General features: G+C 70.9%; 50 protein-coding genes and 5 tRNA genes (2 of these 55 running past the window's edge). 20 read left to right on the plus strand and 35 right to left on the minus strand.

What is annotated here, in order from left to right:
- Window positions 1–434, minus strand: the 5' portion of a protein-coding gene (locus IEZ11_RS19425) for an ammonium transporter (protein ID WP_189264060.1). Its footprint begins 904 nt before the window's first position; only the first 434 of its 1,338 coding nucleotides appear in the window; its start codon is at window positions 432–434; its stop codon lies beyond the left edge, outside the window.
- Between the two features lie 333 nt (window positions 435–767).
- Window positions 768–2,252: a transcriptional repressor NsdA gene (nsdA, locus tag IEZ11_RS19430; RefSeq protein ID WP_189264061.1), complete on the minus strand. Its 1,485-nt coding sequence runs from the start codon at window positions 2,250–2,252 to the stop codon at window positions 768–770.
- A gap of 457 nt (window positions 2,253–2,709) precedes the next feature.
- Here nsdA and IEZ11_RS19435 point away from each other — a divergent pair, with 457 nt between their 5' ends.
- Window positions 2,710–3,366 carry a bifunctional DNA primase/polymerase gene (locus IEZ11_RS19435; protein ID WP_189264062.1) on the plus strand — a complete coding sequence of 219 codons (657 nt, stop codon included), beginning with the start codon at window positions 2,710–2,712 and terminating at the stop codon, window positions 3,364–3,366.
- Window positions 3,367–3,472: 106 nt separating this feature from the next.
- On the opposite strand, the gene ftsY is transcribed toward IEZ11_RS19435, so the two are convergent.
- The gene (gene ftsY / locus IEZ11_RS19440) at window positions 3,473–4,675 is read right to left on the minus strand and encodes a signal recognition particle-docking protein FtsY (protein WP_189264063.1); all 1,203 of its coding nucleotides are present in this window, start codon (window positions 4,673–4,675) and stop codon (window positions 3,473–3,475) included.
- Between the two features lie 137 nt (window positions 4,676–4,812).
- Here ftsY and IEZ11_RS19445 point away from each other — a divergent pair, with 137 nt between their 5' ends.
- Window positions 4,813–6,285: a cytosine permease gene (locus IEZ11_RS19445; RefSeq protein ID WP_189264064.1), complete on the plus strand. Its 1,473-nt coding sequence runs from the start codon at window positions 4,813–4,815 to the stop codon at window positions 6,283–6,285.
- A gap of 60 nt (window positions 6,286–6,345) precedes the next feature.
- Window positions 6,346–7,317 (plus strand): LLM class flavin-dependent oxidoreductase, encoded by a 972-nt coding sequence (locus IEZ11_RS19450; protein ID WP_189264065.1) that lies wholly within the window; start codon window positions 6,346–6,348, stop codon window positions 7,315–7,317.
- 220 nt (window positions 7,318–7,537) lie between these two features.
- Here the strand turns inward: IEZ11_RS19450 and IEZ11_RS19455 are convergent, their stop codons facing one another.
- The 4 genes from IEZ11_RS19455 to IEZ11_RS19470 form a co-directional block, all read right to left on the minus strand.
- Window positions 7,538–8,956 carry a sugar porter family MFS transporter gene (locus tag IEZ11_RS19455; protein WP_189264066.1) on the minus strand — a complete coding sequence of 473 codons (1,419 nt, stop codon included), beginning with the start codon at window positions 8,954–8,956 and terminating at the stop codon, window positions 7,538–7,540.
- Between the two features lie 297 nt (window positions 8,957–9,253).
- Complete coding sequence (locus tag IEZ11_RS19460; RefSeq protein WP_189264067.1) at window positions 9,254–13,096, minus strand: SMC hinge domain-related protein; 3,843 nt, start codon at window positions 13,094–13,096, stop codon at window positions 9,254–9,256.
- Window positions 13,097–13,343: 247 nt separating this feature from the next.
- Entirely contained in the window at window positions 13,344–13,547 is a 204-nt protein-coding gene (locus tag IEZ11_RS19465) for a hypothetical protein (RefSeq protein ID WP_089099736.1), read from the minus strand.
- Between the two features lie 383 nt (window positions 13,548–13,930).
- A complete protein-coding gene (locus tag IEZ11_RS19470; RefSeq protein ID WP_089098517.1) occupies window positions 13,931–14,212 on the minus strand; it encodes an acylphosphatase in 282 nt (93 codons plus the stop codon).
- A gap of 189 nt (window positions 14,213–14,401) precedes the next feature.
- On the opposite strand from IEZ11_RS19470, the gene IEZ11_RS19475 reads away from it, so the two are divergent.
- The gene (locus tag IEZ11_RS19475) at window positions 14,402–15,547 is read left to right on the plus strand and encodes a CAP domain-containing protein (RefSeq protein WP_189264068.1); all 1,146 of its coding nucleotides are present in this window, start codon (window positions 14,402–14,404) and stop codon (window positions 15,545–15,547) included.
- Window positions 15,548–15,630: 83 nt separating this feature from the next.
- The gene (locus IEZ11_RS19480; protein WP_189264069.1) at window positions 15,631–16,032 is read left to right on the plus strand and encodes a winged helix-turn-helix transcriptional regulator; all 402 of its coding nucleotides are present in this window, start codon (window positions 15,631–15,633) and stop codon (window positions 16,030–16,032) included.
- Here the strand turns inward: IEZ11_RS19480 and mutM are convergent.
- The 8 genes from mutM to recG form a co-directional block, all read right to left on the minus strand.
- The gene (gene mutM, locus IEZ11_RS19485) at window positions 16,005–16,865 is read right to left on the minus strand and encodes a bifunctional DNA-formamidopyrimidine glycosylase/DNA-(apurinic or apyrimidinic site) lyase (RefSeq protein ID WP_189264070.1); all 861 of its coding nucleotides are present in this window, start codon (window positions 16,863–16,865) and stop codon (window positions 16,005–16,007) included. The genes IEZ11_RS19480 and mutM overlap by 28 nt on opposite strands.
- An 81-nt stretch (window positions 16,866–16,946) precedes the next feature.
- Entirely contained in the window at window positions 16,947–17,801 is an 855-nt protein-coding gene (rnc, locus tag IEZ11_RS19490) for a ribonuclease III (RefSeq protein WP_189264071.1), read from the minus strand.
- Between the two features lie 8 nt (window positions 17,802–17,809).
- Window positions 17,810–17,983: a 50S ribosomal protein L32 gene (rpmF, locus tag IEZ11_RS19495; protein ID WP_007493396.1), complete on the minus strand. Its 174-nt coding sequence runs from the start codon at window positions 17,981–17,983 to the stop codon at window positions 17,810–17,812.
- 2 nt (window positions 17,984–17,985) lie between these two features.
- Window positions 17,986–18,636, minus strand: a complete 651-nt coding sequence (locus tag IEZ11_RS19500) for a YceD family protein (RefSeq protein ID WP_189264072.1) — start codon at window positions 18,634–18,636, stop codon at window positions 17,986–17,988.
- 165 nt (window positions 18,637–18,801) lie between these two features.
- Window positions 18,802–19,908, minus strand: coding sequence for a F0F1 ATP synthase subunit B (locus IEZ11_RS19505; protein ID WP_189264073.1), 1,107 nt, complete (start codon window positions 19,906–19,908; stop codon window positions 18,802–18,804).
- 57 nt (window positions 19,909–19,965) lie between these two features.
- Complete coding sequence (gene coaD, locus IEZ11_RS19510) at window positions 19,966–20,445, minus strand: pantetheine-phosphate adenylyltransferase (protein ID WP_229713212.1); 480 nt, start codon at window positions 20,443–20,445, stop codon at window positions 19,966–19,968.
- A gap of 26 nt (window positions 20,446–20,471) precedes the next feature.
- Window positions 20,472–21,059, minus strand: a complete 588-nt coding sequence (gene rsmD / locus IEZ11_RS19515) for a 16S rRNA (guanine(966)-N(2))-methyltransferase RsmD (RefSeq protein WP_189264075.1) — start codon at window positions 21,057–21,059, stop codon at window positions 20,472–20,474.
- A gap of 136 nt (window positions 21,060–21,195) precedes the next feature.
- Complete coding sequence (gene recG, locus IEZ11_RS19520) at window positions 21,196–23,421, minus strand: ATP-dependent DNA helicase RecG (RefSeq protein WP_189264076.1); 2,226 nt, start codon at window positions 23,419–23,421, stop codon at window positions 21,196–21,198.
- A 169-nt stretch (window positions 23,422–23,590) separates the two neighbouring features.
- On the opposite strand from recG, the gene IEZ11_RS19525 reads away from it, so the two are divergent.
- Window positions 23,591–25,417 (plus strand): HSP90 family protein, encoded by a 1,827-nt coding sequence (locus tag IEZ11_RS19525; protein WP_189264077.1) that lies wholly within the window; start codon window positions 23,591–23,593, stop codon window positions 25,415–25,417.
- The gene (locus IEZ11_RS19530; protein WP_189264251.1) at window positions 25,414–28,332 is read left to right on the plus strand and encodes a tetratricopeptide repeat protein; all 2,919 of its coding nucleotides are present in this window, start codon (window positions 25,414–25,416) and stop codon (window positions 28,330–28,332) included. The genes IEZ11_RS19525 and IEZ11_RS19530 overlap by 4 nt, the downstream gene beginning before the upstream one ends.
- Window positions 28,333–28,351: 19 nt before the next feature.
- Here the strand turns inward: IEZ11_RS19530 and fakA are convergent, their stop codons facing one another.
- Window positions 28,352–30,028 (minus strand): DAK2 domain-containing protein, encoded by a 1,677-nt coding sequence (fakA, locus tag IEZ11_RS19535; protein WP_189264078.1) that lies wholly within the window; start codon window positions 30,026–30,028, stop codon window positions 28,352–28,354.
- A gap of 259 nt (window positions 30,029–30,287) precedes the next feature.
- Here fakA and rpmB point away from each other — a divergent pair, with 259 nt between their 5' ends.
- Complete coding sequence (gene rpmB, locus IEZ11_RS19540; RefSeq protein ID WP_003993230.1) at window positions 30,288–30,473, plus strand: 50S ribosomal protein L28; 186 nt, start codon at window positions 30,288–30,290, stop codon at window positions 30,471–30,473.
- Window positions 30,474–30,629: 156 nt separating this feature from the next.
- Here rpmB and thiD read toward each other — a convergent pair whose 3' ends face one another.
- Together thiD and IEZ11_RS19550 are read right to left on the minus strand one after the other, a co-directional pair.
- The gene (gene thiD / locus IEZ11_RS19545) at window positions 30,630–31,445 is read right to left on the minus strand and encodes a bifunctional hydroxymethylpyrimidine kinase/phosphomethylpyrimidine kinase (RefSeq protein ID WP_189264079.1); all 816 of its coding nucleotides are present in this window, start codon (window positions 31,443–31,445) and stop codon (window positions 30,630–30,632) included.
- Window positions 31,442–32,407: a thiamine-phosphate kinase gene (locus tag IEZ11_RS19550; RefSeq protein WP_189264080.1), complete on the minus strand. Its 966-nt coding sequence runs from the start codon at window positions 32,405–32,407 to the stop codon at window positions 31,442–31,444. The genes thiD and IEZ11_RS19550 overlap by 4 nt, the downstream gene beginning before the upstream one ends.
- A 206-nt stretch (window positions 32,408–32,613) precedes the next feature.
- Here IEZ11_RS19550 and IEZ11_RS19555 point away from each other — a divergent pair, with 206 nt between their 5' ends.
- Both IEZ11_RS19555 and IEZ11_RS19560 read left to right on the plus strand, forming a co-directional pair.
- Complete coding sequence (locus IEZ11_RS19555; RefSeq protein ID WP_189264081.1) at window positions 32,614–32,847, plus strand: Lrp/AsnC family transcriptional regulator; 234 nt, start codon at window positions 32,614–32,616, stop codon at window positions 32,845–32,847.
- A gap of 20 nt (window positions 32,848–32,867) precedes the next feature.
- On the plus strand, window positions 32,868–33,356 hold the full coding sequence (locus IEZ11_RS19560; RefSeq protein WP_189264082.1) for a DUF3515 domain-containing protein: 489 nt from the start codon (window positions 32,868–32,870) through the stop codon (window positions 33,354–33,356).
- Window positions 33,357–33,518: 162 nt separating this feature from the next.
- On the opposite strand, the gene IEZ11_RS19565 is transcribed toward IEZ11_RS19560, so the two are convergent.
- From IEZ11_RS19565 to IEZ11_RS19575, 3 genes are all read right to left on the minus strand, one after another.
- Window positions 33,519–34,676, minus strand: coding sequence for a D-alanine--D-alanine ligase family protein (locus tag IEZ11_RS19565; RefSeq protein WP_189264083.1), 1,158 nt, complete (start codon window positions 34,674–34,676; stop codon window positions 33,519–33,521).
- A 183-nt stretch (window positions 34,677–34,859) separates the two neighbouring features.
- Window positions 34,860–35,870, minus strand: a complete 1,011-nt coding sequence (locus IEZ11_RS19570; protein ID WP_189264084.1) for an NAD(P)H-dependent glycerol-3-phosphate dehydrogenase — start codon at window positions 35,868–35,870, stop codon at window positions 34,860–34,862.
- A complete protein-coding gene (locus IEZ11_RS19575) occupies window positions 35,867–36,631 on the minus strand; it encodes a lysophospholipid acyltransferase family protein (RefSeq protein WP_189264085.1) in 765 nt (254 codons plus the stop codon). The genes IEZ11_RS19570 and IEZ11_RS19575 overlap by 4 nt, the downstream gene beginning before the upstream one ends.
- Window positions 36,632–36,786: 155 nt before the next feature.
- Between IEZ11_RS19575 and cofC the strand changes: the two genes are divergently transcribed.
- Together cofC and IEZ11_RS19585 are read left to right on the plus strand one after the other, a co-directional pair.
- Entirely contained in the window at window positions 36,787–37,425 is a 639-nt protein-coding gene (cofC, locus tag IEZ11_RS19580) for a 2-phospho-L-lactate guanylyltransferase (protein ID WP_189264086.1), read from the plus strand.
- A 9-nt stretch (window positions 37,426–37,434) separates the two neighbouring features.
- Window positions 37,435–37,638, plus strand: a complete 204-nt coding sequence (locus tag IEZ11_RS19585) for a hypothetical protein (RefSeq protein ID WP_189264087.1) — start codon at window positions 37,435–37,437, stop codon at window positions 37,636–37,638.
- A 146-nt stretch (window positions 37,639–37,784) separates the two neighbouring features.
- On the opposite strand, the gene IEZ11_RS19590 is transcribed toward IEZ11_RS19585, so the two are convergent.
- From IEZ11_RS19590 to leuC, 4 genes are all read right to left on the minus strand, one after another.
- Window positions 37,785–38,408 carry an HU family DNA-binding protein gene (locus IEZ11_RS19590; protein ID WP_189264088.1) on the minus strand — a complete coding sequence of 208 codons (624 nt, stop codon included), beginning with the start codon at window positions 38,406–38,408 and terminating at the stop codon, window positions 37,785–37,787.
- 140 nt (window positions 38,409–38,548) lie between these two features.
- Entirely contained in the window at window positions 38,549–38,779 is a 231-nt protein-coding gene (locus tag IEZ11_RS19595; protein WP_189264089.1) for an SCO5555 family protein, read from the minus strand.
- 288 nt (window positions 38,780–39,067) lie between these two features.
- On the minus strand, window positions 39,068–39,661 hold the full coding sequence (gene leuD / locus IEZ11_RS19600) for a 3-isopropylmalate dehydratase small subunit (RefSeq protein WP_189264090.1): 594 nt from the start codon (window positions 39,659–39,661) through the stop codon (window positions 39,068–39,070).
- Between the two features lie 6 nt (window positions 39,662–39,667).
- Window positions 39,668–41,092: a 3-isopropylmalate dehydratase large subunit gene (leuC, locus tag IEZ11_RS19605; RefSeq protein ID WP_189264091.1), complete on the minus strand. Its 1,425-nt coding sequence runs from the start codon at window positions 41,090–41,092 to the stop codon at window positions 39,668–39,670.
- Between the two features lie 205 nt (window positions 41,093–41,297).
- Between leuC and ndgR the strand changes: the two genes are divergently transcribed.
- On the plus strand, window positions 41,298–42,014 hold the full coding sequence (gene ndgR / locus IEZ11_RS19610) for an IclR family transcriptional regulator NdgR (protein WP_089098541.1): 717 nt from the start codon (window positions 41,298–41,300) through the stop codon (window positions 42,012–42,014).
- A 208-nt stretch (window positions 42,015–42,222) separates the two neighbouring features.
- On the opposite strand, the gene IEZ11_RS19615 is transcribed toward ndgR, so the two are convergent.
- Entirely contained in the window at window positions 42,223–42,732 is a 510-nt protein-coding gene (locus tag IEZ11_RS19615) for a DUF4188 domain-containing protein (RefSeq protein ID WP_189264092.1), read from the minus strand.
- Between the two features lie 92 nt (window positions 42,733–42,824).
- Here IEZ11_RS19615 and IEZ11_RS19620 point away from each other — a divergent pair, with 92 nt between their 5' ends.
- The gene (locus tag IEZ11_RS19620) at window positions 42,825–43,469 is read left to right on the plus strand and encodes a MerR family transcriptional regulator (protein WP_189264093.1); all 645 of its coding nucleotides are present in this window, start codon (window positions 42,825–42,827) and stop codon (window positions 43,467–43,469) included.
- 68 nt (window positions 43,470–43,537) lie between these two features.
- Here IEZ11_RS19620 and IEZ11_RS19625 read toward each other — a convergent pair.
- From IEZ11_RS19625 to IEZ11_RS19650, 6 genes are all read right to left on the minus strand, one after another.
- A tRNA-Glu gene (locus IEZ11_RS19625) sits at window positions 43,538–43,610 on the minus strand.
- Window positions 43,611–43,654: 44 nt separating this feature from the next.
- Window positions 43,655–43,726: transfer RNA gene (locus IEZ11_RS19630), tRNA-Gln, on the minus strand.
- 20 nt (window positions 43,727–43,746) lie between these two features.
- Window positions 43,747–43,819 (minus strand) — tRNA-Glu (locus tag IEZ11_RS19635).
- Between the two features lie 28 nt (window positions 43,820–43,847).
- A tRNA-Glu gene (locus tag IEZ11_RS19640) sits at window positions 43,848–43,920 on the minus strand.
- Window positions 43,921–43,941: 21 nt separating this feature from the next.
- Window positions 43,942–44,013, minus strand: a tRNA-Gln gene (locus IEZ11_RS19645).
- Between the two features lie 91 nt (window positions 44,014–44,104).
- On the minus strand, window positions 44,105–44,836 hold the full coding sequence (locus IEZ11_RS19650) for an HAD family hydrolase (RefSeq protein ID WP_229713184.1): 732 nt from the start codon (window positions 44,834–44,836) through the stop codon (window positions 44,105–44,107).
- Window positions 44,837–44,861: 25 nt separating this feature from the next.
- On the opposite strand from IEZ11_RS19650, the gene IEZ11_RS19655 reads away from it, so the two are divergent.
- Window positions 44,862–45,146: a hypothetical protein gene (locus tag IEZ11_RS19655; protein ID WP_189264095.1), complete on the plus strand. Its 285-nt coding sequence runs from the start codon at window positions 44,862–44,864 to the stop codon at window positions 45,144–45,146.
- Between the two features lie 62 nt (window positions 45,147–45,208).
- Here the strand turns inward: IEZ11_RS19655 and gltX are convergent, their stop codons facing one another.
- The 3 genes from gltX to IEZ11_RS19670 all read right to left on the minus strand — a co-directional run bounded on the left by gltX (window position 45,209) and on the right by IEZ11_RS19670 (window position 47,776).
- The gene (gene gltX / locus IEZ11_RS19660) at window positions 45,209–46,693 is read right to left on the minus strand and encodes a glutamate--tRNA ligase (RefSeq protein ID WP_189264096.1); all 1,485 of its coding nucleotides are present in this window, start codon (window positions 46,691–46,693) and stop codon (window positions 45,209–45,211) included.
- Complete coding sequence (locus IEZ11_RS19665) at window positions 46,677–47,462, minus strand: fumarylacetoacetate hydrolase family protein (protein ID WP_189264097.1); 786 nt, start codon at window positions 47,460–47,462, stop codon at window positions 46,677–46,679. Before IEZ11_RS19665 ends, gltX begins: the two co-directional genes overlap by 17 nt.
- 125 nt (window positions 47,463–47,587) lie before the next feature.
- On the minus strand, window positions 47,588–47,776 hold the full coding sequence (locus tag IEZ11_RS19670) for a hypothetical protein (protein WP_189264098.1): 189 nt from the start codon (window positions 47,774–47,776) through the stop codon (window positions 47,588–47,590).
- Window positions 47,777–48,344: 568 nt separating this feature from the next.
- Between IEZ11_RS19670 and IEZ11_RS19675 the strand changes: the two genes are divergently transcribed.
- The 5 genes from IEZ11_RS19675 to IEZ11_RS19695 form a co-directional block, all read left to right on the plus strand.
- A complete protein-coding gene (locus tag IEZ11_RS19675) occupies window positions 48,345–52,295 on the plus strand; it encodes a sensor histidine kinase (protein ID WP_189264099.1) in 3,951 nt (1,316 codons plus the stop codon).
- A 9-nt stretch (window positions 52,296–52,304) separates the two neighbouring features.
- Complete coding sequence (locus IEZ11_RS19680; protein ID WP_003973453.1) at window positions 52,305–52,718, plus strand: roadblock/LC7 domain-containing protein; 414 nt, start codon at window positions 52,305–52,307, stop codon at window positions 52,716–52,718.
- Window positions 52,719–52,828: 110 nt separating this feature from the next.
- Complete coding sequence (locus IEZ11_RS19685) at window positions 52,829–53,227, plus strand: DUF742 domain-containing protein (RefSeq protein WP_019058642.1); 399 nt, start codon at window positions 52,829–52,831, stop codon at window positions 53,225–53,227.
- A complete protein-coding gene (locus IEZ11_RS19690) occupies window positions 53,208–53,783 on the plus strand; it encodes a GTP-binding protein (RefSeq protein WP_046729249.1) in 576 nt (191 codons plus the stop codon). The genes IEZ11_RS19685 and IEZ11_RS19690 overlap by 20 nt, the downstream gene beginning before the upstream one ends.
- Window positions 53,784–54,175: 392 nt before the next feature.
- Window positions 54,176–57,022, plus strand: the 5' portion of a protein-coding gene (locus IEZ11_RS19695; RefSeq protein WP_189264100.1) for a nitrate- and nitrite sensing domain-containing protein. It continues 438 nt past the right edge of the window; 2,847 of the gene's 3,285 nt are visible here — the first part of the coding sequence; it begins with the start codon at window positions 54,176–54,178; its stop codon lies beyond the right edge, outside the window.

Here is a 57,022-nt window from a genome sequence, read left to right on the forward strand (position 1 = left end):
GCGACGAAGAGCGCCCAGGCCGAGAACTTGACGCGGTCGGCGATGGCACCGCTTATCAGGGCCGGGGTGATGACCGCGAACATCATCTGGAAGACCATGAAGACGAAGATCGGGATCGTGTAGCCGTCCCAGAGCTCCGTCAGCCCGACGTTGCTCATGCCCAGCCAGTCGGAGTTGAAGCCGATGAAGCCGTTGCTGGAGCCGAAGGCCAGGGAGAAGCCGTAGAGCACCCACAGGATGGTGACGATCCCGATGCTGACGAAGCTCATCATCAGCATGTTCAGGGTGCTCTTGACGCGGACCATGCCTCCGTAGAAGAAGGCGAGTCCCGGTGTCATGAGCAGCACCAGGGCGGAACAGATGAGCATGAAGCCTGTGTTCGCGGAGGACAGCTTGGGTGCCTCCGCGGCAAGCGTGATGGCGGCTGGTGCCATCGGCGTCTCCTCGTCGATTGGTACGGCCCCGTGTGCGGGCGTTGCCTGAATGTGTCCGGTCAAGCGGGGGGTGGGCCGGTTATGCGCCATGAGATTGACGCAGCGCGGTTTCGGACACCGCCCCTCGTTGTTTCACCGGAGTGACGAAGGAGTCGCGGGTGTTACGCGTCGGTGAACTGCCTGATGTTCGCCGACCGGATCGTTATCGTGGCGCAACCTTCTCTGGGAGGAATGGAACCGGCCGCGGTGGCCTTCCGATGACCTGGCGTGGGGGAGCCGAGTCGGGCAGTTCGGGAGGGCCGGCCGCGGCCGGGGTCTTGGGGTTACCGGGATTCAGACCGCCTCGGCGGTCTCCGGCAGGTCGACGGCGAGCTGCTCGGTGAGGTCGACGACCGCCGCCAGATCCCCGTAGTCGCGGACGGCCGAGTCGACCGTCTTTCGAATACGAGTGTTCACGCGTTCCGAGCGCACCTTCTTGGCGATGCCCATGGCCTCGGAGGCCAGCACGGTGCTCCGCTCGGGCTCGCCCCGCAGCAGGTGCACGGTGGCCAGGCCGATGACGTTGAGCGCGTACGACCGCTGGTGCTCGGTGTCCTTGGCGAACAGCTCCACGGCCCGCTGCATCAGCGGCTCGGCCAGGGAGGCGTAGGTCGGGCTGCGGCCGGCGACATAGGCGAGGTCGCGGAAGGAGTGGCTGTTCTCGCCGTAGAGCTCGGCCTCGGAGAAGAAGCGGATCCAGTCGGGGTCCGGGTCGTCCCAGTCGTCGGCTTCGGCGAAGGTGTCCTCGGCCATCCGGACCGCCCGCTTGCACTTGCCGGGCTGCCCCATGTTGGCGTAGGCGCGGGCCTCCATCGCATACAGCATCGACTGGGTGCGCGGGCTCGCGCAGTCCCGGCTGCCGTACTGGGCGAGGTGGATCAGCTCCAGGGCGTCGTCGGGCCGGCCGAGGTGGATCATCTGGCGGCTCATGCTGGACAGGACGTACGAGCCCAGCGGCTTGTCGCCGGCCTCCTTGGCCGCGTGCAGGGCGAGCACGAAGTACTTCTGGGCGGTGGGCTGGAGCCCGACGTCGTACGACATCCAGCCGGCCAGCTCGGCCAGCTCGGCGGCGACCTTGAAGAGCGTGCGGGCGGTGGCCTCGGGCTGGGGTTCCTGGAGCAGGTCGGTGACCTCGTGCAGCTGGCCGACGACCGCCTTGCGGCGCAGGCCCCCGCCGCACTGGGCGTCCCACTGGCGGAACATCTCCGTGGTGGACTCCAGAAGGGCCAGCTCGGGCCGGGAGAGGCGGCCGGGGCGGCGGGACTCGGCCGCCGACTCGGGGGCCGACTGCGGCGCGCCGGGCGAGGGCACGAGCCAGCGCTGCATGGGCTCGATCAGGGACGGGCCCGCCGACAGCGCCAGCGAGGTTCCGAGGAAGCCGCGCCGCGCCAGCATCAGGTCGCTGCGCGAGAACTCGCTGAGCAGGGCCACCGTCTGCGGGCCCGTCCAGGGCAGGTCGACGCCGGTCGCGGAGGGTGACTGGCGGGCGGCCCGCAGCCCGAGGTCCTCGACCGAGACGACACAGCCGAACCGCTCGGAGAACAGCTCGGAGAGGATCCGGGGGATCGGCTCGCGCGGGTTCTCCCCGTCGAGCCAGCGGCGCACCCGGGACGTGTCCGTGGAGATGTGGTTGGCGCCCAACTGGCGTGCTCTGCGGTTCACTTGCCGTGCCAGCTCGCCCTTCGACCAGCCGCTGCGCACGAACCACGAGTTGAGCAGCTCGTTGGGGCGCTTGTCCGTACTGGTCGCGGTCGCCCCGCTACCGCCGTTGCCGCCCACTGGAACGCCCCCATCCCTGAGACCACTTGATGCCGGATGCGCCAAGCCCTATCAGAATGCCGGTAAATACGGCCTCCCGTCCGGTAGTTCTCACCCTTCGAACGGGATGTCGAGTTGCCTCCGGCATACCCATGAGTGCATGTGCCCCCAGGCCTCGTGCACTCAAAGTAATCCTACGATCACTGGTCCAGCCATGGCGATCCCGGAAACGCCACCATTCGCCACCCCTTCGAATGAACTCACGATGCCCTTGGCGCGATTCACTTGACATAGAACGGCCGGGAGTAGGCGGAGCGATGCACGCGGGGGCGCACACTCCCAGGTGCACCACCCGGGACGCTTCGGGGCGCTGCCGTGACCTTGCGGGCGCGAGGGAAGGCGGAGCCGTAGCGTCACGTTCCGTTCTCGTCCCGTTCCGTGTCGTAACCACCGGCGCGCCGGACCCGTTGGAGGGGGCATGGGCTTCACGATCGGCGGCATTCGCGAGATCCGCTCCGGCACGCGTCGGCGCGGTCGTTCATCGGACTGCACCGCCGTCGCCGAGTTCACCGGACTGTGGGGCTGGGACGTGGTGCCGGGCGCCCGGACCGCGGCCGGCGCGTGTTCCTGCGGGCACGCCGACTGCCCCGCCCCGGGAGCGCATCCGCTGGACTTCGCCCCCCAGGTGCCCGCGGGCGCCACGCTCGACGAGGTCACCAAGGCCTGGGGGGAGTTCCCGGGAGCCGCGGTGATGCTGCCGGTCGGCCGCGCGTTCGACGTGATCGAGGTCGCGGAGGCGGCCGGGCGCCGCGCCCTGGTGCGCCTGGAGCGGATGGGCCTCCCGCTCGGCCCGGTCATCGCCACCCCGGACGGCCGCGCCCAGTTCCTCGTCGCCCCGGGAGCCACCGCCGAACTCCCCGAGCTGCTCTACCGCACGGGCTGGGACGACCCGACCTCCCTGGACCTGCGCGGCCTCGGCGCGGGCAGCCACCTCACCGCGCCGCCGTCCGACCGGGGCGGCCTGGGCCCGGTGCGCTGGCTGCGGCCGCCGGCCCTGGACTCGGCGACCCGCCCGCCGGCGGCACGGCTGCTGCTGGGCACCCTGGCCTACGTGGCGCACCGGTCACGGGCGTAGCCGCGGGGACCCGGACGACCGACCCATACGCCGAAGCGCCCGTCCCCGACTGCATCTCGGGAGCGGGCGCTTCTCAAGCGAGTGAGTAGATTTACTCACCTCAAGGTCAGTCACCGATAAGGGCATCCACGAACGCCTCCGGCTCGAACGGCGCCAGGTCGTCCGCGCCCTCGCCCAGGCCGATCAGCTTGACGGGGACACCCAGCTCGCGCTGGACCGCGATCACGATGCCGCCCTTGGCGGTGCCGTCCAGCTTGGTGAGGACGATGCCGGTGATGTCGACGACCTCGGCGAAGACCCGGGCCTGGACCAGGCCGTTCTGCCCGGTGGTGGCGTCGAGGACGAGCAGCACCTCGTCCAGCGGGGCGTGCTTCTCGACGACCCGCTTGACCTTGCCCAGCTCGTCCATGAGGCCGGTCTTGGTGTGCAGCCGGCCGGCGGTGTCGATGAGGACGACGTCGACCCCCATCTCCTTGCCCTCCTTCACCGCGTCGAAGGCGACGGAGGCGGGGTCACCGGCCTCCGGCCCGCGCACGGTGTAGGCGCCCACCCGCTCGCCCCAGGTCTGGAGCTGGTCCGCGGCGGCGGCCCGGAAGGTGTCGGCGGCGCCGAGCACGACCGTACGGCCGTCGGCGACCAGGACCCGGGCGAGCTTGCCGGTGGTGGTGGTCTTGCCGGTGCCGTTGACCCCGACGACCATCACGATGCCGGGCTTGCGGTCCTCTGGCTCGGTCTTCACCGCGCGGTCGGCATCGGTGCCGACCAGGTTGAGCAGTTCCTCGCGCAGCAGACCGCGCAGTTCCGCGGGGGTGCGGGTGCCGAGCACCTTGACCCGCTCGCGCAGCCGGTCGACGAGTTCGGTGGTGGGCTGCACACCGACGTCGGCGGTGAGCAGGGTGTCCTCGATCTCCTCCCAGGTCTCGTCGTCGAGGTGCTCGCGCGAGAGCAGCGTGAGCAGCCCCTTGCCGAGGGCGTTCTGGGACCGGGAGAGCCGGGCGCGCAGCCGGACCAGCCGGCCGGCGGTGGGCTCCGGGATCTCGATCGCGGGCGCTTCGGGGACGAGGGGCTCTTCGACGGCGACCGGGGCCGAGCCGTCGGGAAGGTCGACCTCCTCTATCGTCCGGCGCGGTTCGTCGCGCGGCGTCTCGGCCTCGTCGCCGACGTGCGGCTCGGCCGGTGGCGCGGTGATGTCGGGCGCGGCGGGGGGCGGCGGGGGCAGCGACTTCTTGCGCCGGCTGCCGATGACGAGCCCGCCGAGCGCACCGAGCACGACCACGGCGATGACTACAGCAAGGATGACGGTTTCCATAACGCGTCCAGTATCCATCTCTCCCCCGCGGCCGACTTTGCTCCCTCGCGCGGGAGTTTCCGGGTGATACCTCGAAGCATGATGGCGTTTTTGATAGCTTTTGGTGAGATTGGTTGGACTATCGTACGATGGCTGACATGAGCACCACCGCCCACCACGATGGCGCGCTCGAACATCTCGAAGAGTCACTGGAGCAGCACGGCCTGGAGACCCGGGGCATCGAACCGGTCCCGGACTCCGAGCGCACCGCCACCCCCCGCGGTCTGCTCCCCACCTGGATCGCCGCCAACATCACCGTCCTGCTGGTGACCATGGGCGCGAGCCTGGTGGTGGACTTCGGGCTGAACTTCTGGCAGTGCCTGGTGGTCGGCGTCGCGGCCCCGACCGTGGCGTACGGCCTGGTGGGCCTGATCGGCATCGCGGGCAGACGCGGCGGCGCGCCGGGCATGGCGCTCTCCCGCGCGGTCTTCGGCCAGCGCGGCAACCTGCTCCCGGGCGGGCTGATCTGGGTCGCCCGCTGGGGCTGGGAGACGATCAACGCGGTGACCGGCGCCTATGCGCTGCTGACCGTCCTGGAGATCCTGTTCGGGATCAGGCGCAACACCGTCCTGATCATCGTCACCCTGCTCCTCTTCGTGATCACCACGTTCGCGATCTCGGGCATGGGCATCAAGGCGGTGCGGTACTGCAACCGGTGGGCGACCTGGCTGTTCGGCGCCTTCTCCGTGCTGGTGCTCGGCCGGCTGATCGCGGTGACGGACTGGGCCGCGGTGTTCGGGCAGCGCGCCGGGCCCGTGGCCGCGATGGTCACCGGGGCCGGGCTGATCGCCGCGGGCGGCATGAGCTGGACACCGACCGCGCCGGACTTCACGCGGTATCTGCCGGGTACGGCGCCCTCCGCGGCGATCGTACGCAACACGGTCGGCGGCGCCGGGATCGTCGTACTCCCCCTGGTCCTGATGGGCGCGGTGACGGCGTCCGCCAGGCCGGGCCTCGCGAAGGCGGCCGACCCGGTCTCGTTCCTCGGCGAGAGCCTCCCGCTCTGGCTCGCGGTCCCCTACCTCCTCGTCGCCCTGGCCGGGATGCTGCTGATCAACGCGATGTCGATGTACTCGGCGGGCTTCACCGCGCAGACGCTGGGCTTCCGCGTCCACCGGCACTGGGCGGTCGCCGTCAACGCGGTCATCTCGCTGCTCCTCGGCGGCGTCCTGATGCTGGCCGCGACCTCCTTCATGGCCTCCTTCACCGCCTTCCTGTCGCTGCTGGCGGTGGCGTTCTCGGCCTGGGTGGGCGTCTTCGGCGTCGACATGCTCCGCCGCCGCGAGTACGACGCCGCGGCCCTCCTCGACACGACCCGGACCAGCGCCTACTGGTACCGGGCCGGCTTCTCCCCCGCCGCCGTCGCGGCCTGGGCGCTGGGCCTGGCCACCGGCCTGCTCTTCACGACCTGCGACTGGTTCACCGGCCCGCTCGCCGACGGCAACCCCGTCGGCCGGTACGGCCTCGGCTGGCTCGCGACGATCGTCGTCTCGGGCCTGCTGTACGCGGTGCTGCCGAAGCCGGCGGTGGTGCCGGCCTCGGCCGGGAAGTCCGCACCCCTGGCTGTCTGACGTACCGTCAGCTACTGTCCCCGCACACCCGCCGGCCAGCCAAGGCGAAGGGGAACTCCCATGCCCGTCACGGTCGTCCGCTTCAACCTCGTCGAGCCCGGCGCCTCCCCGGCGACCCTGGGCGCCCGGTACCGAGCGGCCCTCGACATGGCCGCGTACGCCGACGAGCACGGGGTCACCACCGTGCAGACCGAGGAGCACCACGGCGTCGACAACAACTGGCTGCCGTCGCCGTTCGCCTTCGCGGGCGCGGTGTTCGGGGCGACCCGGACCATCGCGGTGACCGTGTCCGCGGTGATCGGCCCGCTGCACGACCCGCTGCGGCTGGCGGAGGACATCGCGGTGCTCGACCTGCTCAGCGGGGGCCGCCTGGTGACGGTGGCCGGGATCGGCTACCGGCCCGAGGAGTACGCCCTGTTCGACGTGGAGTGGAAGCGGCGGGGGCGGTTGCAGGACGAGCTGCTGGAGACGCTGCTGAAGGCATGGACCGGGGAGGAGTTCGAGTACCGGGGCCGTACGGTACGGGTCACCCCGCGCCCCTTCACCGACCCGCACCCCCTCCTCCTGGTCGGCGGCTCCTCCAGGGCCGCCGCCCGCCGCGCAGCCCGCCTGGGCCTGCCGTTCTTCCCGAGCGCGCATCTGCCGGAGCTGGAGGCGTACTACAAGGAGCAGCTCACCGAGTACGGCACGGAGGGCTGGACGATGATGCCCACGGCCGAGACGCCGCTGCTGCACATCGCCGAGGACCCGGACCGGGCGTGGGCGCGGTACGGCGAGCACTTCCTGCACGAGGCCCGGACCTACGCGTCCTGGCAGTCCGGGGACATCCGCTCGGCGGTGCGGTCGACGGCCGCGACGGTGGCGGAGCTCCGCGCGGAGGGCGTCTACCGGATCCTCACGCCGCAGGAGTGCGTGACGGCGGGACTGGACAACCTCGTGCTGCATCCGCTGGCCGGCGGCATGCCGGTGGAGGAGGGCTGGCGAAGCCTGCGGCTCTTCGCGGAGACCGTACTCCCGGCGCTACCGGCGTAGCGGGGACAAGCCCTGCCGACAGACGACTTCGGGAGCTTCGGCACCGTCGGACAGCGCTGTCGTGGCGGAGGGGGTGAAGCGGCGGGGGCGGGGGGCGTCGGGGCTGTGCGGTGGGCGCGAAGCCGTCGCCCCGCCCGGGCAGTGACCGGGCGGGGCGACGGGGAGTACGAGGAGAGGGGCAGCGGGGACTTGGCCCTTCTCCCCGAGTCGGGGAGGGCGGTCAGCCCATCTCCTCCAGGGACTTGCCCTTCGTCTCCTTGACGTACTTGAGGACGAACGGGATGGAGAGGGCCGCGAAGACCGTGTAGATCACGTAGGTCCCGGAGAGGTTCCAGTCGGCCAGCGACGGGAAGCTCGCGGTGATGGCCCAGTTGGCGATCCACTGCGCGGCGGCGGCCACACCGAGCGCGGCGGCACGGATCCGGTTCGGGAACATCTCGCCGAGCATGACCCAGACGACCACACCCCAGGACAGGGCGAAGAAGAGGACGAAGACGTGGGCGGCGACCAGGGCCGTCCAGCCCTGCGCGGAGGGGAGCTTGCCGTCGACCAGGTGGTAGGAGAAGGCCCAGGCCTCCAGGGCGAGGCCGACGACCATGCCGACCGAGCCGATGAGGGCCAGCGGCTTGCGGCCGATGCGGTCCACGAAGATCATCGCGATCACGGTGCCGATGATGTTGATGATCGACGTGGTGAAGGAGTAGAAGAACGAGTCCGTCGGGTCGACGCCCACCGACTGCCAGAGGGTGGAGGAGTAGTAGAACGCGACGTTGATGCCGACGAACTGCTGGAAGACCGAGAGGCCGATGCCGACCCAGACGATCGGCTTGAAGAAGAAGGAGCCGCCCAGCAGGTCCTTGAACGTGGACTTGTGCTCGCTCTTCATCGCGTGCTCGATCTCGGCGACCCGGGCGTCCAGGTCGGCGCTCTCGCCCTCGACCTCGGCGAGGATCGCGCGGGCACGGTCCCGCTTGCCGACGGAGAGCAGGAAGCGCGGGGACTCGGGGATCGCCAGGGAGAGCAGACCGTACAGGACGGCCGGGACCACCATCACGCCGAGCATGACCTGCCAGGCCTCCAGGCCCATCAGCTTGCCGCGCTGGTTGCCGCCGGCGGCGTTCAGCAGGCCCCAGTTGACCAGCTGCGAGATGGCGATGCCGATGACGATCGCGGCCTGCTGGAAGGAGCCGAGGCGGCCCCGGTAGGCGGGCGGGGCGACCTCGGCGATGTACGCGGGGCCGATGACGGAGGCCATGCCGATCGCGAAGCCGCCGATGATCCGCCAGAAGGCGAAGTCCCACAGGGCGAAGGGCAGCGCCGAGCCGACGGCGCTGATGGTGAACAGCACGGCGGCGATCTGCATGCACCGGATGCGGCCGATGCGGTCGGCTATCCGGCCGGCGGTCGCGGCGCCGATGGCGCAGCCGATCAGGGCGATGGCGATGACCTGGGCGAGGGCAGCGGACCCGATGTCGTAGCGGTCCCGGATCGCCTCCACGGCACCGTTGATGACGGAGCTGTCGTAGCCGAAGAGGAAACCGCCCATCGCGGCCGCCGCCGCGATGAAGATGACATGCCCGAGGTGATCGGGGTGAGCCGTCCCGGCTCCTGACTGGGGTGCCTGCGCAGTGCTGGTCACAAGAAACTCCTCGGGCCACCGGCAACGCTGCCGGGGGTGGGGGGTGAGCCCTCTCAGGACTAAGTGGCGCACAAGATCACACCACTCACACCTGAAGGTAAAAGCAACGTTGCAGAGACTATGCCTTCAAGTTTCGAAGTCAACAGGGGGCAAGGTGTGAAGTTGCAGATACCACGCAATGAAAATGCGTTCAGTTCTTGAAGAAGAGGTGACGATGACGCGCCCCAAAGGGGCGCGGGGAACTGCGCGACCAGCCACAACGCACCCGCACCCGAAGAAGTCGGCCAGGACCCAGCGTCAGCGAAGCCGCTGGCTGATGACCTTCGACACACCGTCGCCCTGCATGGAGACGCCGTACAGCGCGTCGGCGACCTCCATCGTGCGCTTCTGGTGCGTGATCACGATGAGCTGGGACGACTCCTGGAGCTCCTGCATGATGCGGATCAGCCGCTGGAGGTTGGTGTCGTCCAGGGCCGCCTCGACCTCGTCCATGACATAGAACGGGCTGGGACGTGCCTTGAAGATCGACACCAGCATCGCGACGGCGGTCAGCGAGCGTTCGCCGCCCGACAGCAGGGAGAGCCGCTTGACCTTCTTGCCCGGCGGGCGGGCCTCGACGTCCACGCCCGTGGTGAGCATGTTGTCGGGGTCGGTCAGGATCAGCCGCCCCTCGCCGCCCGGGAAGAGACGGCTGAAGACGCCCTCGAACTCCCGCGCCGTGTCCCGGTACGCCTCCGCGAAGACCTGCTCGACGCGCTCGTCGACCTCCTTCACGACCTGAAGCAGGTCGGCGCGGGTCTTCTTCAGGTCCTCCAGCTGCTCACTGAGGAACTTGTGCCGTTCCTCAAGGGCCGCGAACTCCTCCAGGGCGAGCGGGTTGACCTTGCCGAGCTGCTGGTAGGCCCGCTCGGCCGCCTTGAGCCGGCGTTCCTGCTCGGCCCGGTGGAAGGACTTCGGCTGGTTGCGCGGGTGCTCGGGGTCGTCCGGCAGCACCTCGCCCTCGGCGGCGGGCGAGGGCGGCACCAGCTGGTGCGGGCCGTACTCGTCGACGAGTCCCGCCGGTTCGACACCGAGTTCCTCCAGCGCCTTGGCCTCCAGCTGCTCGATCCGCAGCCGCTTCTCGGCGCCGAGTACCTCGCCCCGGTGAACTGAATCCGTGAGTTTGTCGAGTTCCGCCTTGAGGTCGCGGCCGGTGCTGCGGGCGGCGGTCAGTTCCTGCTCGCGGCGGGCCTTCGCGGCTTCGGCGGCGGTGCGTTCCTGCTCGGCGCGGCCGACCGAGACCTCGACGTGTGCGAGCAGCTGCCGCGCGCCGGCGGCGACGGCCTCGGCGGCGGACGCCTCGTGGCGCAGCCGGGCCCGGCGCTGTTCGGCACGCGCGCGTGCCTCGCGTTCCGCGTGGGCGGCCCTGTCGAGGGAGTCGGCGCGGCCGGCGAGGCCCTTGACCCGCTCCTCGTGGGTACGGACCTGGAGGCGGGCCTCCATCTCGGTCTGGCGGGCGTTGGCGCCGTCGGCGGCCAGCCGGTCCCGTACGGAGGTGTCGGGCTCCTCCTCGACGGGCATCTCCTCGGCCACGGCGAGCCGCTCGGCCAGGACCTCGGCCTCTTCGAGGGCCTTGTCGAGAGAGTCCTGGGCGCGGGCGGCGGCGGCCGTGGAACGTTCCGCCTCGCCGGCCGCGCCGCGGGCCTGGCCGGCGAGGCGGCCGAGCTGCTGGGCCACGGCCGACTTCTCGCGGTCGGCGGCGCGGCGCCGCTCGCCCAGTTCCTCGACGAGGGCGACGCACTCCTTGCGGAGCGCCTGGGCCGACTCCTGGGCCTCGGCCAGTTCCTCGCAGCGGACGGCGAGCTCTTCCAGCTCGGCCGCGGCCTCGTCGACGGAGGCCTGCACTTCGAGGAGGCTGGGTGCGCCGGCGGATCCGCCGTGCGCGAAGTGGGCGCCCAGGAGGTCGCCTTCGGCGGTCACGGCGGTGAGGTGGGGGTGGCGGTAGACAAGATCCTCGGCGGCATCGAGCGTGTCGACGACGACGATGTCCGTGAGCAGCCGCCGTACTGCGGGCATCAGGTCGCTGGGACCGCGGACCAGGTCGGCGGCGAAGTTCCCTGACGGGGGTGCCGTGGTCGGTCGCCGGCCGGGTGCGGCGCCGTCGTGGCTGGCCGCGCCGTTCCCCGCGCCCCTGTCGGGCGCTGCCCAGTCGGCGGCCTCTTCGAGGGGCGCGGTCGGTCGCCGGCCGAGTGCGGCGCCGTCGTGGCTGGCCGCGCCGTTCCCCGCGCCCCTTTGGGGCGCTACGGACTGGGGTGTTTCGGAGTGTGGCGCGTCCGGACGGGGCTCTACGGACTGGGGTGTTTCGGAGTGTGGCGCGTCCGGACGGGGCACCTCGGACCGGGGCGCTGCAGAGCTGGGTGCTGCGGGCTGGGGGGGTTCAGGGGAGCCTGACAGTAGGAGGGCTGCTCTGCCGCCGTCCTGTTTGCGGAGGAGGCGGATGGCTTCGGCCGCTGCGGCCGGGGTCGTCACCGCGATGGCGTCTGCCGCGGTGCCGAAGGCCGCTGCCAGGGCGATCTCGTGGCCCGGGGTCACCGTGAGCAGTTCCGCCGCCTGGCCCAGGATGCCGGTGAGGCGGTCCCGGGCGCCGAGCAGTATTCCTGTGCCGTCCTTGCGGCGCAGGCCCAGCGCCAGCGCCTCGCGACGGGCCTGGGTCGCGGCGCGGCTGCGTTCCGCCGCCGTGACCGCCTCGCGGGCCGCGGTCAGGGCGGCCTCCGCCTCGGCGAGCTGCTGCTTGGCCCGGTCGTGCTGCCCGGCCAGTTCCTCGTCGCCGGCGTCGAGACCGTCGACCTCGGCCTTCAGCGCCTCGTACTCCTCCTGCGCCGAGACCGCCCGCTCCTGGGCCTCGTCGCGGGCGGCGGCCAGCCTGTCGATCTCGGCCTGGGCGGACGCGGCGCGCGAGCGGGCCGCGTTGACCTGGCCGTTCAGCCGGGCCAGGCTCTCGCGGCGGTCGGCGATGGAGCGGGCGACGTCCTTCAGGCGCCGTTCCTCGACGGTCAGTTCGCGTTCCAGCTCGGCGCGGTGCGCGACCGTGTCGTCGAGGGCGTGCTGGGCCGCTTCCAGGGCGGCCTCCAGCTCGGCCTCCTGCTCACGGATCCGGTGCGCCTCGCGCTCCATGTCCTCGGGGTCGCGGCCGCGCCGTTCCTCGGGGGGCGCGGAGGTGGCGCTCTTCACCCGGGCGTCGGCCAGCGAGATGGTGCCGCGGACGCGTTCGGCGAGCTGGGAGAGCTCGTACCAGGTCTGCTGGGCCCGTTGCAGGCGCGGGGAGAGGCGGCGTACCTCGTCCTCCAGCAGCGCCTCCCGTTGGAGGGCCTTCCTCAGCTCCTGCTCGGCGGTTTCCTTGCGTTCCTTGAGGGCGGCCTCGTCGGCGACCTCCGTCCGGAGTGCCTGGCGCAGTCGTACGAGGTCGTCGGCGAGGAGGCGCAGCCGGGCGTCGCGGAGGTCCGCCTGGATGACCGCGGCCCGGCGGGCGACCGCGGCCTGGCGGCCGAGGGGCTTGAGCTGGCGGCGGAGTTCGTCGGTCAGGTCCTGTACGCGGGCCAGGTTCGCCTGCATCGCGTCCAGTTTGCGGAGGGCCTTCTCCTTGCGCTTGCGGTGTTTGAGGACACCCGCGGCCTCCTCGATGAAGGCGCGGCGGCCCATCGGGTCCGCGTGCAGGACCGAGTCGAGCTGGCCCTGGCCGACGATGACGTGCATCTCGCGGCCGATGCCGGAGTCGGAGAGGAGTTCCTGGATGTCCAGGAGGCGGCAGGTGTCGCCGTTGATCTGGTACTCGCTGCCGCCGTTGCGGAACATGATCCGCGTGATGGTGACCTCGGCGTACTCGATGGGCAGGGCCCCGTCGGAGTTGTCGATGGTCAGGGACACCTCGGCACGGCCCAGCGGGGGCCGCCCGGTGGTGCCGGCGAAGATGACGTCCTCCATCTTGCCGCCGCGCAGCGACTTGGCGCTGTGCTCCCCCATGACCCAGGTGAGCGCGTCCACGACGTTGGACTTGCCCGAGCCGTTCGGTCCGACGACGCACGTGATCCCCGGTTCGAACCGGAGCGTGGTCGCCGAGGCGAACGACTTGAACCCGCGGAGGGTCAGGGCCTTGAGGTGCACGCCGCCGGACTCTACCCGGCGCCGCTACCGCACTCCACGACCCCTCGCAACCTCGCGGTTTCGCACATGAACATGCAGGGCACATCAGACGTTAAAGAAGGTGAAAGGATGCGCGGGGCTGGAACGGGCGGGGAGCGGGGGCGCAAGAAAGAAGGGACGCCGGGGCGTCCCTTGCAAATCTTGACAACTTAAGCGGTTGAAAGGGCTGCCCAACCGCCGCATGTGCTGTTGTGGAGCGATGCAGCGATCAGGTGAGCGCAGGCTCCGCCTGGTGTGCGTCGATGCTCTCCATGATCCTGTCGGGAGAAGCGGCAGCCGTCAGCTCGTCGTTCTCGGCCTGGATCCGTACCAGCTCGGATTCGAGGTCCTGGACTCGCTGCTGGAGCCGTCGCATCTCGGCGAGGAGTCGCGGGTCGGAGCCGCCGACGTAACCGAGAAGCGCCTTTGCCATGATGGATGGTCCTCCACACTGAGTGACCGACCGAAGCGGTGTGGGTCGTGAGGGATTCGCACCCGCGGTGCTTGACACATCCGAGTGTTGCTCGACTGTTGCGCCATGCCAAACAGCTAAGGTGCGCGGGGCTTTCAGCGTCTCACCAAAAAGTTTGACGGTCAACACGATCACGCCCCGTATTGGCGGGCGAACCCGGGGTCGGGCGGCCCTGGGCGGGCGGCGCGGCGACTCCTGCGGGGCCCTCAGGGCGTGGCGATCATCTGTAAGTGCGGAGCCTGCCACGACGCGCGTTTCTTGGCAACCACCAGGCCATTTCTGCTCGGGGCACATGCCGGTGGCAGATCACTCCGCTTCCGCCTGCACGGCTTTACAGAGTGGGCTCAACGGATGGCGAAGCCGTCGTAGCCGCCGCGGGGTGTGTCCCAGATCTCGGTGACACCCTCCACACGCCCGGGCGTGTCATCACCCTGGAGCCAGTCGAGCAGCCCTTCGCAGCCCGTCCGGGAACCCTCCGCGACCACCTGGACGCGACCGTCGCCCAAATTGAGAGCAAAACCACTCAGGCCGCCGATCTCCAGCGCCTTGGCACGCGTGAACCAGCGGAAACCCACACCCTGCACACGTCCACGGACCCAGGCGACCAGTCGCACATCCTCGCTCATGGGTGCAACCTAACCGCCCAATCTCACTCGGGACACTTCCTCCTCCGGCGGTATGGGGTACCGTCCCCACCCATCGAAACTCATATGAAACTCACTCGATCGAGTGAGTCTGGTCGACCAGAAGGAGTCACTGGCCACACCGGCCCCTGGTCGACCCCGACTGCGAGGACGAGGGAAGAAGGCAAGGACATGGGACGCCACCGACGCCACGCCGCCGGCCGCGCCGCCACGGGCCGCGCCACGGGGGTCACGGAGAACGACGGCCCGTACCCGGGCGGCCACGATCCGCAGGAGTCGTACGCGGGCCTCCGCTTCGGAACCGGCACGGCCGCCTACCTGCACCAGGACGACTACGCCACCGCCAACGCCCGCAGCTCGACCTACCTGTACGCGACCGACGACGGCTACTCCGGGGCCTCCGACACGACCGTCTTCTCGGTCGAGGAGTTCTCCCCGGCCGGGGCGAGCTCCGTGGACCGCGGGCACCGGCGCAGAAAGAGGTCGGGGCGCCCCGTGGCCACCGGACTGCTCGGGGTCTCCGCCGCCGTCGCCATCGGCACGGTGGCGGTGGCCACCGGTGTGGTGCCCGGCCTGGAGAACTACAAGCTCGGCGGCGGCAGCAGCACGACCGGCGGCGAGCAGGTGCAGGCCGACGGAGCGCCCACCAACACGGCCAGCGAGCAGGGCGGCACCTCCGGCAGCGCCGAGAGCCGCGGCACCGGCACCTCGACCAGCCGGGACGACCGGCGTGCCGCCTCGCCCACCCCGTCGGCGTCCGCATCCGAGTCGGCGTCCGCCTCGGCCTCCGCGTCCGCCTCCGCCTCGTCCAGCCCGACGAAGACGGCGACCGAGAAGCCGGCGTCCACCGCCACTGCGTCCACGGCACCGAAGGCCACCCCGAGCAAGACGGCCACCAAGGCGCCGGTGAAGACCGCCGCGCCGATCACCTCCTCCGAGGCGGCCGTCGTCGAGGCCGAGGTACTGAAGCTGGTGAACGAGGAGCGGGCCAAGGTCGGGTGCAGCGCGCTGGCGGCGAACTCCTCGCTGACGGACCTGGCCGAGGCGTTCAGTGCCGACATGGCCGCGCGGGACTTCTTCGACCACACCGACCCGGACGGCAGGACGCCGTGGGACCGGGCCGCGGCGGCCGGCATATCCAACCTCGGTGGCGAGAACATAGCCCGCGGCCAGGCCACCGCGCAGGCTGTCATGGACGCCTGGATGAACAGCGAGGGCCACCGCGCCAACATCCTGAACTGCGACTTCAAGACCCTCGGGGTCGGGGTGCACTTCGGTTCGGGCGGCCCCTGGTGGACGCAGGACTTCGGGTACTAGTCGGGTCCGGCGACCGGCAGGGTGCGCTAACCAGTGGTTAGCGCACCCTGCCGGTTAGCGCTGTGCTCACGTACGCTTGACGTATGACCATCACGCAGGACAGCGTCGCGGAGCCGGTTCCCCCGTATGACGCCTTCGCACGGGCCTGTCCCTCCCGCACCACCCTTGAGCACGTCATGGGCCGCTGGGGCGGGCTGACGCTGAGCGCACTGCACGAGGGGTCGTTCCGGTTCAACGAGCTGCGCCGGCGCGTGGACGGCGTCAGCGAGAAAATGCTCTCCCAAACGCTCCAGGCGCTGGAGCGCGACGGCCTGGTGCACCGCGAGGCGCAGCCGACCAACCCGCCGCGCGTCGACTACGAACTCACCGCGCTCGGCCGCGAGGTCGCCGACCGCCTGCTGGCCGTCGTCCACTTCGTGGAGAGCCGGATGGACGAGGTGCTGACCGCCCGCGCGCGTTACGACGAGACGCGCGGCACCCGCTGACACTTCGGGCAGAAGTAGCTGGACCGGTTCATCCAGGGCCGCCGGTGCATCGGCGTACCGCACCGCCGGCAGGGCAGGCCTTCGCGGCCGTACGCGTCCAGCGAGCGGTCGAAGTACCCCGACTCGCCGTTGACGTTGACGTACAGGCTGTCGAAGCTGGTGCCGCCGACGGCCAGGGCCGCGTTCATCACGTCCCGCACGTGGCCGAGGAGTTCGGCGGTGCGGGGCCGGGTGAAGCCGGAGGTCGGGCGCTCGTAGTGGATCCGGGCGCGCCAGAGCGCCTCGTCCGCGTAGATGTTGCCGACTCCGCTGATCAACGACTGGTCGAGCAGCGCCCTCTTGATGGTGGACCGCTTGCGGCGCAGCGCCTGGTGGAAGGCCTCGTCGTCGAACAGCGGGTCCAGGGGGTCGCGGGCGATGTGCGCGATGACGTCGGGCAGCCCGTCGGGGGTGTTGTCGTGCAACGACAGTCCGCCGAAGGTGCGTTGGTCGACGAAGCGGAGTTCGGTGTCGACCTCGTCGGCGAACCGGACGCGGATGCGCAGGTGCTTCTCCTCCGGCGCCGCGTGCGGCTGGACCAGCAGCTGGCCGCTCATCCCGAGGTGGGCCAGGATCGACTGGTCGGTGTCCTCCAGCGGCAGCCACAGGTACTTGCCGCGCCGGCTCGGGGTGCCGATGCGGTGGCCCTTGAGCCGGTGCGTGAAGTCGTCGGCGCCGGCCAGGTGCCGTCGTACGGCGCGCGGGTGCAGGACCTCGGCCTCGGCCACGACACGATGGGCGACCCATCGCTCCAGGCCGCGCCGTACGACCTCGACCTCGGGCAGTTCAGGCATCGGGACTCCCGTGCAGGACCGTGGACGGTCCGAGCGCCCGCCTCCGTGGAACGGTGGCGGGCGCTCGGGCTGCGCTGTTCGTCAGGCGGAGGCGGCGGACGACGGCGAGCCGTCGTCCTCCTCGGCCGCGGCCCTGGCGGCCTGCTCGGCCGCCGCGGCCTTGGCGCGTTCGTCCGCGGCGGCGCGGATGGCGCGCCAGGCGGACTCGGCGGCCTGCTGCTCCGCCTCCTTCTTGCTGCGGCCGGTGCCGGTGCCGTACGAGACGCCTCCGACGCGGGCGGCAGCAGTGAAGGTCTTCTCGTGGTCCGGGCCGGTCTCCGTGACCAGGTACTCGGGCACGCCGAGGCCCTCCGTCGCGGTGAGCTCCTGGAGACTGGTCTTCCAGTCCAGGCCGGCTCCGAGGTTCGAGGACTTCTCGATCAGCGGGTCGAAGAGCCGGTGCACCAGCTCGGACGCCGAGTCGAGGCCCTGGTCGAGATAGACCGCGCCGATCACCGCTTCCAGGGTGTCGGCGAGGATGGACGCCTTGTCCCGGCCGCCCGTGCCCTCTTCGCCCCGGCCGAGCCGGATGAAGGAACCCAGGTCGAGACCGCGACCCACTTCCGCCAGCGCACGCGAGTTCACCACCGCGGCCCGGAGCTTGGCCAGCTGGCCCTCGGGCAGATCGGGGTGGGTGGTGTACAGCGTGTCCGTGACGACGAGGCCGAGGACGGAGTCACCGAGGAACTCCAGCCGCTCGTTCGTCGGCAGGCCGCCGTTCTCGTACGCGTAGGAACGGTGGGTCAGCGCACGCACCAGAAGGGCGGACTCAAGCTTGTAGCCGAGCCGCCCTTCCAGAAGCGTGTGGGACGAGGCCGTGCTGTCCGCCTTCTTCTTGGCGGTCAGGTCCGCCTTGGGCTCTTCGCCCTTCTTGGGACTGGACACAGTGCCTCTCACCTGGCCGCTCAGACTTCGAGGACCTGGCGCTTGTTGTAGGTGCCGCAAGACGGGCACGCGATGTGCTGCAGCTTGGGCTCGTGGCAGCGCTCGCACGCAACCAGGGTGGGGACCGCAGCCTTCCACTGCGACCGGCGGTGGCGCGTGTTGCTGCGCGACATCTTCCGCTTCGGAACAGCCACGGCTACTTCTCCTGCTTCTCGTCGACGCCCGCTTCCGCGTCAGCGCCGGACATCTCGTCCTTCTCGCCGTCCTTGGTGGAACTGGCGAGTCCCTGCAAAGCCGCCCAACGGATGTCGACGGCGTCATGGTGGTGGTCCGGGTCGTCCGTGAGCCGGGCTCCGCACTCGGAGCACAGGCCCAGACAGTCGTCCTGGCACACCGGCTGCATCGGCAGTGCGAGCACCACCGCATCACGCAGCACGGGTTCGAGGTCGAACAGGCCGTCCTCGATGAAGTACCTGTCCTCGTCGTCCTCGGCGTCGTCGCCCGGTTCCGCGATCACGCGGCCCCGGTCGTCGGCGTCAGGGTACGAGAACAGTTCCTGGAAGTCCGCTTCGAGCTCCTGCTCGACCGGCTCCAGACACCTTACGCACTCCCCCTCGGCCTGTGCACGGGCGGTGCCGGTGACGAGCACACCTTCCATGACCGACTCAAGCCGGAGTTCGAGCTCCACCGGGGCGCCCTGCGGCACTCCGATGACCCCCTTGATACCGAAGTCCTCGGGGGCGTCGATCGTGCGGGTCAGGCGCTGCAAGGCACCGGGACGCCGCCCCAGCTCGTGTGTGTCGAACACGAACGGGTTGCGGTGGTCGAGGCGCGCGTGAGGAGCCATTCCTGCTTTCGATCTTCGAGTTCAGAGGGATGCCGCCCGGAGATGTCACCGGGCAGCGTTGATCGCGGACGTAGACGCGACCGAAGAGCCAGGATACTGGACCTTTCGCTGTCGGCCCAATCCGGCTGCCCGCCGGCTGCCGCCGGCCGGCCTTCCGCCGGGTTTCTACAGGCCCCGGCCCTGTTCGTAGGCCCGCAGCTGGTCCGGCGTGATCATGCTGGTGTCGAAGAGGCTGGTCTCGTCGAGGTCGTACGACTGGTGGTGCTGGGCCTGCTGGACCGCCGGCTGCTGCTGGGGGTCGTAGACGGGCTGCTGGCCGGTGTCGTAGCCCTGGTAGGCGGCGGCGTACGGATCGGCCTGCTGGTAGCCGTAGGGGTCCTGCTGGTAGCCGTACGCGTCCTGCTGGGCGTAGACGGGCTGCTGCTGGGGGTAGCCGTACGGATCCTGCGCCACCGGCTGCTGCACGGGGTGCTGGTCGTACTGCGGCTGCTGCGGGGACTGTGCGGCGGCGGGCTGCTCGGCCTGGGCCGTGCGGGCCGCCCGGTCGTCCTGGTCGGCGAGCGCCGCGAGGTCGGCGAGGTAGTCGGCGTCGCTGGAGTGCTGGAAGGTCGTGGTGTCGTCGGCCAGGGCGCCGAGGTCGTCGGAGGCGATCCGGCCGTGCAGCTTGGCGCGGCCCTTGCCGACCGCCTCCAGGGTCTTGGCGAGGACCGCCTCGAAGGCGCCGAGCTTGACGTCGACGTACGCGTCGGCGTCCCGGCGCAGGGTCTCGGGGTCATGGCTGCGCTCGGGGGCGTCCTCGTCCTCGTAGCCCTGCTCGTCCAGGCCGGGGCCGGTGCCGAGCAGCTTCTCGCGGCCGCGGCCGACCGAGCCGAGGGTCTTGGTGAGGACGACCTCGAAGTTGGCGAGCTTGGAGTCGACGTAGTCGTCGGCCTCCGCGCGGACCTCCTCGGCCTCCTGACGCGCCTCGGTGAGGATCCGGTCGGCCTCGGCCTGCGAACGGCGGGCCACCTCGGTGTCGGAGATCAGCGAACCGCGCTCGGCGTGCGCGGTCTCGATGATCCGCTCGGCCTCCATCCGGGCCTGCTCGACCATCTGGTCCCGGTCACCGATCAGCTCCTGGGCCTGCGCGAGCGAGCCGGGCAGCGCCTGGCGCAGCTCTTCGAGCATGGCGAGCAACTCGGCGCGGTTGACCACGCACGACGCCGACATGGGCATGGACCGGGCGCCGGAGACCGAGCCCACGATCTCGTCGAGCTTCTTCTGCACGTCCACCTGTGCTCGCCACTCTCTACAGCTGGGTTGGAGACGGACGGGACGACTGTAGCCCCATCAGTCCTTGCCGAGACGCTTGTTGAGGGCCTCCAGAACGGCCGGCGGAACCAGGTGGGCGATGTCGCCGCCCCACTGGGCCACCTCCTTGACCAGCGAGGAGGAGAGGAAACTGTAGGTCGGGTTGGTCGGTACGAAAAGCGTCTCGACGCCCGACAGGCCGTTGTTCATCTGGGCCATCTGCAACTCGTAGTCGAAGTCGCTGACGGCCCGCAGGCCCTTGACGATGGCCGGGATGTCGCGCTGCTTGCAGAAGTCGACGAGGAGGCCGTGGAACGCCTCCACCCGGACGTTGCCGTAGTCGGCGGTGACCGTGCGGATCAGCTCGATCCGCTCGTCGATCTCGAACAGGCCCTTCTTGGACTTGTTGATCATCACGGCGACGTAGACCTCGTCGTAGAGACGGGACGCACGGGCAATGATGTCGAGGTGTCCGTTGGTGATCGGGTCGAACGACCCGGGACAGACGGCGCGGCGCACTTGTGATCCCTCGCTCTCCGGTCCGGTCATCGTGCGTCTTCGCACGTAGAGGCGGCGCGACCGTACCAAAACGTTCCCTCGCCGTAGCGACGGGACCGGAGGGCCTCGAAGCCGGCCGGCCAGCCGAAGGTGCCGCCTCTGGTGCTGCGCTCCACGGTGACGAGGGCATCGGGCGCGAGCCAGCCCCCGGAGCGGAGTGTGAGGAGAATCTCCCGAAGATCGTGATCTGTGACCGCGTACGGGGGGTCGAGGAAGACGATGTCGTACGGTTCCGCGGGCGCCGGTGTCCGGATGATCTGTTCGGCTTTGCCCGCTCTTACTTCGGCGCCGGGCAGGCCCAGATTCCTTACGTTTTCACGTACGACGCGGGCGGCTCTGGGGTCGGCCTCCACGAGGAGGGTGTGGCCGGCACCCCGGGAGAGGGCCTCCAGGCCCACGGCGCCCGAGCCGGCGTAGAGGTCGAGGACGCGTTCGCCGTCCAGGGGGCCGCCGAGGAGGGACTGCCAGGTGGAGAAGAGGCCTTCGCGCGCGCGGTCGGAGGTGGGGCGGGTGCCTGTGCCTGGCGGCACCGTCAGCCGACGTCCACCGGCTGCGCCGGCGATCACGCGGGTCATGGGGGGGTCCTTCTTCGAGGGCGGCTTTGCGGGTTCAGTCTGGCAGCCCCAGGAAGGGGGTGCTTGGCCGCCGTCGGCGAGTGCGGCTCGTCCGTGGCCGGTCGCGCAGTTCCCCGCGCCCCTGGGTTGGTCACCGCTAGCCCTTTTCCAGGTACTGCTCTCTCTCCTCGTCCAGGAGGGCGTCCAGGGCCGTTCGCAGGCCCGGGAGGTCGGTCAGCTCAGGGTCTTCGGCCACCAGGGCCGTCGCCTCCTGCCTCGCCTCCGCGATGATCTCCTCGTCCTCGATGACCGCGAGGACACGCAGGCTGGAGCGGGCTCCCGACTGGGCCTGGCCGAGGACGTCGCCCTCTCGCCGCTGTTCCAGGTCGATTCTCGACAGCTCGAAGCCGTCCAGGGTGGAGGCGACCGCCGTCAGGCGCTGGCGGGCCGGGCTCGCCTCCGGCATCTCCGTGACCAGGAGGCAGAGACCGGCGGCCGAGCCCCGGCCCACGCGGCCGCGCAGCTGGTGGAGCTGGGAGACGCCGAACCGGTCCGCGTCCATGATGACCATGGCGGTGGCGTTGGGGACGTTCACGCCGACCTCGATGACCGTGGTGGCCACCAGGACGTCCGTGTCGCCCGCGGCGAAGCGGCGCATCACCGCGTCCTTGTCGTCGGGGTGCATACGGCCGTGCAGGACCTCGACCCGGAGTCCGGTCAGCGGGCCCTTGGCGAGGTGATCGGCCACGTCCAGGACGGCCAGGGGCGGGCGCTTCTCCGCCTCGTCCTCGGCCGACTTCTTCGCCTTCTTCGGGTCGGCCGCCTCGTCGATGTCGTCGCCGATGCGGGGGCAGACGACGTAGGCCTGATGGCCCTTGGTCACCTCCTCGCGGACCCGTTCCCAGGCGCGGGCCAGGAAGTGGGGCTTGTCGGCGGCGGGGACGACGTGGGTGGCGATCGGGGAGCGGCCGGCCGGGAGCTGGTCGAGGACCGAGGTCTCCAGGTCGCCGAAGACGGTCATCGCGACCGTGCGGGGGATGGGGGTCGCGGTCATGACGAGGAGGTGGGGCGGCTGTCTGCCCTTGCCGCGGAGGGCGTCACGCTGTTCCACACCGAAGCGGTGCTGTTCGTCCACGACCACCAGGCCGAGGTCGTGGAACTGGACCTTGTCCTCGATCAGCGCGTGGGTGCCGATCACGATCCCCGCCTCGCCGGTGACCAGGTCCAGCATCGCCTGGCGGCGGGCCGCCGTGCCCATCGAGCCGGTGAGGAGGACGACCTTGGTGGCGTGGTCCGCGCCGCCGAGCATGCCGCCCTCGGCCAGCTCGCCCATCATCTCCGTGATCGAGCGGTGGTGTTGCTGGGCGAGCACCTCGGTGGGGGCGAGCATGGCGGCCTGACCGCCCGCGTCGACGGTCGCGAGCATGGCGCGCAGGGCGACCAGTGTCTTGCCGCTGCCCACCTCGCCCTGGAGCAGGCGGTGCATCGGGTGTTCCGTCGCCAGGTCGTCGAAGATCTCCTTGGAGACCGTGCGCTGGCCGTCCGTGAGGGTGAACGGGAGTCGGTCGTCGAAGGCCGTGAGGAGGCCGTCGGGGGTCGGCCTGCGGGCCACCGCGGGGAGCAGGGCGTCCGCGTGCCGGCGGCGGGCCAGGGCGACCTGGAGGACGAAGGCCTCGTCCCACTTCAGGCGGTCGCGGGCCGCGGCGATGTCCGCCTTGGTGTGCGGGCGGTGGATCTTGAGAAGGGCTTCGGGGAGGGAGACCAGGCCGCGGCCCTCGCGGAGGGCGGGCGGAAGGGGGTCCAGGGCCTCCGGGGCGCTGGGCAGGACCGTCTGGACCGCCTTGCCGATCTTCCAGGACTCCAGTTTGGCGGTGGCCGGGTAGAGCGGGATCAGGGCTCCTGCCCAGCTCTCCACGGATTCGGCCGGGTCGTCACCGCTGAGCAACTCGTACGCCGGGTGTGCCAGTTGGAGACGTCGGTTGAAGACGGAGACCTTGCCGGCGAACATCGCGCGGGTGCCCGGCAGGAGTTCCTTGTGGGGTTTGTGCACGCCGTTGCCGAAGAAGACCAGTTGGAGCCGGCCGTGGCCGTCGGTGATCGTGACCTCCAGGCGCTGGCCCTTGCCGCGGGGCGCCTTGGCGGAGGCGAAGGTGTGCAGCCGGGCGTCGGCGACCATGGCGACCACCGTCACGTGCTCGTCCATGGGCAGGTCGGCGAGGTGGGTGAGCTGGCCGCGCTCCTCGTATCTGCGCGGATAGTGGTGCAGGAGGTTGCCGACGGAGTGCAGGCCGAGATGCTCGGCCATCACCTTTGCGGTGGCTGGGCCGAGCACCGACTTCAGCGGCTGTTTCAGCGGTTCTTCCAGTGCGGGCACGAGATCCATTGCACACCACACCACTGACAATGCCGCATATGTCTCGGGAAACCCCTGGTCAGGCGGCCGTTTTGAGTCATAGGATGGCGCGCTCCGGCCATCCTTCCGCGGTCACCACCCCACCCGGGACCGCCCGACCCCGCGCCGACCTCGTCTTCCCCCCTCCGGCGCAGCGACGATGGACTCCCAGACCTCACAGTCATCCCAGGCATCACAGCCGCCTCATACGTTCCAGGTCGACCTGCGTGGTCTGGTGGACCTGCTCTCCCACCACCTGTACTCCAGCCCCAAGGTCTACCTGCGCGAGCTGCTGCAGAACGCGGTGGACGCGATCACCGCGAGACGGGCCGAACAGCCCGACGCCCCGGCGCGGGTGCGGCTGTACGCCGACGGCAGTGCCCTCCGGGTGGAGGACAGCGGCGTCGGGCTCACCGAGTCGGACGTGCACAGCCTGCTCGCGACCATCGGGCGCAGTTCCAAGCGGGGCGACGGGCTCCAGGAGGCCCGCTCCGACTTCCTGGGCCAGTTCGGCATCGGGCTGCTGGCCTGTTTCGTGGTCGCCGAGCGGATCCGGGTGGTCAGCCGCAGCGCCCGGACGCCGGACGCGCCGCCCGTGGAGTGGACGGCGCGCGACGACGGGTCGTACACCGTGCGGACGTTGGCGCCCGAGGCGCGGCCGGAGCCGGGTACCACCGTGCACCTGGTGGCGCGGGCGGGTGCGGCGGAGTGGCTGGACGAGCGGCGGGTGCTCGCGCTGGCGCGGGACTTCGGGTCGCTGCTGCCGTACGACGTACGGGTGGGCGAGGAGGCGGTCACCGACCTGCCGGCGCCCTGGGACCGGCCGTACCCCTCCCCCGGCACCCGGCGGGTGGCGCTGGCCCGGCACTGTCACGAGCTGTTCGGGTTCACGCCGTTGGACTCGATCGCGCTGGACGTGCCGCTGGCCGGGATCCGCGGGGTGGCGTACGTGCTGCCGTCGGCGGTGAGTCCGGCGCAGCGGGCCACGCATCGTGTGCACCTCAAGGGCATGCTGCTCACCGAGCGGGCCGAACAGCTGCTGCCGGACTGGGCGTTCTTCGTGCGCTGTGTCCTGGACACGGACAGTCTGCGGCCGACCGCCTCGCGCGAGTCGCTGTACGAGGACGAGACGCTGGCCGCCGTACGGGAGGCGCTGGGCGAAAGGATTCGGTCCTGGCTGACCGGTCTTGCGGCCGGGGATCCGGAACGGCTCTCCGCGTTCCTGTCCGTGCATCACCTGGGTGTGAAGTCGCTGGCCCGGCACGACAAGGAGATGCTGCGGACGATGCTGCCGTGGCTCCCCTTCGAGACCACCGACGGGCAGCTGTCCCTGGAGGAGTTCGCGCAGCGGCACCCGGTGGTGCACTTCACGCGGACGGTCGAGGAGTACCGGCAGGTCGCGCCGATCGCCTCCGCGCAGGGCGTCGGTGTGGTCAACGGCGGTTACACGTACGACAGCGAGCTGGTCGAGGCGCTTCCGTCGGTGCGGCCCGGGACGGTGGTCGCGGAGCTGGACGCGGACACCGTGACCGCGCATCTGGACGCGGTGGACCCGGCGGAGGAGCTTGCGCTGGCGGGGTTCCTGGGGGTGGCGCGGGCGAAGCTGGACCCACTGCAGTGCGACATCGTGCTGCGGGCCTTCCACCCGCTCTCGGTCCCCGCCCTGCACCTCGACGACCGGGCCGCCCGCCATGAGCAGGCCCGCGCGGAGGCCGAGGAGCAGGCCGACGACCTGTGGGCGGGCATCCTGGGTTCGCTGCGCGGCAGCGCGCCCCGCGCCCGGCTGGTGCTCAACCACCTCAACCCGCTGATCCGGCGGATCAGCGCGCTCAAGGACCCGGAGCTGATCGGCACCGCCACCGAGTCGCTCTACGGTCAGGCGCTGCTGATGGCCCAGCGTCCGCTGCGGCCGGCCGATTCGGCGCTGCTCAACCGCTCGTTCATCGGCCTCCTGGAGTGGGCCACTCATGGGGAAGGCGATCGCTGATGGAGATTGCTGACTTCGACTCGCTGCGCCACGCGCTGGCGGAGAACTCCGAGGAGCCGGAGGGTCCCGCCCGCAACGCGCGCGCCGAGCAGCTGCTGGTGGCGGCCGAGAAGCTGGACATCCCGCTCGCCGTGATCGAGGCGCTCGGGCACCAGCTGAAGGTCTACAACTACAGCTCCGAGAAGGACAAGATGTTCGTCCCGTTCGCGCGGCTGCTGCGGATGTGGGACGAGCGGCCCGAGGACTTCGACGAGTACGAGACGCACTCGCTGCACTGGGTCTTCAAGTGGATGACGGCCGGCATGCTCGACCAGCCGCACGTCCCGCTCGCCTCGATCGAGAAGTGGCTGGGCGAGATGGAGCACCGCTACCGGCTGGCCGGGCACTCCGAGCGGGCGGTGCGCGGCGCCGAGTTCAGTGTCGCCGGGCACGTCGGCGACCTGGCGCGCGCGGAGCGGGCGTACACGGCCTGGCTGGCGGCGGACCGGGACCGGATGGCCGACTGTCACGCGTGCGAGCTGCACGGGCAGGGCGGCTGGCATCTGAGGAACGACCGGTACGCGGAGGCCCTGGAGGTGTGGGGGCCGGTGCTGGACGGCGAGTACAGCTGCGCCCACGAGCCGCACACGGTCCTGGCGTCCTCGCTGGTGGCGCTGTTGCGGCTCGGCCGCGTCGACGAGGCGCGGGCGCACCATCTGCGGGGTTTCCGTCTCGTCCGGCCCATGGAGAGCATGCGGGGCGCCTACGCGGACCACGTCGAGTTCTGTGCGCTGACCGGCAACGAGGCACGCGGTCTCGAACTGCTGGCGGAACGTCCCGCCTACTTCACGGACACCGGGCAGCCGCGCAGCCGGATGGAGTTCCTCGCGGTGGTGGCGCTGCTGATGGACCGGCTGACCGGGCTGGGGCTGGGCGGGCAGCGGGTGCCGGGACCCGTCGGGCGGGCGTGGACCGCCGGGGAACTCGCCGGGCACGCGCGCGTGGAGGCCCTGGAGCTGGCCGCGCGGTTCGACGCCCGCAACGGCACCTCCTACGTCGGCGACCAGTTGCGCGAGCGGATGGCTCAGCGGCCGCTGGCGGACCGGCTGCCGCTGGGTGTGCGGGCGGCCCGGACGGCGCCCGTCGGGCTCCCCGCGCCGGACGTCGCGGCGCCCGCGCCGGAGCGGCCGGAGCAGTCCGAGCAGCCGTCGCTGCCCGCGCTGCTGGCCGAGGCGCGCCGGCTGTCGGACACGCTCCGGCCGCACGCGCTGGAGGCCTGGGCGGCGGTCGCGGAGGCCGCCGAGGAGACCGAGGTGGACACGTACGTCCGCGCGGAGATCGCCGACCACACGGCGATGGGGCGCGGCCCCGAGGGCGTCGGGCTGTTCGAGCGGGCGGCGGAGCTGTACGCGGCGGCGGGCGACGAGGGCGAGGCGATCGCGGCACGCGCGCGTGCCGCCTACGTCCGCGCGCTGTCGGGGGAGCTGGACGAGGCGCTGGCCGCGATCGACGAGCCGTACGACCGGATCCTGGCCCTCTACGCCGACGACGCGACCGGGGTGCGGCAGACGGCGTCGGTGCTGATGAGCCGGGCGCGGATCCTGATGCGCCGGGTGCACGAGCGGTCCGCGGGCGCCGAGGACGCCGAGCGGGCCGTACGGGAGCTGCTGGCGCTGGTCGGCGGGCGCGGCGGGTCCGACGTGCGGCTGGTGTCGCGGGCCGCCGAGGGGCGGGCGATGCTCGCCGAACTGGCCGAGCACGCCGGGGACGGGGAGCGGGCGGGCAAGCTGTTCCGGCAGGCCACGGCGCAGTTCGTCGGCGCGGAACTGCCATGGTTCGCGGTCGAGTACGAGGTGCGGGTGGCCGCGCTCGCCCATGAGCAGGGCGACCTGGCCGAGGCGGAGCGGGCGCTGCGCGCGGCGCTGGAGCACGGCGGGCCGTACGTGGAGCCGGTCGGGCGGGCGCAGCTGCATCTCCAGCTCGCCGAGGTGGTCGGCGGCCGGGGGGCGGCCGCGGAGGCCGCCGAGCATGCCTTGGAGGCCGCGCACTGGGCCGACGAGGCCGGGGAGAGCGGCACGCTGGGCGCGTGGGCCCGGCATCAGCTGGGAGGCTTCCTGCTGCGGCAGGAGCGGTTCGCGGAGGCCGCCGAGGTGCTGGAGTCGGCGCTGGCCGACCTGCGGGCCGAGACGCACGGCGACGGCGCGGTCGTGCAGACGCAGTGGTGGCTCGGGGACTGTCTGAGCGAGCTGGGCGAGCACCGTGCGGCGGCCGAACGGCGGTTGCAGGCGGCCGAGATCGCCCGGCACTGGCCCGAGCAGCACGACCACGCCACCCTGGCCCACCTGGCCGCCGAGTCGCTGGGCAACGCGGGGCTGCCCGCCGAGGCCGACCAGGCGTACACGCGGGCGGGCGAGCTGTGGCGGGCGATGGGCAATGTGCACTTCCTGGTGCGTTCGCTGCGGGCCCGCGCGTGGCTGGCGCTGCGGACCGGGGCGGGGGCGCAGGGCGCGCGGCAGCTGATGGCGGACGCGGTCCGGGAGTGCGAGTCGGCTCTGGAGACCGTCGGGGATCCGGCTGCCGCCGAGCGGCTCGCCGGTGAACTCGGGCACACCCACCGGCAGTTCGGGGACCTGTTGGCCCGTTCGGTGCCGGAGGACGCCGACGACCCGGCGATCCGGGAGGCGTTCGAGGCGGCGCTCGCGGAGATGGCGGCGGCGGTCTCGGTGTTCGGCGCGCTCGGCGAGGAGGGGCTGCACGGCCGCACCGGCGCCGAACTGGCCGCGGGCTGGCTGGAGGCGGACCTGAGCCGGCCGGCGGACGCGGCGGCACGCGCGCGTGCGGTGCTGGACGCCTACGAGGGCGCCGACCCGGCCGACGAGACGGTCCGGGCCAGGCGGGCGGAGGCCAGGCAGCTGCTGGAGCCCACGGAGGAGTGAGGGAGGCCGGGAGCGGGGCTCACTCGACGCCGATGAGGAGCGGAGCCCCTTGCCGGCCGCCCCGGTAGACCACCGTGTCGACGGCGAGGTACGACTCGCGCACGCGGGCCTCCAGGCGGTCGGCGACGCCGTCGGGGGCCTCGTCGCCGAGGACGAGGGTGACCATCTCGCCGCCGGCCTGGAGCATGCGGTCCAGGACGGTCTCGGCGGTGGCGGTCACGTCCGAGCCGATCACCGCCACGTCGCCGTCTATCAGGCCCAGCACGTCGCCTGCCTGGCAGATGCCGGCCATGGTCCAGGACTGCCGCTCGGCGACCACGACCTCGGCGTAGCGGGTGGCGCCGGCCGCCGAGGTCATCTGCACGACGTCCTCGTCGAAGCGGCGGTCCGGCTGGTGCACCGCGAGCGCGGAGATGCCCTGGACCGCCGAGCGGGTCGGGATGAGGGCGACCCGGATGCCCTCGGCGCGGACCTGCTCGGCCGCCGCGGCCGCGGTGTGCCGCAGGTCGGCGTCGTTGGGCAGCAGCACCACCTCGCGCGCGTGGGCGCGGCGGACGGCGTCCACCAGTTCCCCGCTGGCGGGCGGCTCCCCTGGGCGGGCGAGCACGGTGGTCGCGCCGGCCTCGGTGTACAGCCCGGCCAGTCCCTCCCCCGGCACCACGGCCACCACGGCCCGCTGCACCCGCTCGCGCGGCGGCCGCTCCCCGCCGGTGTGCACGTCCCCGGCGCGGAAGTGCGTGATCCGGATCCGGTAGGGCCGCCCGGCCTCGATCCCCGCCTCCACGGCGGCACCGGCGTCGTCGACGTGCACATGGACGTTCCACAGGCCGTCGCCGCCGACCACCACCAGGGAGTCGCCGAGCGCGTCGAGCCGGGTCCGCAGCCGGTCCACGGCGGTGTCCCCGGCCTCCAGGAGGTAGATGACCTCGAAGGCGGGCCCGCCGGCGAGCTCGGCGCAGTTCTCGGCGCGGGCGTCGGAAACGGCGTCCACGCGCGCGTGCCCGGCCTGGCCCGGCCCGCCGACGTACAGGTCGAAAGCCGTCGGGGTCTCCCCGGTGAACACCTCCACCAGTGCCCCGAGCACCGCGACCAGTCCCCGCCCGCCGGCGTCCACCACCCCGGCCCGCTCCAGCGCGGCCAGTTGTCCCGGGGTCGCCGCGAGCGCCTTGCACGCACCCTCGTAGGCGGCCCGCGCGACCGCCCCGCAGTCGCCCTCGGCCGCGTCGGCGGCGTCCGCCGCGGCCGCCGCGACCGACAGCACCGTGCCCTCCACGGGGTGGGCGACGGCCTGGCGGGCGGCGTCGGCGGCGTGCCGCAGGGCGAGCCGCAGCGCGTCGGCGTCGATATGAGTCGCGTCACCCTCGGTGAGGACGTGCGCCATGCCCCGCAGGAGCTGCGCCAGGATCGTGCCGGAGTTGCCGCGCGCGCCTATGAGGGCGCCGTGCGCCATCGCGCGGACGGCGTCGGCCAGGGTCGGCACCTCCTCACCCAGCTCGTAGCCGGCGAAGACGGCCTCCACGGCCCCCGCGGCCGACTCCACCGTCATGTAGAGGTTCGTGCCGGTGTCGCCGTCGGCCACCGGGTAGACGTTGATCGCGTCGATCTCCTCGCGCGCCCGGCCGAGCGCGCCGAGCGACAGTCCGCACCAGGTGCGTACCGCGAGAGCATCGAGGAATGTCTGCGGCACCTGCGCCACCTGCGCCTCCTTGAGCTGGCCGGACGTGGACGCAGCGTAGACCCCGGAAGGGTGTCCGCCGGAAGAGGGCCGGGGGCGGGCCCCTGAGCTGCCATGCTAGTTTCGTCTAACGGACGCAGCCGTTGTATGCTGCTCCGGTTGCCCGATCTGATCGGGCCATTCCCCTGGCAACGCCACTCAAGATCCCAGATTCCTAGGATCTGGATCCCGGCAAGCCGGGATCCAACCGTAAGTGCATCTGAAGTCTTTGGAGTGACCCGTGGCTGCCAACTGCGACGTCTGCGGCAAGGGGCCGGGCTTCGGCAACAACATCTCGCACTCGCACCGCCGTACGTCTCGCCGCTGGAACCCGAACATCCAGCGTGTGCGTACCGTGGTCGGCGGGACGCCGAAGCGCGTGAACGCTTGCACCTCGTGCATCAAGGCCGGCAAGGTCTCGCGCTGACGCACTGTCGCTGAGCGCGCGGCCACAGCTGGTTCGCTGCACTGAGCCGGTCCACCCCTGGGTGGACCGGCTTTTTGCCTTGCCCCGAATTCCGGGCCCCTGGACGTGCGCACCGCCGACGGCACCCCGCTGGACCCCGGCGGCCACCGACTGACATCAAGCTGCGGGGGTATCCCTTCTGACCGGCGCCCCGAGGGCCCAGCCATGGCCCACGGGCCCGATCCCGGCGCCGAGCGCGAACCCGGCCGCGATCGCCCCGGTGACGTACTCCTTGGCCGCCGCCACCGCCTCCGGCACGGACTCCCCCCGCGCGAGCCGCGCCGCGATCGCGGACGCGAGGGTGCAGCCGGTGCCGTGGGTGTGCCGGTTGTCGTGCCGGGGGGCGCGCAGCCAGTACTCCGCGGAGCCGTCGGTGAGCAGGTCCACGGCCTCGCCGGGCAGGTGCCCGCCCTTGATCAGCGCCCACGCCGGCCCGTACGACAGCACGGCCGCCGCGGCCCGCCGCAGGTCCGCCTCCGACTCGACGCGCACGCCGGTGAGCCGGGCCACCTCGTCGAGGTTGGGGGTGGCCACGGTGGCGACCGGGAGCAGTCTGGTGCGGACCGAGTCCAGGGCGGAGGCGGCGAGGAGCGGGTCACCGTGCTTGGAGATCCCGACCGGGTCGACGACCACGGGGGCTCGGGTCCCGGCGACCAGTTCCGCGACCGTCTCGACGAGTTCCGCCGAGGCGAGCATCCCGGTCTTCACCGCGTCGACCCCGATGTCGTCGACCACGCTCCGGTACTGGGCACGGACCGCCGCCACCGGCAGCTCCCAAGTGCCCTGCACACCCACGGAGTTCTGCGCGGTGACGGCCGTCACCACGCTCATGCCGTGCACGCCGAGCGCGAGCATCGTCTTCAGGTCGGCCTGGATCCCGGCCCCGCCGCCCGAGTCGGAGCCCGCGACCGTCAGTACGCGCGGCAGGCTCATGTCTCGATGTCCCCGAAGTGGTCCCAGCCGCCCTTGCTGGTCCAGGGCGCTCCGTCGACCGTCACCTGGGGCAGCGCGGAGGGGTTCAGGACCTCGCCGATGACCTTCCAGCGGGCGGGCAGCTTCACGTCGGGCGGGAAGGTGGCCACGATCGCGTGGTCCTCACCGCCGGTCAGCACCCACTGCATGGGATCGACGCCGACGGCCTGGCCGATGTCGTTCATCTGGGTCGGGATGTCGATCGCGCCGGAGCGGATGTCGATACGGACCTTGCTGGCCTCGGCGATGTGCCCGAGGTCGGCGATCAGCCCGTCGCTCACGTCGCACATCGCGGTCGCGCCGAGGGCGGCGGCGGCCGGGCCCGCGTGGTACGGCGGCTCGGGGCGGCGGTGCGCCTCCACGAACGCGCGCGGCGAGCGGAAGCCGCGGGAGAGCACCGCGTAGCCGGCCGCGGACCAGCCCAGCCAGCCCGTGACGGCGATCAGGTCGCCGGGCTGGGCGCCGGCCCGGGTGACCGGCTCCTGGTTGCGCAGATCGCCGAGCGCGGTGATCGACACCATGATCGTGTCGCCGCGGACCACGTCACCGCCGACCACCGAGGCACCGGCCACCTGGCACTCGTCGCGCAGGCCGTCCATCAGCTCGCTGGGCCAGGTCACCGGCAGTTCGGCGGGCACCACCAGGCCGAGCAGCAGCGCGGTCGGCACGGCCCCCATCGCGGCGATGTCCGCGAGGTTCTGCGCGGCCGCCTTGCGGCCCACGTCGTAGGCCGTGGACCAGTCCCGGCGGAAGTGCCGGCCCTCCAGCAGGATGTCGGTGCTCGCCACCACCCGGCGGTCGGGCGCGGCGACCACCGCGGCGTCGTCGCCGGGACCGACCCGGACCGCCGGAGTGGTGGTGAGACGGGAGGTGAGCTCCCTGATGAGCCCGAACTCCCCCAGCTCACCAACAGTGCCCTTCATTGCCCTTACGCCCCTTCTCTGCCGTGCCGGGCCCGCTCGCGCGTCACCGTCGTCCTGGATACGGTCGAGGTGACCGTCAACTTGTGTCGTGCCTGCACCCTGGCGCGCAAGCCCCTGTCCGCGCAGGTCTCCCCGCGGTGAGCGGCGACGCGATACCGTGGCGTTCCTTTTCCCCACATGATCCTCGTGGCCGCCCTGGAGGTTCCGTGGTACAGGCGTACATCCTGATCCAGACGGAGGTCGGCAAAGCGTCGACCGTCGCCGAGACGATCAGCAAGATCCCCGGAGTCATCCAGGCCGAGGATGTGACAGGACCGTACGACGTCATCGTGCGCGCGCAAGCGGAGACCGTCGACGAACTCGGCCGGCTGGTGGTCGCGAGAGTCCAGCAGGTGGAAGGCATCACCCGCACCCTGACCTGCCCGGTCGTCCATCTGTAGCCCCCGTCTAGGCTTGGCCGGTGAACTTCTTCCGTCACCGGCCATTCGGTGTGCCCGCGCTCGCCGCGCTGATGATCGCCGCGGCAGTGGGCTGCTCATCAGCAGACGACGCCCCGTCGGCGGCGGTTCCCAGTCCGGGCGGGGCGGTTGCGAAGCTGTGCGACCACCTGGACGGGGTGCTGCCGAAGAAGGTCGACGGGCTCACGCGCCGTGACCCCGAGCCCTCGTCCGCGCTGACCGCCGGCTGGGGGGACCCGGCGATCATACTGCGCTGCGGTGTCGAGCGGCCTGCGAAGATGGCCGATCCGGAGGCCGACGGGGTCGAGGTGAACGGGGTGGGGTGGCTGCTGGAGCAGCGGACCGACAACTCGTTCCGGTTCACGACGACGTTGCGGAAGGCGTATGTCGAGGTGACGATTCCGGCGGGGCGGACCGGGGACGGCATGGCGCCGTTGGTGAGCTTGGCGCCTGCCATCAAGAAGGCGGTGCCTGAGGGGATTGCCGACTAGGCGAAGGCCGCCCGGGGCTGGGCAGCGCCCCGTCAGCGGCGCGGGGAACCGCGCGACCAGCCACGACGGCGCCGCAGTCGGCTGACGGCGTATTGCTCGCCTATTCGGCCGCGGGTCGTCGGTGGTTGCTCGCGCAGTTCCCCGCGCCCCCAAGGGGGCGCGTCAGCGCAGGCCCGTCGAACGGTTCAGGGCTGCCTGGATCAGGCGGTCGATGAGGTCGGGGTAGGTGACGCCGGTCGCCTGCCACATCTGGGGGTACATCGAGATCGGGGTGAAGCCCGGCATCGTGTTGATCTCGTTGATGACGAACTCGCCGTTCTCGGCGAGGAAGAAGTCGGCGCGGACCAGACCCTCGCAGGACGCGGCCTCGAAGGCGTCCACCGCGAGCTTCTGGACCTCGGCGGTCTCCTCGGGGGTGAGGGGGGCCGGGACGATGCCGGGGGTGGAGTCGATGTACTTGGCCTCGAAGTCGTAGTACGCGTGCTCCGAGGGCGGTGGGATCTCGGCCGGGACCGAGGCGCGCGGGCCCTCCTCGAACTCCAGGACGCCGACCTCGATCTCACGGCCGCGCACGGCCGCCTCGACCAGGATCTTCGGGTCGTGGGACTGGGCCTCGGCGATCGCCTCGTCCAGGCCGGAGAGGTCGTCGACCTTGGTGATGCCGATCGACGAGCCCGCGCGCGCGGGCTTCACGAACAGCGGCCAGCCGTGCTCACCGGCGAAGTCGACGATCCTCTTGCGGGCGGCGGACTCGCCCTGCTTCCACTCGCGGGGGCGGATCACCAGGTACGGGCCGACCCTGAGCCCGAACGAGGTGAACACCCGCTTCATGTACTCCTTGTCCTGGCCGACGGCCGAGGCGAGCACGCCCGAGCCGACGTAGGGGACGCCGGAGAGCTCCAGGAGGCCCTGGAGGGTGCCGTCCTCGCCGAACGGGCCGTGCAGCATCGGGAAGACCACGTCGACCTCGCCGAGCGCCTTGGGCACCGAGCCGGGCTCGCTGTAGACGACCTCGCGGTTGGCCGGGTCGACGGGGAGGACCACGCCGCCCTCGCTGGACTCGGCGAGATCGCCGACCTCCGGCGTCCGGCGCTCGGTGATGGCCATGCGCTCGGGTTCGTCGGCCGTGAGCACCCAGCGGCCTTCCCGGGTGATGCCGATCGGCAGGACGTCGTACTTCGTCCGGTCGATGGCGTTCAGGACGGCTCCGGCGGTGACCGTGGAGATCCCGTGCTCGGAGCTGCGGCCGCCGAACACGACGGCCACGCGCGGCTTGCGAGCGGGCTGCTCAGGGCTCTGGGGGAGGTTCTCGGTGCTCATATCGGGTTGAGAGTACCCGGTGGTAGGGCCCCGAGACAGCGTCGGCGGGGCGCGAGTGAGCCGAAGGGGCGCGCCGGTGCCGAGGGCGCGAGCACGCGGAGGCCCGAAGGTCCGAGCACGGTCGCGCCCGCGGCACCGGCTGTGGCACCCCGGAGCGGACGAGCAGGAATTCGGGGCGTTCGCTCAGCGTCGCTCGGGCTTCGCGCTGCGCGACATCAGCTCCTTGAGCGCGACCACCGGTGGCTTGCCCTCGTGCACGATGTCCACGACCGTCTCGGTGATCGGCATCTCCACGCCGTGCCGGCGGGCCAGATCGGCCACCGACTCGCAGGACTTGACGCCCTCGGCGGTCTGCCGGGTGACCGCGATGGTCTCCTCCAGGGTCATGCCCTTGCCGAGGTTGGTGCCGAAGGTGTGGTTGCGGGAGAGCGGGGAGGAACAGGTGGCCACCAGGTCGCCGAGCCCGGCGAGCCCCGAGAAGGTCAGCGGGTCGGCGCCGAGGGCGATGCCGAGCCGCGCGGTCTCCGCGAGACCGCGCGTGATGAGCGAACCCTTGGCGTTGTCGCCGAGCCCCATGCCGTCGGCGATGCCCACGGCGAGGCCGATGACGTTCTTCACCGCGCCGCCCAGCTCGCACCCGACCACGTCGGTCTCGGTGTACGGCCGGAAGTACGGCGTGTGGCAGGCCGCCTGGAGCCGCCGGGCGACCGTCTCGTCGGTGCACGCGACCACGGCGGCGGCCGGCATGCGGGCCGCGATCTCCCGGGCCAGGTTGGGGCCGGTGACGACGGCGACCCGGTCCACGCCGACCTTGGTGACGTCCTCGATGACCTCGCTCATCCGCATGGTGGTGCCGAGTTCGACACCCTTCATGAGGGACACGAGGACCGTCTCGGGGGCGAGCAGCGGCGTCCACTCGGCGAGGTTGGCCCGCATGGTCTGGGACGGCACCGACAGAAACGTGAAGTCGGCGCCGGCGGCCGCCTCGGCGGGGTCGGTCGTGGCCCGCAGGTTCTCGGGGAGTTCCACGCCCGGCAGGTAGTCGGGGTTGGTACGCCCGGAGTTGATCGCCTCCGCCACCTCCGCACGCCGCGCCCACAGGGTGACCTCGCACCCCGCGTCGGCGAGCACCATCCCGAAGGCCGTACCCCACGAACCCGCGCTGAAGACCGCCGCCTTGGCAGGCTTGCTCACTTGCCGCTCTCCTCTTCCAGACCGCTCTGCGCACGCGTCCGGCGCCGCTGCTCGATCCGCACCTGGCGTGGATCGTAGGGCCTCTCGGGAGCCTTCTCGCCGCGGATCTCCTCGAGCTGGCGGGTGATGGCCGCCATGATGACCTCGGTCGCCTCCTTGAGGACGTCCTGGGTCATCTCCTCGTCGTAGAAGCGGGTGAGATCGACCGGCGGGCCCGCGAGCACGTGGTGCGTCTTGCGGGGCAGCAGGTTGGGCTTCTTCGCGTACGGCGGGAGCAGTTCGTTGGCGCCCCACTGCGCGACCGGGATCACCGGGCACCTGGTCTGCAGGGCGACCCGGGCGGCACCGGTCTTGGCGGTCATGGGCCACTGGTCCGGGTCGCGGGTGATCGTTCCCTCGGGGTAGAACGCGACGCACTCGCCGCGCTCCACGGCGTCGATCGCGGCCCGGAAGGCGCTGAGCGCGTCGGTGGACTCGCGGTAGACGGGGATCTGACCGGTGCCGCGCATCACGGCGCCGACGAATCCCTTCTTGAAAAGCCCGCTCTTCGCCAGGAATCGCGGAACACGGCCGCTGTTGTACTGATAGTGGGCGTAGGCGAAGGGGTCGACATGGGAATTGTGGTTCACCGCGGTGATAAATCCACCCTCGGCCGGAATGTTCTCCATTCCGCGCCAGTCCCGCTTGATCAGAACCACCAGCGGCGGTTTGGCGATCACCGCTGCGAGGCGATACCAGAAGCCGATTCTCCGGCGGGGCACGCGGACACCTTCCTCTAGGACTTCTTCCCGGTCAGGGATCGGGAAGAAGTGCGGCCCCGGCCCGCCGGTCTGTCGAGAACACCGTACGCCTCGGCATCGCGACCACCCCGTGAGCCCGGGTGACAATGAGGCAACAAGGGAGGGACGGTACGACTGTGCAGTGGACCCTGGTCATCCCCCTCAAGCCGCTGGCTCGGGCCAAGAGCAGGCTTGCGGACACCGCGGCGGACGGCCTGCGTCCGTCACTGGCGCTCGCCTTCGCCCAGGACACCGTCGCCGCGGCGCTGGCCTGCCAGGCCGTGAAGGATGTGGCGGTCGTCACGGACGACACGCTGGCCGGACGCGAACTGTCGGCGCTGGGCGCGCGCATCGTCCCCGACCCGCCGGGAAGCGGCCTGAACGCGGCGCTGCGGGCCGGTGCGGCAGCCGTCCGGGCAGCACGTCCGGAAAGCCCGGTGGCGGCCCTGAACGCCGACCTGCCGGCGGTCCGCCCGCTGGAATTGGCCCGGGTGCTCGATGCGGCCGCGGAATTCCCGCGCGCTTTTCTCCCGGACGCGGCGGCAATCGGCACCACCCTGCTGGCGGCGGCCCCCGGTCATGAATTGGCGCCCGCATTCGGCCCGGATTCCCGCGCCCGGCACGCCGCCTCGGGCGCCGAGGAGTTGCGGCTGGTGGGCGTGGACTCGGTACGCCAGGACGTGGACACCGGTGCCGACCTGCGCGCGGCCCTGGCACTGGGCGTGGGCCCCCGCACGGCCGCGGTGGCGGCGCGCCTGCTGATCCCGGACCAGTAGGCTGCGCTCATGCAGGCGACCGCATACACGTACGACCCAAAGACGCACAGCGGCCAGGTGCTGCTGGACGACGGGACGCCCGTGCCGTTCGACGGGGCGGCTTTCGAGGCGGGCGGACTGCGCCTGCTCAGGCCGGGGCAGAGGGTACGGATCGAGACCGAGGGAAGCGGAGACGACCTCTGCGTCACCCTGGTGACTCTTCAGACGTTCTGAGGCGAAGCCGACCCAGGGGCGCGGGGAACTGCGCGAGAAGCCCCACCGACCCACACCCGAAACACGACCCACCCTTCGAACACACCGCGGGCCGGACTCCCCAAGGGAATCCGGCCCGTCGCGTGAGTACCCCGACGCTGCCCGCGTCAGCGAGCCGCGGTCTTCTTGGCGACAGCCTTCCGCGCCGTCGACTTCTTGGCCGGCGCCTTCTTGGCGGTGACCTTCTTGGCCGGCGCCTTCTTGGCGGCGGTCTTCTTCGCCGTCGCCGTGGTCTTCTTGGCGGCGGTCTTCTTCGCCGCCGCCGTGGTCTTCTTCGCGGTGGCCGTGGTCTTCTTGGCCACCGTCTTCTTCGCCGTGGCCTTCTTCGCCACCGCCGTCGTCTTCTTGGCGGTGGTCTTCTTCGCCGCCGCCTTCTTGACCGTCGCCGAAGCGCCGCCGGTCAGGCTGCCCTTGGGCGCCTTCTTGACCGCGACCTCACCGCCGCGCGGCAGCTTCTTCGAGCCGCTCACCAGGTCCTTGAAGCCCTGACCGGCACGGAAGCGCGGCACGGAGGTCTTCTTGACCCGAACCCGCTCGCCCGTCTGGGGGTTGCGGGCGTAGCGGGCGGGGCGGTCCACCTTCTCGAAGGACCCGAAGCCGGTGACCGAGACCCGCTCACCCGCGACGACCGCGCGGACGATGGCGTCCAGGACATGGTCGACAGCCTCGGCGGCCTGCTGACGGCCGCCCATCTTGTCGGCAATCGCTTCTACGAGCTGCGCCTTGTTCACGTCTTCCCCTTCGGAGACATCGCCAGAACGAATGTGTTCAAGCTTTTTCGCACGTTAGGCAGATATATACCGCAAATCAAACACGAAACGGGCTTATCACCCTTGTGCCGCAACGGACTCGGTCGTCTCGGACGGTCCGGTCAGCGTTCTTCTTCGGGGAATCGGCCCCCGTCGAGGTCCGCGTTGAACCGTTCGAGCCGCCGCGCCGCGTCGGCCACGTCGTGTTTGGCCGCGGCCGTAATGACCAGCAGCTTCCGGGTCAGCGCCATCCGTACGCCCTCCGGGACTTGCAGTGCACGCACTTTTGTGTGCGCTTCCTTGAGTTGGCCCGCGACCGCCGCATAGAGCTGGAGTTGGCCGTCGTGTTCCATGCACAGATTGTGCCATCTGGGGCGAGTTGTCGCCTGCGCAGAGTGCAACTGCCGCCTCAAATGGCCTTCCGAGCACTTGCGGAAGCCACGGACACAGCACTCACGTACCCCGACAACATCCGCCCTAACGTGGGAAGTTGGCAAGACCTGCGACAACGCGAGCGCCCGTTCGGGTGCAGACATGGCTGTACCCCCAATCGTGGCGATCGGGGGTACAGGCGGGGTGTCGCGGTGGCTGAAACCAGCCGTATTCAGATGTGACGGTTCCCGCCCGAAGCGAGCTCCGGCTCAGACCTGGAGCGTCCGCGGCTTGTACGACGGACGCTTGGCCTCGTACGCGGCGATGTCGGCCTCGTTCCGGAGCGTGATGGAGATGTCGTCCAGGCCGTTCAGCAGCCGCCAGCGGGAGTTCTCGTCCAGCTCGAAGGAGGCGGTGACGCCCTCGGCGCGCACCTCGCGGGCCTCCAGGTCGACGGTGATCTCGGCCTGCGGGTCCTTCTCGGTGAGCTCCTGGAGCGCTTCCACGATCTTCTGGTCCAGGACCACCGTGAGCAGGCCGTTCTTCAGCGAGTTGCCCCGGAAGATGTCGGCGAAGCGAGAGGAGATCACGGTCTTGAAGCCGTAGTTCTGCAGCGCCCAGACGGCGTGCTCACGGGAGGAGCCGGTGCCGAAGTCGGGGCCGGCGACCAGGACGGTCGCACCCTGCCGCTCGGGGCGGTTGAGGATGAAGTTCCCGTCCTTGCGCCAGGCCTCGAACAGACCGTCCTCGAAGCCGTCCCGGGTCACCTTCTTGAGCCAGTGAGCAGGGATGATCTGGTCGGTGTCGACGTTGGAGCGGCGCAGCGGGACGGCCCGGCCGGTGTGCGTGGTGAATGCTTCCATGGCTGATCAGACTCCAGCGGGCGTACGAGCGTCGGACAGGTCGGCCGGGGAGGCCAGGTGGCCCAGGACGGCCGTGGCGGCGGCGACCTGCGGGGACACCAGGTGGGTACGGCCGCCCTTGCCCTGCCGGCCCTCGAAGTTGCGGTTCGAGGTGGACGCGGAGCGCTCGCCCGGGGCCAGCTGGTCGGGGTTCATGCCGAGGCACATCGAGCAGCCCGCGTGCCGCCATTCGGCGCCGGCGTCCTTGAAGACCACGTCCAGACCCTCGGAGACGGCCTGCAGTCCGACCCGCGCGGAGCCGGGGACGACCAGCATCCGTACGCCGTCGGCGACTTTGCGGTCCTTGAGGATGTCGGCGGCGGCGCGCAGGTCCTCGATCCGGCCGTTGGTGCAGGAGCCTACGAAGACGGTGTCCACGTTGATCGAGCGCAGCGGCTGGCCGGCCTCCAACCCCATGTACTCCAGGGCCTTTTCGGCGGCGAGGCGCTCCGAAGCGTCTTCGTACGAAGCCGGGTCGGGGACGTCCGCCGAAAGCGGCGCGCCCTGCCCCGGGTTGGTGCCCCAGGTGACGAACGGGGAGAGCGCGGCGGCGTCGATGTGGACCTCGGCGTCGAATTCGGCGTCCGCGTCCGTCTTCAGGGTCTTCCAGTACGCGACCGCCGCGTCCCAGTCCTCGCCCTCGGGGGCGTGGGCACGGCCCTTGAGGTACGCGAAGGTGGTCTCGTCGGGGGCGATCATGCCCGCGCGGGCGCCGGCCTCGATCGACATGTTGCAGATGGTCATCCGGGCCTCCATCGAGAGCTTCTCGATGGCCGGGCCGCGGTACTCCAGGATGTAGCCCTGGCCGCCGCCGGTACCGATCTTGGCGATGATCGCCAGGATCAGGTCCTTGGCGGTGACGCCGTCGGGCAGCTCGCCGTCGACCGTGATGGCCATGGTCTTCGGGCGGGCCAGCGGCAGCGTCTGGGTGGCCAGCACGTGCTCCACCTGGGAGGTGCCGATACCGAACGCCAGCGCGCCGAAGGCGCCGTGCGTGGAGGTGTGGGAGTCGCCGCAGACCACGGTCGTGCCCGGCTGCGTCAGGCCCAGCTGGGGGCCGACGACGTGCACGACGCCCTGCTCGACGTCGCCCAGCGGGTGCAGGCGCACCCCGAACTCGGCGCAGTTCTTGCGCAGCGTCTCCAGCTGGGCGCGGGAGACGGGGTCCGCGATGGGCTTGTCGATGTCGAGGGTCGGGGTGTTGTGGTCCTCGGTCGCGATGGTGAGGTCGAGGCGGCGCACCGGGCGGCCGTTCTGGCGCAGTCCGTCGAAGGCCTGCGGGCTGGTCACCTCGTGCAGCAGGTGCAGATCGATGAAGAGGAGGTCGGGCTCGCCCTCGGCGCGCCGGACGACGTGGTCGTCCCAGACCTTCTCCGCGAGTGTCCTACCCATCGCTTTCCCTCCGGCCGGCAGACGTGCACCGGCCCAACTAGAGATCTTGAGGAAGCGGCTGCCCGTGTACCGGGCCCCTGAAGTCGTGGTTCCGGGCGTCCGCCGCCGGGCCCGTTGGTCCGCGGGCCACTGTGTGATTCCAGGGTGGCGCGTTCCACGGAAAATTGAACTTGCGTTTCACAGAGTGAGACGTGAGTATCGTTGCATGGACAACAGTAGCGGCGTCGGCGTTCTGGACAAGGCGGCCCTTGTCCTCAGCGCTCTGGAGTCCGGTCCGGCCACCCTCGCGGGTCTGGTCGGGGCCACCGGACTGGCACGACCCACGGCCCACCGGCTTGCCGTGGCTCTGGAACACCACCGCATGGTGGCACGCGACATGCAGGGCCGTTTCATTCTCGGTCCGCGGCTCGCGGAGCTGGCCGCGGCGGCCGGCGAGGACCGCCTGCTCGCGACGGCGGGCCCGGTGCTCACGCATCTCCGTGACATCACCGGAGAGAGCGCGCAGCTGTACCGCCGCCAGGGCGACATGCGGATCTGCGTGGCGGCCGCCGAGCGGCTGTCCGGCCTTCGGGACACGGTCCCGGTCGGCTCGACGCTCACGATGAAGGCCGGCTCCTCGGCGCAGATCCTGATGGCCTGGGAGGAGCCGGAGCGGCTGCACCGCGGCCTCCAGGGCGCCCGCTTCACGGCGACGGCCCTCTCGGGCGTCCGGCGCCGCGGCTGGGCCCAGTCCATCGGGGAGCGGGAGCCGGGGGTCGCCTCGGTGTCGGCGCCGGTACGGGGGCCGTCCAACCGCGTGGTGGCGGCCGTCTCCGTCTCCGGCCCCATCGAGCGCCTGACCCGCCACCCCGGGCGCATGCACGCGCAGGCGGTCATCGACGCGGCGGCCCGCCTGTCGGAGGCCCTGCGCCGCACGGGCTGACGCCCCCGTGAGAGAGGCCGGCCTCAACGCCGCGGCAGGCCTCTCCCGACAGAAGTGCAACCCCCTGGGGGCGCGGGGAACTGCGCGACCAGCCATCTGCTGCCCGCACCCGCCCACCGACCGGAGCTCCCACGGCGCAGGATGTGGCACCACAGGCCGCCAGCCGTCCGCGACGCCGTCGCGGCTGTTCGCGCAGTTCCCCGCGCCCCTAGGGGGTTGCGCTCCCGGAGCGATGGGCGAACCGGTCCTTCGCGTAACGCCCCCGCTTCTCCACCGGCACGACACCGCTCGCCGCGCCCATCCCGAAGCGAGGCATGTCGAAGTAGATCGACTCGTACGCGCCCTCGGGCGCCACGTACGTCTCGTGCCACAGGCCCACATGGCCGCGGACCTTCCCCGCCCGCTCCTTGCGGTTCACGACGCTCCACATGCCGTGGTGGAGCATCTCCGGCGAACTCGCGTACGCGTACAGCTTCTCCTTCGACTCCCAGTACTGGACGACGTAGTACGTCCGCGGCGAGGCCGTCAGCAGGACGTGGCCGAGCAGCCCCCGGCCGGGGTCCCGCGCGAGCTCCTTCAGCATGCGGAACATCGAGAGCATGACCGGCACCCACTGGTGGACCGCCCAGAATCGGTTGACGCGCATGCCGATGAGCAGGACCACCGCGTCACCCTCGCGAGCAGCGGTCGTACGGCCGCGAATCGGTTTGGCGAACATGAGGAACGACACCCCCGGAACCCCGTCGGATAGCGTCACTATCCTTCTGACAATGTTTGGATAGTGGCACTTACCAAGGAGGGGCGCAAGACATGCGGCTTGCCCAGTTGAGCGAGCGCAGCGGGGTGTCCGCCGCGACGATCAAGTACTACCTGCGCGAAGGGCTGCTGCCGCCGGGCCGCCAGGTCAACGCCACGACCGCGGAGTACGACGAGGAGCACCTGCGGCGGCTGCGGCTGGTGCGCGCGATGATCCAGGTGGGACGGATCCCCGTGGCCACGGTCCGTGAGGTGCTCGGGCACGTCGACGACGACTCGCTGGGCCGCACGATCCGGGTGGGCGCCGCCCTGTGGGCGCTGCCGCAGGTGCCGGAGCCGGACGAGGACGACGCGTACGTACGGGCGGCGCACCGGGAGGCCGACGCCCTGCTGGACACCCTCGGCTGGGAGAACGCCAGACAGCTGACGACGATCTCGCCCGCGTACCGCCGGCTGGTGGTCGCGCTGGCCGCGTTCCGCCGGCTCGGCTACGACTGGGACGCCGAACTCCTCGTCACACGCGCGAGGTTGATGCACCAGGCAGCCGTCGCCGACCTGGACTTCCTGGAGACGCAGCCCTCGGAGGAGGAGAAGGTGGAGGCCGCGGTGGCCAGCGCGGTGCTGGTGGAGCCGATGCTCCAGGCGCTGCACCGACTGGCCCAGGAGGAGGAGTCGGCCCGGCGCTACGGCTTCGAGTAGGGGGCCGCGCCCCCGCCGCCGTACGCCACGACAAAGGCCCCTCGCCGAAGCGAAGGGCCTTCTGCGTGTACCCCCGACCGGATTCGAACCGGCGCTACCGCCTTGAGAGGGCGGCGTGCTAGGCCGCTACACAACGGGGGCGTGGATCTTGCGAGCGTTCAAAACCGCACCGCCGCAGATCCGAGCTGGTCTACCTGGACTCGAACCAAGACTAACTGAACCAGAATCAGTCGTGCTGCCAATTACACCATAGACCAAAGTGGTTTAGACCAGTTCGTACCCCCGACCGGATTCGAACCGGCGCTACCGCCTTGAGAGGGCGGCGTGCTAGGCCGCTACACAACGGGGGCCCTAGCGATCATCCGTGGATGATCTCCGTACCCCCGACCGGATTCGAACCGGCGCTACTGCCGTGAGAGGGCAGCGTGCTAGGCCGCTACACAACGGGGGCTTTGCAGATGAGCTCTGCGAGCTGGCCTACCTGGACTCGAACCAAGACTAACTGAACCAGAATCAGTCGTGCTGCCAATTACACCATAGGCCACTGGAACGCAAACCCCCGAGGGGATCTTGTTCTAGTTGTGCGCCTCCGGTTCCGGCCTTTCGGCCCGCTCTCCGGCGGCGCAGGAAGAACATTACCCGAAGGTGGACGGGGCTCCAAAACGGGTATCGGCGCGGAGGATCGCGGGAAGTTCGGCGAGGGAGGCGATCCGGTGCGGACCGACGGGTGCCGCGGCCGGTGCGGCGGCCGGTCCGTGACGGTCGATCCACACCGACAGCAGCCCGGCGTCGGCCGCGCCCCGCCCGTCGATCTCCGGGTGGTCGCCGACGTACGCGACCTCGTGCGGGGCGAGTTCCAGGGCCTCGCAGGCCGCCAGGAAGGCACCGGGCGCGGGCTTGGAGACGCCCAGTTCGGCGGCGCACAGGACGGCCTCGAAGCGCTCGTACACCCCGAGCGTGCGCAGCTTGCGGTCCTGGACGTGCAGGCTGGAGTTGGAGAGCACGGCGTGCCGGTAACCGGCCGCGAGGGCGTCCAGGGCGGGCAGGACGTCCGGGAAGAGGGTCCAGACGGCCTCGTAGTGCGTCAGGTAACGGCGGAACCAGTCGTCGGCCTCGGCATCGGTCAGCTCCGCCGCCAGGAACACCCGCACCCGGTCGCGGCGCTGGTCCTCGAAGGAGAGCTCACCCGCCGCGAACCGCGCCCACTGCTGGTCGGTGATCTCCCGCCACCGCACCAGCGCCGCCTCCGCGCTCCCCCAGCCGGCCAGCAGTCCCTCCGCCGCCAGATGGGCCCGCATGCCCTCGCGGTCGGCACTCGTGTAGTCGAAGAGGGTGTCGTCGACGTCCCACACCACGGCTCTGATCACCCTCACAGACTGGCACACTCGCGCCATGAGCGAGCACCGAGTCCAGTTCACCGTCGAGGCCCGCGCGGCGTACGACGGTATGCCCGGCGAGCGTCGAGCCCAGTTGGACAAGGCCGTGCGGATACTGGCGCGTGACCCCTTCCGCAGGACGGCGACCGCGCCGCTCGGGCCCGCCGAGCACCTGCGCCGGACATACGTGGCCCCCGGCATGAAGCTGGAGTACGTGGTCACGGACGCCATCGTGGTCGTCGTCGTCCTGGAGATCTTCGACGAGTTCACGTACCTGGTCGACGAGGCCGACGCCGTCTGACGCGAACGGGTGAGGGGCGGCACCCGGTGCTCCGGATGCCGCCCCTCACCTGTGTCCCGGCGTTACGCCGCCAGCTTCGCCAGTGCCGCGTCGATCCGGGCCAGCGTCTTCTCCTTGCCCAGGACCTCCAGGGACTCGAAGAGCGGCAGGCCGACCGTGCGGCCGGTGACGGCCACCCGGACCGGGGCCTGGGCCTTGCCGAGCTTGAGGCCGTGCGCCTCGCCGGCGGCCAGGACGGCCTCCTTCAGGGACTCCGGGGAGGTCCAGTCGGCGGACTCCAGCTTCTCGCGGGCCGTGGCCAGGAGGGCGTCGCTGCCCTCCTTCATCGCCTTGGTCCAGGAGGCCTCGTCCACGACCGGCTCCGCCAGGAACAGGAAGTCGACGTTGTCGGTGATCTCCGAGAGGACCTTCAGGCGGGTCTGGGCGTGCGGGGCGATCGCCTGCCACTTGGACTCGTCGAAGTCCGCCGGGGCCCAGGGGGCGAAGGGGGCCTTCAGCCAGGGCGCGCAGCGCTCCGTGAAGTCCTTCACGTCCAGCATGCGGATGTGGTCGGCGTTGATCGCCTCGCACTTCTTCAGGTCGAAGCGGGCCGGGTTGGGCTGGACGTCCGCGATGTCGAAGGCCGCGACCATCTCGTCGACCGAGAAGATGTCCTGGTCGGCGGAGAGCGACCAGCCCAGCAGGGAGAGGTAGTTGAGCAGGCCCTCGGGGAGGAAGCCGCGCTCGCGGTAGAGGTTGAGGGACGACTCCGGGTCGCGCTTCGACAGCTTCTTGTTGCCCTCGCCCATGACGTAGGGGAGGTGGCCGAAGGCGGGGGTCTGCTTGGCGAAGCCCAGCTCGGTCAGCGCCTTGTACAGGGCGATCTGGCGGGGGGTGGAGGAGAGCAGGTCCTCGCCGCGCAGGACGTGGGTGATCTCCATCAGGGCGTCGTCGACCGGGTTGACCAGCGTGTACAGCGGGGCGCCGTTGGCGCGGACGATGCCGTAGTCCGGGACGTTCTCCGCGGTGAAGGTCAGCTCGCCGCGGACCAGGTCGGTGAAGGTGATCGTCTCGTCGGGCATCCGGAAGCGGACGATGGGCGTACGGCCCTGGGCCCGGTACTCCTCGACCTGCTCGGGGGCGAGGTCGCGGCAGTGGCCGTCGTAGCCGGACGGCCTGCCGGCGGCGCGGGCGGCCTCGCGGCGGGTGTCCAGCTCCTCCTGGGAGCAGTAGCAGTGGTAGGCGTGACCGGCGTCCAGGAGCTTGGCGGCGACGTCCTGGTAGATGTCCATCCGCTGCGACTGGCGGTACGGCGCGTGCGGGCCGCCGACCTCAGGGCCCTCGTCCCAGTCGAAGCCCAGCCAGCGCATCGCGTCGAGCAGTTGGTGGTACGACTCCTCGGAGTCGCGGGCCGCGTCGGTGTCCTCGATGCGGAAGACCAGAGTGCCCTGGTGGTGCCGGGCGAACGCCCAGTTGAACAGGGCGGTGCGGACCAGGCCCACATGGGGGTTACCGGTGGGCGAGGGGCAGAAACGTACGCGGACGGGTGCGCTAGCCACGCTTGACAACCTTGTTGGTGAGAGTGCCGATGCCTTCGATGGTGACGGCGACCTCGTCGCCGACGCTGAGGGGGCCGACCCCTGCCGGGGTGCCGGTGAGGATGACGTCGCCGGGGAGCAGCGTCATGGCCTCGGTGATGTTGACGACCAGGTCCGCGATGGAGTGGATCATCTCGCTGGTCCGGCCGAGCTGGCGCTGTTCGCCGTTGACCGTGAGCTGGATCGTCAGGTCGGACGCGGTGGCGAGGTCCAGGTCCGTCTCCACCCAGGGCCCGAGCGGGCAGGCGGTGTCGAAGCCCTTGGCCCGGGCCCACTGCTTCTCGCGCCGCTGGACATCGCGGGCGGTGACGTCGTTGGCGCAGGTGTACCCGAGGATCACGTCCGCCACGCGTTCGCGGGGGACCTCGCGGCACATACGGCCGATGACCACGGCCAGTTCGGCCTCGTGGTGAAGGTCCTGGGAGAAGGACGGGTACTGGATCTCGTCGCCGGGGCCGATCACCGAGGTGGACGGCTTGAAGAAGGCGAAGGGGGCGTCCGGGACCTCGTTGCCCAGCTCCTCCGCGTGCTCCGCGTAGTTGCGGCCGTAGGCGACGACCTTGTTGGGGAGCACCGGCGGGAGCAGGCGTACCTTGCTGAGCGGGACCTTCGTACCGGAGAGCTCGAAGTCCGCGAACGGAATGCCCTTGATGATGTCGAGGACGAGTTCGTCCTGCTTGTCGCCCTCGACGGCGCCGAAGGCGACGTTCCCGTCGATGGAGAACCTGGCGATGCGCACGGGATCCTTGCGCCCCTCACTGAGCCGGCTGGAGTCTGACGCTCCAGGCTAACGCGGTAAGGGGCGGCCGCCGTGGAATAACCGGGTGACCGGGTGTGTGAGTGAAACGGCGGTCCTGACGCGTACTACTCGCCGACCGAGGTCCCGGCCGGGATCTCCATGAGGATCGTGCGCCGGGGGTTGGCGGTCTGGGCGGGGAGGTCGAGGGAGTGCTCGGGCAGTTCGGGGGTCTGGAGTTCCTCGGCGTCCTTGAGGTGGGCGAGGGTGGTGCGGCGGGGGTTGGCTATGTTGCGGAACAGCATCGTCGTCTTCACGGTTGCAGTGGACCCCGTCGTGTGTGGGTTGGCAGAGACGTCCCTCTTGTAAAGCGTCAGGCTAAACATCGAATTCCCGGCGGAAGCCGCCGGGAGGCTGTGATCCGCGTGTGAGTTTGCTCACGGAGCGAGGGTCAAAACGGTCATTTCCGGCGGACAACTCACCGCAACGAAACGGACATTGACCGACTGAAGCTGTCATTCCGCTCCTGATCATGGCGACTGGGACACGGTCCGGACGCCATCGACTGACAGGCATACGTCCGTTATGTACGCGATCGGCTTCCACATCTCGTAACGTGTCACTCACGCGCTGTCACGGAGGTCACAGCTCGGTCCACGGCCCTTGTTGGAGATCCGGCACTGTGCTGGAATTCCACGGAACCGCCGCAGGATCGAACCGGCGCGAAGAGGCGCACAGCAGCGCCGAGTGGCGGCGAGACAGGGGGAGCCAGCGCCGGTCACACTCACGACCATCAGGGGGCGTATTCAGGGCGCTCCCCGTACAACGCCGACACCGTGTCCTTCCGTTCCCGGAGGGGCGCCTGGTCCAGAGGTTGCGACGCTAGTGCAGGGACGTTTCAAGAGGGATGGCAGCGCTTCGGCAGAGCCGGAGGCGCACGGCGGGACCGACCGCGGTTCCTCGCCCCAGCACGCCCAGAACCCGGGCCCTGGTCCGGCTGCGGCCGGCGGTGGTGGTGACGGCGGTGAGCGCTCCGGGCGCCCCGCCGTGTCCGCGTCTTCGGGCCCCCAGCCGGCCGCCGGTCCGGCTCCGACCGCCAGGGCCGTACGAGGCCCGTCCAACCCGGGCTCGCGCATAGCCCTGCGCAACTGGCGTATCTCCACGCGCCTGGTGTCGCTGCTCGCGCTCCCCGTGGTGGCGGCGACGACGCTGGGCGCGGTGCGCATCAACCAGTCGCTCGACGACATCCAGCAGCTCGACAACATGCAGCTGCTGACGGACATGACCACGCAGGCGACCGAGCTGGCCACCGCGCTCCAGACCGAGCGCGACAAGACGGCCGGTCCGCTGGCGCACGGCGGGTCGCCCACGAACCCCGCGATCAAGGGTCTTGAGGACCAGACCGACCGGGCCCGCGACAACTTCCTCAACGCCTCCGAGGAAATCGACACCGCGAGCAAGAACGGTCAGCTCCAGGGCGTCCGCGACAGCCTCGTCGGTCTGGCCGGCCAGCTGGACGACCTGGCGAAGATCCGCAAGGACGCCTACCAGCAGAACGAGAACTCGACCCAGACGGTCGAGGCCTACCACCGGCTGATCACCCAGCTGATCGACCTGTCCCAGGACATGGCGCAGGCCTCCAGCAACCCGGAGATGATCCAGCGCACCCGCGCCCTGGCGGCGTTCTCCACCGCCAAGGAGTACGCGTCCGTACAGCGCGCCGTCATCGCCGCGGCCCTGCCCGCCAACGGCACGAGCCCCGGCGACCTCTCCGAGAACGACCGCCTCTACGGCGAGTCCGCCCAGGAGAGCGAGACCTCCGAGCTGACGATCTTCCGGAAGATCTACGCCGGCAACGCGGCCGACCTGCTCAGCCCGATCGACGGGAACAACCCGACGATCGAGGCGGCGGACACCTACGCCAAGCGTGCGCTCGGCGCCCAGAACGGTCTGAACGAGCTCAGCAAACGCTCCTACCTCGACTGGGTCGACGACAGCTCGACCAAGATCGACCAGATGAAGAAGATCGAGCACACGCTGCTCGAGGACATGGAGCAGAAGGCCCGCGAGCTGCGTGCCTCCTCCGAGCAGTCCGCGATCATCTCCGGTGCGCTGATCCTGCTGGTGCTCGGTGTGTCGCTGGTCGGCGCCTTCATCGTGGCCCGCTCCATGATCCGCTCGCTGCGCCGCCTCCAGGAGACCGCCACCAAGGTCGCCCAGGACCGCCTGCCCGAGCTGGTCAAGCAGCTGTCCGAGTCCGACCCGCAGGACGTCGACACGTCCGTGGAGTCGGTCGGTGTGCACTCCCGGGACGAGATCGGCCAGGTGGCCGCGGCCTTCGACGACGTGCACCGCGAGGCGGTCCGCCTCGCCGCCGAGCAGGCCCTGCTGCGGGGCAACGTCAACGCGATGTTCACCAACCTCTCGCGCCGCTCCCAGGGCCTCATCCAGCGTCAGCTCTCGCTCATCTCCGAACTGGAGTCCCGCGAGGCCGACCCGGACCAGCTGTCCTCCCTCTTCAAGCTCGACCACCTCGCGACGCGTATGCGCCGTAACGGTGAAAACCTTCTGGTCCTCGCCGGTGAAGAGCCCGGCCGCCGCTGGACCCGCCCGGTCCCGCTGGTCGACGTGCTCCGCGCCGCCGCCTCCGAGGTGGAGCAGTACGAGCGCATCGAGCTGGCCGCCGTGCCGACCACCGAAGTGGCCGGCCGCGTGGTCAACGACCTCGTGCACCTCCTCGCAGAGCTGCTGGAGAACGCCACCTCGTTCTCCTCTCCGCAGACCAAGGTCAAGGTCACCGGTCACGCGCTGCCCGACGGCCGGGTCCTGATCGAGATCCACGACACCGGTATCGGCCTCTCCCCCGAGGACCTCGCGGCGATCAACGAGCGGCTCGCCTCGCCGCCCACCGTGGACGTCTCCGTCTCCCGCCGCATGGGCCTCTTCGTGGTCGGCCGGCTGTCCCAGCGGCACGGCATCCGCATCCAGCTGCGCCCGTCCGACTCCGGTGGTACGACCGCGCTGGTCATGCTCCCGGTCGACGTCGCCCAGGGCGGCAAGAAGCCCGCTCCCGGCAAGCCCGGCGCCCCGGCGCCGACCGGCGGTCCGGCCGCCGCGCAGGCCGCGGCCGGTGCGGCCGCGGCCCGGCGGGGCAACGGCCAGGGCGGCGGTACCGGTTCGCTCGGCGCGGGTGCCCCCGCCCCGGCGCTCGGCGGTGCCGCCGGTTCGGCCGGCGGACGCGGTGGCGCCCTCGGTTCGGGCGCTCCCTCCGGTGGCGGACTGCTCGGTGCCGGTGCGGGTCCGCGCGGCCAGGTCGGCACCGGCCAGGGTCCCCGGGCCGCGCTGCCCGGCGCGGGTCCGAACGGCGGCCGTCCCGGCGGTGCGCCGGGCGGTGCGCGCGGCCAGCAGGGCCGGCCGAACAACGGTGGCGGTGCCTTCGGCGGCCAGGACGCGTTCGGCAACCCGCAGGACTCCTTCGGTGGCCAGGACGCCTTCGGCAACCGTGCCCCGGTCCCGCCGCAGCGCTCCGCGAACTCCTCCGACCAGGGCCGTCAGCCCCAGCTGCCGCCGCGCGGTGGCCCGCGGGCCGAACTGCCCGGCGGCAACCCGCCGGCGGGCCGGCCCAGCTGGAGCGACGAGAACGCCCAGCCGCCGCTCTCCCGTGCCTCGCTGGACACCCCGCGCGGCCACGACGAGCAGAACCCGACCCACACCGCGTCCATGCCCCGCATCGACGACCGGCAGGGCCTCGGCGCCACCTCGCAGATGCCGGCGATCCCGCAGGCTCCGGCGACCGGTGAGTTCCCGCGCCCGGACTTCAACACGCCGAACGGCGCGCAGAACAACGGCTCGTTCCCGCGGCCGGGCACGACCGGCCCGCAGGACACCGGCTCCTTCCCGCGCCCGAACGTGAACGGCCAGCACGACACCGGCTCGTTCCCCCGCCCGAACGTCAACGGTCAGCACGACACCGGTTCCTTCCCGCGGCCGAACGTCAACGGTCAACAGGACAACGGCCAGTTCGTCCGCTCCGACGTCTTCGGTACTCCGGCCGCTCCGCACAACGGCTCCCAGAACGGCTCCCAGAACACCGGGCAGTTCGCCGCGCCGCAGGCCTACGACAACGGCTCCACCGGCCAGTTCGCCGCGCCGTCCTACGACGGCGGCACCGGGCAGCACTCCCTGCCCGGTCAGCAGAACGGCTACCCGGCGGGCGGCCAGCACAGCACCGGCCAGTTCGAGCGCCCGGGGACCAACGGCCGCGGCATCGACTTCGGTGCGCCGCAGCGTCCGCCGGTCCCGGCCGCGCCGCCGGTCCGCCAGGAGCCGGAGGCGCTACCGCCGGCCACCGGCCCCGGTGACGGTCGCACCCCGCTGTACGACACGCTGGAGACCAACTGGTTCCACGGCGGCCAGCAGGAGCAGCAGCACCCGCAGAGCAGCAACGGCAACGGTTCGGCGGCGTCGATTCCGCCGGTCCCGCCGGTGCCCTCCCAGCCGCCGGCCCCCGCGGCCGCGGCCCCCCAGCGTCCCGCCCAGGCCGCCTGGCGCACCTCCCCGAACGACGACCTCGTCCGGCAGGCGGAGCGCGTCCGGCAGCCGGCGGCGGGCGGTGTCACCACCTCCGGTCTGCCGCGCCGGGTGCCCCGGGCGAACCTCGTCCCGGGCACGGCCCAGCAGCAACAGCACCACACCGGTCCGCAGGTCTCGCGTGCGCCTGATGACGTCCGCGGCCGGCTGACCAATCTCCGTCGGGGTATCGCGCAGGGCAGGCAGGCCGCACCCGGCCCGCAGACCGGCAGCTTCCCGAGCCCCACTCACCAGCAGGAGCGTTAGTTGAGTCCGATGAGCCAGGCGGCACAGAACCTCAACTGGTTGATCACCAACTTCGTGGACAACACCCCCGGGGTGTCCCACACCGTCGTCGTGTCCGCCGACGGTCTCCTTCTGGCGATGTCCGAAGGCTTCCCGCGTGACCGTGCCGACCAGCTGGCGGCCGTCGCGTCCGGTCTCACCTCGCTGACGGCCGGGGCCTCCCGGATCTTCGAGGGCGGCAACGTGGCGCAGACGGTGGTCGAGATGGAGCGCGGCTTTCTCTTCCTGATGTCCGTCTCCGACGGCTCGTCCCTCGCCGTGCTGGCCCACCCCGAGTGCGACATCGGTCTCGTCGGCTACGAGATGGCTCTGCTGGTCGACCGCGCGGGCGCTGTCCTCACGCCCGACCTGCGCGCCGAACTGCAAGGCAGTCTGCTCCACTGACCGCCAGGATCCAACCCACCTCACCAAATCACCGTCCGGCCGCCACATTCCCCCCACCGGCCACGTCCGACGGCACGACTGACCGACTTGCTGTCCCGCCCGGAGGAACGATGACCCCGCCCACCGCCTCTCATGATCCGTACGCGGAGCCGTACGGGGACGAGGGCGACCAGCCGCTGGTACGTCCTTACGCGATGACCGGCGGCCGGACCCGGCCGCGCTACCAGCTCGCCATCGAGGCGCTGATCAGCACGACGGCCGACCCGGCAGCGCTCATGGGGCTGCTCCCGGAGCACCAGCGCATCTGCCACCTGTGCCGCGAGGTGAAGTCGGTGGCCGAGGTCTCGGCACTGCTCGCCATGCCGCTGGGTGTGGCCCGGATCCTGGTGGCCGACCTCGCCGAGGCCGGCCTGGTCGCCATCCACCAGCCGGGCGGCGACGAGAACAACGGCGGCGCACCGGACGTGACGCTGCTCGAAAGGGTGCTCAGTGGACTTCGCAAGCTCTGACGGAGGCCGGGCCACCACCTCCGCGAAGATCGTGGTGGCGGGCGGCTTCGGCGTCGGCAAGACCACGTTCGTGGGAGCGGTCTCCGAGATCAACCCGCTGCGCACGGAGGCCGTGATGACGTCCGCCTCGGCGGGCATCGACGACCTGACCCACACCGGGGACAAGACCACCACCACGGTGGCCATGGACTTCGGCCGCATCACGCTCGACCAGGACCTGATCCTGTACCTGTTCGGCACACCCGGTCAGGACCGCTTCTGGTTCATGTGGGACGACCTGGTCAGGGGTGCCATCGGCGCGGTGGTGCTCGTGGACACCCGGCGCCTGGCCGACTGCTTCCCGGCGGTCGACTACTTCGAGAACAGCGGCCTGCCGTTCGTCATAGCCCTCAACGGCTTCGACGGACACCAGCCGTACACCCCCGAAGAGGTGCGCGAGGCGCTTCAGATCGGACCGGACGCACCGATCATCACGACCGACGCCCGGCATCGCGCCGATGCGAAGAGCGCGCTGATCACCTTGGTGGAGCACGCCCTCATGGCGCGCCTGCGGTAGCCAGGTCGTCGTAGACAAGTCCGTCATCATGTACGGCAGTTGCGGTACGGAAACCGGAGCCGACTGTGGCCTTTGACACGGTCGGCTCCGGTGTTCATAACGTTTCGGCAGAGGAATGCAGTGGTATCGCCACGCGTCGCGGTCAAGCGGTGCCGCTGCGCTCACAACGGCCCCGCCTTTTGGCGGGGCTCGCTCTTTATGACCGTTTTATCTGGGGCTTACATCGGCGCTCTCTGCCCCAATGGACTGTTTGGAAGTGCACCGGCCTACGTGCTGGAATGCCTGAACTGCCTATTAGTCAAAGACGTACTGAGTAGTGGTCTGAGACACACCGGGCTCTGAGAGACTGCGGCACGACGACAGGTGCCCGCCGCCGAGAGGTTGTTGGTCGAGTGAGGCGAAGCAAGAACGGTCCCGAGCCGTCGGCGCGGGGCAACTTCACCCCGCCGCCGCGCGCTGCGGCGCCCACCCCTGTGCCAGCCGCGGAACCACCGGCCGCGCCCGCGAAGAGCGGCGGCCGCCTCTCCCCGCGGAACTGGCGCGTGCCGACCAGGCTGAACGCGATCCTGCTCATACCCGTGGTCGTCGGCCTCATCATGGGCGGCTTCCAGGTGAAGAGCTCCATCGACACCTGGCAGGAGGCCCGGGACGCGGAGAACACCGCGCGCCTGGTCCGTGCCGCCCTCACCTACGGCGACGCCCTGTACAACGAGCGTGACGTCAGTGCGGCACCGCTGCTCCTGAACAAGGACAAGGCGACCGTCACCCAGGCCCGCGCCGCGACCGACAAGGCCGCCGACGCCTTCGACGCGGCCGCGCAGAACATGCCGCAGAAGCCGGGCCTGGAGCGCCGCCTGAAGCTGTTCCGCGAGGCGGAGCCCACCCTCACGAACCTGCGTGCCGCCGCGTACACCAGCAAGCTCGGCGGTGTGAAGACCGAAGAGGGTTACACCCTGGTCGCCCACCCGCTGATGGAGTTCGCCAACGAGCTCGGTCTGGGCACCGGAAACATCACCTCCTACGGCCGTACCGTCTACGCCATCGCGCTCACCAAGGCGTCCCTGTCGCTGGAGCGGTCGATCGGCATGCACCTGCTGGTCAAGCCCGGCCCGGACGCCGGCAACCTGGCCACCCAGCGGGTCGCCCTCTCCTCGTACGCGTACCTGGAGGGCATCGCCGTCGAGGAGTACGTCGGCGGTGGCACCGAGGCCGACGCGCAGAAGCTGACCGACCTCGAAAAGAAGATCAAGACCGACGGCGCGACGCTGGTCCAGCAGGCCAAGGCCAAGGACCCGAACTACGTGGCCCCGCCGACCAAGGACAACGCGATGGTCTCGGCGCTCGCGACGCTGCCGAACACCGACGCGAGCACCCGCCAGGCGCTGGCCGCCCAGGGCATCACCGCCGACAACTGGTGGACGGTCAACACCCTCAAGTACCAGGCCTACCGCACGATCGAGTCGGACATGGCCGACAAGGCGGTGAGCGAGGCCTCCGACATCGCCGACAACGCGAAGACGGACGCCTTCATCACCGGTGCCGCGGTCATGGTCGCGCTGCTCGCCGCGTTCATCCTGGCCGGCATGGTGGCCCGCCAGATGTCCCGCTCGATGCGCCAGCTGCGCAACGCCGCCTTCGGCATCGCCGAGCAGCGCCTGCCGATGCTGGTCGACCAGCTCTCCCGCACCGACCCCGGCCGGGTCGACACCCGGGTGGCCCCGATCCCGATCACCACGACCGACGAGATCGGCGAAGTCGCCCGCGCGTTCGACCAGGTCCACCGCGAGGCCGTCCGGCTCGCCGCCGAGCAGGCCCTCCTCCGGGGCAACATCAACGCGATCTTCACCAACCTCTCGCGCCGCAACCAGTCGCTGATCGAGGGCCAGCTGACCCTGATCACCGACCTGGAGAACAACGAGGCCGACCCGGACCAGCTGGAGAACCTCTTCCGCCTGGACCACCTCGCGACCCGTATGCGCCGCAACGGCGAGAACCTCCTGGTCCTCGCCGGCGAGGAGCCCGGCCGCCGCTGGGACCAGCCGGTCCCGCTGGTCGACGTGCTGCGCGCCGCCTCCTCCGAGGTGGAGCAGTACGAGCGCATCGAGCTCTCCGGCGTCCCGGAGGCCGAGATCCACGGCCGCGCGGTCACCGACCTCGTGCACCTGCTCGCCGAGCTCCTGGAGAACGCCACCACGTTCTCCTCCCCGCAGACCAAGGTCCGCGTCACCGCGACCCGTCTCCCCGACGGCCGTGTGATGATCGAGATCCACGACAAGGGCATCGGCCTCACCGCCGAGGACTTCGCGGACATCAACCACAAGCTGGCCAACCCGCCGACCGTGGACGCCGCGATCTCGCAGCGCATGGGCCTCTTCGTGGTCGGCCGGCTGTCCGACCGGCACGGCATCCGGGTCCAGCTGCGCCCCTCCGGCGAGCAGGCCGGCACCACCTCGCTGGTCATGCTGCCGGACGCGATCACCCACGGCGGTGGCGGCGAGCAGCCGCTGGAGCGCGACGAGTTCACGGTCTCGCAGATCATCCCGGAGCAGCAGTTCCAGGCCGAGAGCTTCAGCCAGCCGCAGCTCCAGCCGATGCGTACGGCGGCCGAACTCGGCTTCGACGACAGCCGCTACGTGGAGGTCCCCGACGACATCCGCGATCTGGACCCCGTAGGCCGCTCCCTGATGCGCGAGGAGCGCCGTGCGGCCCTGGAGGCCCAGGCGCAGCCCACGCAGGGCGCAGAGCTCCCGCAGGCCCCGCAGTCCCCCCAGGAGACCGCCGAGATCCCGGCGTACGTCGACGAGTTCGACAGCGGCGGCCAGGGCTACGGCACGAACGGTACGGGCTTCCAGGAGCAGCCTGCGGGCTTCGACGGACAGCCGGCATACCAGGAGCAGTCGCAGAGCACGTACGAAGAGCAGTACTACGCGCCGAACGGCGGCCTGCCGCAGAACGACACGTTCTCGACCGACACGTTCTCCGTGAACGGCGGTTACCCGGAGCCCGCCTACCAGCAGCCGGTCCAGGAGGAGCCCGCGACCGCGCAGGCCACCGCCGCGGAGGCGTTCCCGGCCTTCGGCGAGCAGCCCTACCAGGACGACTGGCCGCAGCAGGACGGTTACACGAACGGCTACCCGGCCCAGTACGCTCCGGAAGCGGAGGCGGCGCAGGCCGGTGACGTGGACGAGCGGAACCGCGTAGGCTTCGACCGTCCGGGAACGGCCCCCTCCGTCGGCCAC

The sequence above is a fragment of the Streptomyces fuscichromogenes genome (assembly GCF_014645815.1).
Taxonomy (GTDB): domain Bacteria; phylum Actinomycetota; class Actinomycetes; order Streptomycetales; family Streptomycetaceae; genus Streptomyces; species Streptomyces fuscichromogenes.

What these genes read in the sequence shown, in the direction of transcription:
- IEZ11_RS19435 (WP_189264062.1), top strand. Translation starts at nt 2,710, where the DNA reads ATGGGCTTCACGATCGGCGGCATTCGCGAGATCCGCTCCGGCACGCGT.
- ftsY (WP_189264063.1), bottom strand. Translation starts at nt 4,675, where the DNA reads ATGGAAACCGTCATCCTTGCTGTAGTCATCGCCGTGGTCGTGCTCGGT.
- IEZ11_RS19445 (WP_189264064.1), top strand. Translation starts at nt 4,813, where the DNA reads ATGAGCACCACCGCCCACCACGATGGCGCGCTCGAACATCTCGAAGAG.
- IEZ11_RS19450 (WP_189264065.1), top strand. Translation starts at nt 6,346, where the DNA reads ATGCCCGTCACGGTCGTCCGCTTCAACCTCGTCGAGCCCGGCGCCTCC.
- IEZ11_RS19465 (WP_089099736.1), bottom strand. Translation starts at nt 13,547, where the DNA reads ATGGCAAAGGCGCTTCTCGGTTACGTCGGCGGCTCCGACCCGCGACTC.
- IEZ11_RS19470 (WP_089098517.1), bottom strand. Translation starts at nt 14,212, where the DNA reads ATGAGCGAGGATGTGCGACTGGTCGCCTGGGTCCGTGGACGTGTGCAG.
- IEZ11_RS19475 (WP_189264068.1), top strand. Translation starts at nt 14,402, where the DNA reads ATGGGACGCCACCGACGCCACGCCGCCGGCCGCGCCGCCACGGGCCGC.
- IEZ11_RS19480 (WP_189264069.1), top strand. Translation starts at nt 15,631, where the DNA reads ATGACCATCACGCAGGACAGCGTCGCGGAGCCGGTTCCCCCGTATGAC.
- mutM (WP_189264070.1), bottom strand. Translation starts at nt 16,865, where the DNA reads ATGCCTGAACTGCCCGAGGTCGAGGTCGTACGGCGCGGCCTGGAGCGA.
- IEZ11_RS19500 (WP_189264072.1), bottom strand. Translation starts at nt 18,636, where the DNA reads ATGGCTCCTCACGCGCGCCTCGACCACCGCAACCCGTTCGTGTTCGAC.
- rsmD (WP_189264075.1), bottom strand. Translation starts at nt 21,059, where the DNA reads ATGACCCGCGTGATCGCCGGCGCAGCCGGTGGACGTCGGCTGACGGTG.
- recG (WP_189264076.1), bottom strand. Translation starts at nt 23,421, where the DNA reads ATGGATCTCGTGCCCGCACTGGAAGAACCGCTGAAACAGCCGCTGAAG.
- IEZ11_RS19525 (WP_189264077.1), top strand. Translation starts at nt 23,591, where the DNA reads ATGGACTCCCAGACCTCACAGTCATCCCAGGCATCACAGCCGCCTCAT.
- thiD (WP_189264079.1), bottom strand. Translation starts at nt 31,445, where the DNA reads ATGAGCCTGCCGCGCGTACTGACGGTCGCGGGCTCCGACTCGGGCGGC.
- IEZ11_RS19550 (WP_189264080.1), bottom strand. Translation starts at nt 32,407, where the DNA reads ATGAAGGGCACTGTTGGTGAGCTGGGGGAGTTCGGGCTCATCAGGGAG.
- IEZ11_RS19565 (WP_189264083.1), bottom strand. Translation starts at nt 34,676, where the DNA reads ATGAGCACCGAGAACCTCCCCCAGAGCCCTGAGCAGCCCGCTCGCAAG.
- IEZ11_RS19585 (WP_189264087.1), top strand. Translation starts at nt 37,435, where the DNA reads ATGCAGGCGACCGCATACACGTACGACCCAAAGACGCACAGCGGCCAG.
- IEZ11_RS19595 (WP_189264089.1), bottom strand. Translation starts at nt 38,779, where the DNA reads ATGGAACACGACGGCCAACTCCAGCTCTATGCGGCGGTCGCGGGCCAA.
- leuD (WP_189264090.1), bottom strand. Translation starts at nt 39,661, where the DNA reads ATGGAAGCATTCACCACGCACACCGGCCGGGCCGTCCCGCTGCGCCGC.
- leuC (WP_189264091.1), bottom strand. Translation starts at nt 41,092, where the DNA reads ATGGGTAGGACACTCGCGGAGAAGGTCTGGGACGACCACGTCGTCCGG.
- ndgR (WP_089098541.1), top strand. Translation starts at nt 41,298, where the DNA reads ATGGACAACAGTAGCGGCGTCGGCGTTCTGGACAAGGCGGCCCTTGTC.
- IEZ11_RS19615 (WP_189264092.1), bottom strand. Translation starts at nt 42,732, where the DNA reads ATGTTCGCCAAACCGATTCGCGGCCGTACGACCGCTGCTCGCGAGGGT.
- IEZ11_RS19620 (WP_189264093.1), top strand. Translation starts at nt 42,825, where the DNA reads ATGCGGCTTGCCCAGTTGAGCGAGCGCAGCGGGGTGTCCGCCGCGACG.
- IEZ11_RS19655 (WP_189264095.1), top strand. Translation starts at nt 44,862, where the DNA reads ATGAGCGAGCACCGAGTCCAGTTCACCGTCGAGGCCCGCGCGGCGTAC.
- IEZ11_RS19680 (WP_003973453.1), top strand. Translation starts at nt 52,305, where the DNA reads ATGAGCCAGGCGGCACAGAACCTCAACTGGTTGATCACCAACTTCGTG.
- IEZ11_RS19685 (WP_019058642.1), top strand. Translation starts at nt 52,829, where the DNA reads ATGACCCCGCCCACCGCCTCTCATGATCCGTACGCGGAGCCGTACGGG.